Here is a 57,671-nt window from a genome sequence, read left to right on the forward strand (position 1 = left end):
CCCGCCCTGCCGCCCGCGCCCGCCGCGCTGCCCGCGCCCGCCCTGCCGCCCGCGCCCGGGCCCGCCGCGCCGCCCGCCGTCCCGTCGGTGCTGCCCCCGCTGACCACGCCGCCGGTGACGGCCACGCCGCCGGCCGAGTCCGTCCGGGCCGCACTGCGCGAGCGCCGGTCCGCCGCCTACCGGGCGGCGACGGCCGGCGAGTCGGCGATGCTGCTGCAGACGCTCGCCCAGGAGTGCGTGACGGTGCTCGGCCGGAGCGACCGGGACACCCTGTGCACCTGGCGGGACTTCGCCTGGTACCTCAGCCGGACCGGGGACCTGAACGGCGCCGTCCGGCTGTTGACCGCCCTGGTGGACGACATGCGCGCGGCGCTCGGCCCGGTCGACCCGGACACCCTCGGCGCCCGCTACCACCTGGTCTGGTGCGTCGGCGAGAGCGGTGCGCCGGTCACCGCGATCCGGCTGATGAACGAGCTGCTGCCCGACCTGCACGCCGCCTGGGGCCCGTACGACCCGCGGGTCCTGAAGGCCCGGCACGACCTCGCGCTGCACCGGGCCAACCGGGGCGACCCGCAGGGCGCGGTGCTCCAGCTGCACGGGCTGCTGCCGGACCTCGCCCGGGTGCTGGGCGAGCACCACCCGAGCACCGTGCAGGCCTGGCGGGACCTGGCCGGCTACCAGCAGCAGCTGGCCCAGGCCGGCCGCAAGGGCCCGGGGCAGCGCCGCCGCACGCCGCGGATGAGCCCGATGGAGGCGCTGGTGCTGGTGCGGCGGCTGCGCCTGTGGGACTTCGCCACCGACGAGGAGGCCCGGGCCTGCATGGACGCGCTGGACCGGGGGATCGGCCTGAAGGGCGTCGCGGACGTGGTGTTCGACGCACCGGACCACGTCTCGGACGAGGACCTGGTGGAGGAGATCTTCGGGGCCTGAGCGCCGTCGCCACGGCGCTCAGCCCGCCAGGGCCGGCGCCGGGAGGGCGGCCAGGGCGTGGAGCAGGGCGCGGGCGGCGGCGTCGTTCTGCCGGAAGCCCGGGGCGTTGGTGCGCGGGCGGGCGAAGGCGGCGGCCGCGCGCAGGCTGGTGTGCGGGCCGAGGGCGGTGCGGCGGGGGTGCGGGGCGCCGCCGAGGGCCGGGTCGAGCAGCCGGCTGTCCGCGGGGGTGATGGTGACCAGGCCGGAGCGGTGGGTGTAGTCGGGGTCGGTGACCACCTCCTCGACGATCCGTCCGGTGCGGTGCAGGTCGCGCAGCACCGGATCCAGGGTGCGGGCCAGCGCGTGCTTGGGCAGGTACGCCTCGACCAGCGCCGTGGCGGTGACCCGGTGGCCGGGCACGGTGGCGCCGCCGGCCCGCCAGGTGCCGCTCGCCTCGTCCCGTTCGATCCGCACGTCCGCGCCGAGGAAGCGCACCACCCCGGCCTCGGAGAGGGCGAGCAGCTGGCGCAGCCGGAAGCCGGGCGGGCCGGAGGCGAGGAAGCTGAAGTAGCCGAAGAACCACCCGTCCACCTCCTCGGCGATCGACCGGGCGGTGAGCCGGCCGCTCGCCATCACCCGGGGGAGCTGGCCGAACAGCGAGAGCAGGCCGAGGAAGGCGCCGAGGTCGGCGCTGTGCGCCGGGTCGGCGCGGCGGTCGGCGTCGGCGGTGACGTACTCGCGCAGGTGCGCCTGGAGCTCCTCGTCGGTGCCGAGTTCGAGCCCGGCCAGCGGGTGGTCGAGCCGTTCGAAGTCGATCCGGTCGGCCGGGTCGGGGACGGCCTCGGCGATCAGGGCGGCGAGTTCGGGGCCGTACCAGTGGTGCCGGTCGTAGCGGTGGAGGAACTCCGGCCAGGGCAGGGCGGTGCGCCCGGGGTGGGCGTGGAACAGCTCGTGGTAGTGCCCGAAGGCGATCTCCTTGGCCATCAACGGCCAGAAGTCGCGCCGCAGTTCGAGCTGTCCGCCGGTGGCGAGCACGGTGTTCACGGCGGCCTCGTCGAAGTACCGGGGGAGCGGGGCGGGCGGCCCCTGGAGCCGGTAGCCGGTCTTGGAGTGGTACGGGACGCCGCGCCGGGAGCCGAGGTGGAGCACCGGCTCGCGGCCGGACGGCAGGTAGCGCAGCGCGGGCCCGTCCCCGATCGGCTCGAAGCGGCCGCCGCGGCCCTCGGTGAGCAGCGTGACCAGGTCCACCGAGGCGAGGCCGAGGCCGCGCAGCACCACCTGCTCGCCGGGGGCGAGGGCGGCCAGTTCGGCGGTCACGTCGGCGGAGTGGGCGGGCGGGAGGTGGAAACGGCCGTGCCGGGCGGCGAAGGCGGCGTCGGCGGCGAAGCGCGGGTGCGGGGCCGAGTCGAGGTGGCCGAGGGTGAGCACGACGTGGTCGGCGGTGAGCGTCCGGTCGGTGAGGTGGACGCTCTGCGGGCCGTCGGCCGGGCCCTCGATCCGCCGGACGGTGTCGCGGTGGACGGTGACCGCGATGTGCGCCGGCAGTTCGGCGACGGCGCGGCGGAACACCCAGTCCAGGTAGGCGCTCTGGGCCCGGCGGGTGGGGAAGTCCCCGGGCGCCAGGGTGCGCAGCTCGGCCCGGACGGCCGGGTCGGCGACCTCCCGGTAGGGCGCGAACTCCTCCTGCCGCGCGGCCCATTCGGCGAGCGAGGGGCCGGGGCGGACCGGCCCTTCGAGGGTGGAGCGCTCGTCGGTGAACATGGTGACGTCCTCGGCCATGGAGTTCATCCGTAGCAGCGGGGACTGGTCGTGGCGCCAGATCCGGCCCGCGCCCGGCGGGTACGGGTCGACCAGGTGGATCGCCAACGGGCGCTCTTCGGGCAGGAGTTCGGCCGCGTTGGCGGCGATCCGCTCCAGCAGCCCGGTGCCGCGCGGGCCGGCGCCGACGATGACCAGCGCCGTCATGCCCGCACCACCTTCACGAAGGCCGCGCGGGCCCGCTGCAGCGGGGTGGGCGGCAGGCCGTCGCGGGTGGCGCCCCGGGCGAAGTGCCGTTCCACGTAGTACTGGCCGACGGACAGCAGGGTGGTGACCACCAGGTACCAGATGGTGGCGACCATCAGCATCGGGATGACCCGGTACGACTGGAGGTAGACCAGCTGCACCGAGTAGAGCAGGTCGGAGACGGCCAGCACGCTGACGATGCTGGTGCCCTTGAGCGCGCCGATCAGCATGTTCCCGGCGGTCGGCACGATCGCCCGCATCGCCTGCGGCACCACGATCCGGCGCAGCACCCGCCACCGGCCGAGCCCGAGCGCGGACGCCGCCTCCAGCTGGCCGCGGTCGACGGACAGGATGCCGCCGCGGATCACCTCGGCGGCGTACGCGGTCTCCAGCAGGGTGAGGCCGATGACGGCGGTCAGGGTGGGGCCCATCAGGTTGACGGTCCTGACCGTGACGAACTCGGGGCCGAACGGGACGCCGAGGCCGAGGGTGGGGTAGAGCGCGCCGATGTTGAAGAAGAACAGCAGCTGCACCAGCGGCGGGGTGGAGCGGAACACCCAGATGTAGACCCAGCTCAGCGTGCGCAGCACCGGGTTGGCGGACAGCCGCATGGTGGCGAGGAGGGTGCCGAGCACGAAGCCGAGGGCGAGGGTGACGGCCGTCAGCCAGAGGGTCAGGGCGAGTCCGTCGAGCACGGACCGGGCGGTGAACCAGTCGGCGACCACGCTCCACTGGAAGGCCTTGTTGCGGATCACCGAGTTGACCGCCATCGCGGCCAGCAGCAGGGCGACGGCGGCGGCGGCCCACTGGCCGGGCTTGCGGCGGGCGACGATCCGGGCCTCGGCGGCGGGCGGCGCGTCGGGGCGGTCGAGTGAGGGGGCGGGCAGGACGTCCTGCGGGGTGGCCATGGCGGCGGCTCCTGGGCGGAGTGCGGGCGGGGAGATGTACGGCGGTGGTCACGTACGCGGGCGCGGCCCGTGTCCCTCAACACGGCCGGCGCATTGCACTGCACTCCGCGCCGATCGTACGCATGCGCGATCGACGGCTGTCAAGGGTGATCGGGACGGCGGACGGCCCGGCCGGGGCGCGTCGGAAAAGCGACAGGAGATCGCAACAGTGCGGCAATGATGGATGGTTGACGTACCGATCGGCCGACTGCTCAACTTGAGGCCATGTACGCCGAGCAGCCCCTGGTCAGCCGCGACCACATCGACTTCGGTCGGGTGTGGTCCGCGGCGTGTCGCGGCTGACCCGGCAGCGGGCCGTCCGTCCGGCCTGATCTCCCGGCGGGGAGCCCTCCCTCGGTTCGCCCCGTCGCGGCCCGGATCCGTCGTCGGCGACCGGCGACGCGTCAGGCCTTCGCTGCCGCCGTCGACTTCGCACTGCGCTCCGGCCCCTCCGCACTCCGGTCCTCCCGCACTCCGGCAGTCCCCTCCCGTCGCCGTTTCCACCGTCACGTCCACCGTCACGTGTTCGACGGCCGCCCCGCCGCGGCCGCCTCCGGCGCCCCCGCCTCCGGCCGGGCGGCACCCCCTGCCCACCCGCAGTCCACCGGAGTCCCGCCCACCCGAAAGGTTCCGCCATGCCCGTCGAATTCCTCGGTATCGCCGCCACCGGCGACGGTTCGGAGACCACCGCCCGCACCACCGCCGCCTTCGACCGCGACTACACCCTGCGGCTGGCCCGGGCGCACGAGGACCACGGCTGGGACCGGGTGCTCTTCGCCTACGGGGCCGGCGCCCCGGAGCCGTCGGCCGCGGCGGCCTTCCTCGCCTCGCACCTGGAGCGCCTCCAGATCCTGCTGGCGCACCGGCCGAACGTCTCCTACCCGACCTTCGCGGCCAAGACCTTCGCGACCCTCGACCGGATCAGCGACGGCCGGCTGACCGTGCACTTCATCACCGGCGGCAACGACCACGAGCAGCAGCGCGAGGGCGACTTCCTGACCAAGGACCAGCGCTACGAGCGCACCCGGGAGTACATCGGCATCGTCAAGAAGGCCTGGACCAGCCGGGAGCCCTTCGACCACGAGGGCCCGCACTACCGCTTCGACGACTTCGTCTCGGACGTCTTCCCCGTGCAGCAGCCGCGCCCGGGGGTCTCCTTCGGCGGCTCCTCCGACGCGGCCTACGCGGCCGGCGGCGCCGAGGCGGACGTCTACTGCCTCTGGGGCGAGCCGCTGGCCCGCACCGCCGAGCAGATCGAGCGGGTGAAGGAGGCGGCCCGGGCCGCCGGGCGCACCGACGTGCCGCGGATCCAGGTGGCGTTCCGGCCGATCATCGCGCCGACCGAGGAGCTGGCCTGGGAGAAGGCGCACCGGACGGTGGCCGCGATCCGGGACCGTCGGGGCACCGACCGGGCGGGGACGAACCCGGCGACCGGGACGCGCGAGGCCGGGACGCGCGGGACCGCGGCACCCGAGAACGTCGGCTCCCAGCGGCTGATCGAGATCGCCGAGGCCGGCGAGCGCTACGACCGCGCCCTGTGGACCCCTACCGCCGCGGCCACCGGCGGGGCGGGCAACTCCAACGCGCTGGTCGGCACCCCGGAGACGGTCGCCCAGGCGCTGCTCGACTACTACGACCTCGGCGTGGACATCCTCTCCGCGCGCGGCTACCACCTGCTGGACGACGCGATCGACTTCGGCCGGTACGTCATCCCGATCGTCCGCGAGGAGGTCGCCAAGCGGGACGCCGCCAGGGCCGCCAAGGCCGAGCGGGCCGAGCGCGACCGCCACCAGCTGATCGCGGTGCAGGCGTGAGCGCGGGCGCGGGCCCGGCCGACGGGTGGGAGTTCCGCAGGGTCACGATCGACGATCCGCTGGTCGAGCAGCTGCTGCGCGAGCTCACCCACGAGTACGTCACCCGGTACGGCCCCGAGGCGCACCAGGAGATGACCCGCTACCCGGCCGGGGACTTCGCCGAGCCGCACGGCGTGCTGCTGCTCCTGCTGGAGGACGGCGAACCGGTGGCCGGCGGCGCGTACAAGCGCTACGACGACCGCACCGCCGAGGTGAAGCGGATGTGGACGCACTCCGCGCACCGGCGCCGGGGCCTGGCCCGCCGGGTGCTGGCCGAGCTGGAGCGGACGGCGGCCGCGGCCGGCTACACCCGCTTCCACCTCACCACCGGCCCGCGCCAGCCCGAGGCCAGGAACCTCTACCTGGCGGCCGGCTACACCCCGCTGTTCGACGTCTCCGCCGACCCCCTGACCATCGGGCCGCTCCCCTTCGAGAAGCACCTGCCCGTTCTGACCACGACCTCCTGAAAGGGCCCCTCGTGAGAACCACCACCGTCCGCCGCCGCCTGCTCGCGACCGCCGTCCTGCTGCCGGTCCTGGCCCTGGCCGCCTGCGGCTCGGACCCGAAGATCGCGGGCGCGGCGGCGGGCGGTCCGGCCGCCACCGCCACCGAGGACCTCGTCTCCGGCCTCAGGACCTCGGAGTCCGCCGCCGCGCTGCTGCCCGAGGAGGTCCGCAGGGCCGGCACGCTGAAGTTCGGCTCGGCCTTCGGCGCGCCGCCCAGCGCCTTCTACACCGACCAGGCCGACAGGAAGCCGGCCGGGATCGACGTGGACTTCACCGACGCGGTGGCCAGGCTGCTGGGCCTGACCGTGCAGCGCGAGCAGGCCGCCTTCGAGACCATCCTGCCCGCCCTGGACAGCGGGAAGTACGACGTCGGCACCGGCAACTTCGGGGTCACCGCGGCCCGGCTGAGGACCATCGACTTCGTCACCTACATCGACGACGGCCAGGGGTTCGCGGTGAAGAAGGACAACACCGCGGTCCAGCCGGTCACCGACCTGGTCCAGCTGTGCGGACTGACCATCGGCACCGGCGCCGGCACCACCTTCGAGACCACCCTCAACAGCCGGAAGAACGTCTGCGCCGACGCCGGGAAGAAGCCGTACGAGGTGAAGGCGTTCGGCGAGAGCGGCGCCCTGCTGACCAGCCTCCAGCAGGGCCGGGTGGACATCGAGATGTCCACCATCAACGGCCTGCGCCACCAGGCCGCGCAGGAGGCCTCCGGGACCCGCTTCCTCAACGAGTTCCACCGCCTCGACGTCGGCTTCGCCCTGAAGAAGGGCTCGAAGCTCGCCCCGGCCCTCCAGGCGGCGGTCAACCAGCTGATCAAGGACGGGACGTACGAGCGGATCCTGCGCAAGTGGGGGGTCGCCGAGTCGGCGATCGAGGAATCGCGGATCAGCCCGCCCGAGCACGCCTGAGCGCCGGCCACCGAGGAGACCTCCGATGACCGTCACCACCACCGTCACCACCGTCACCACCGGGACCAGGCCGGCCCCGGCCCCGGCCGCCCCCGACCTCGACGCACTGGCCGGCCTGCGGACCGTGCCCGCCCGCCACCCCTGGCGCTGGGCCGCCGGGATCGCCGCGCTGGTCGTGCTCGCCCAGTTCGCCCACGGCCTGGCCACCAACCCCGGCTGGGACTGGGCCACGTTCCGGCTCTACTTCACCGCCGACACCATCCTCCGGGCGATCGGACGGACCCTCGAACTCACCGCCTACGGCACGGTGCTGGGCTTCGTGCTGGGCACCGCGGTGGCCGCGATGCGGCTGTCCCGCAGCGCGATCCTGCGCTCCATCGCCTGGGCCTACGTGTGGGTGTTCCGCTCGATCCCGCTGATCGTCCAGCTGGTGTTCTGGTTCAACCTCTCCTACCTGTACAAGCGGTTCGGGATCGGCATCCCGTTCGGCCCGACCTTCGGCGAGGTCGAGACGGTCGGGGTGCTCAGCGCGCTCGGTGCGGCGGTGCTCGGCCTGGGACTGCACCAGGCCGCGTTCGCCGCCGAGATCATCCGCGGCGGCATCATCGCGGTGGACGCCGGCCAGCGGGAGGCCGCCGCCGCGCTCGGCATCCCGCGCTGGCGGCAGGGCTGGCGGATCGTGCTGCCGCAGGCGATGCGCGGCATCCTCCCGGCCGCCGCCAACGAGGTGATCTCCCTGCTCAAGGGCACCTCGGTGGTCTACGTGATGGCGATCGGCGAACTCTTCTACCAGGCCCAGGTGGTCTACGGCCGCACCGGCCGGGTGGTGCCGCTGCTGATGGTCGCCACCGTCTGGTACGTGCTGCTGACCACCGCCCTCTCGATCGGCCAGTACTACGTCGAGCGCCACTTCGCCCGCGGCGCCGAGCGCACCCCGCCGCCCACCCCGTGGCAGCGCGTCCGGGCCTTCGCCCGGAGCCTGCCGGACCGCACCCGGCCCGCCGCCGCCCGTACCCCCGGAGGACAGTCGTGACCACGCTGACGAAGCCCGATCCGAACCCTCCCGGCCCGGCCCCGGCCGCCCCGATGGTGCGGGTCCGCGGCCTGCACAAGAGCTTCGGCCGGCTGGAGGTGCTGCGCGGGGTCGACCTGGACGTCCCGGCCGGCTCGGTGACCGTGGTGCTCGGCCCGTCCGGTTCCGGCAAGTCCACCCTGCTGCGGGCGATCAACCACCTGGAGAAGCTGGACCGCGGCCACGTCGCCATCGACGGCGAGCTGATCGGCTACCGCCGCTCCGGCGACCGGCTGTACGAGCTCAAGGAGCGCGAGGTGCTGCGCCAGCGCACCGGCATCGGCTTCGTGTTCCAGAACTTCAACCTGTTCCCGCACCTCACCGTGCTGGAGAACCTCGTCGAGGCGCCGGTCGCCGCGCTGCGCCGCCCGAAGGCCGGGGCCAGGGCGGCGGCGCTGGCGCTGCTGGAGCGGGTCGGGCTGGCCGACAAGGCCGCCGCCTACCCCCGGCAGCTGTCCGGCGGGCAGCAGCAGCGGGTGGCGATCGCCCGGGCGCTGGCGCTGGAGCCCAAGGTGCTGCTGTTCGACGAGCCCACCTCGGCGCTCGACCCGGAGCTGGTCGGCGAGGTGCTGGACGTCATCAAGGACCTCGCCCGCAGCGGCACCACGATGATCGTGGTCACCCACGAGATCGGCTTCGCCCGCGAGGTCGCCGACACCGTGGTCTTCATGGACGGCGGCGTGGTGGTCGAGCAGGGCCCGCCCGCCGAGGTCCTGGACCGGCCGCGGCACGAGCGCACCCGGGCCTTCCTGGCCAAGGTCCTCTGACCCTCCCTTCCCCGAACAACCCCCCTTCACCGAGCAGGAGTTCCGCCATGTCCCTACCCCGTCGCGCCCTCGTGACCGCCGCCGGCGCGCTCGCCGCCGCCCTCGCCCTGGCCGGCTGCGGCGGCTCCGCCACGGGCGCGTCGGCGGAACTCGCCCCGGCCAGGGGCAGCACCGCGCCGGACGGCACGGTGGTGAACCTCTCGCCGGACCAGAACCGGGTCACCACGCCCAAAGTCGACGCGATCGCCGCGCTGGTCCCGGAGGAGATCAGGAAGAAGGGGACGCTGACCGTCGTCGACTCGATCGGCACCACCCCGCCGCTGGACTTCTACGCCAACGACGACCGGACGATCATCGGCGTCGAGCCGGACCTCGCCTCCCTGATCGGCAACGTGCTGGGCCTCAGGGTCGAGTTCAACCCGGTCTCCTGGGAGAACATCTTCGTCGGTCTGGACAGCGGCAAGTACGACGTCGGCGTCTCCAACATCACCGTCACCGAGGCGCGCAAGGAGAAGTACGACTTCGCCACCTACCGGCTGGACGTCCTGGGCTTCGAGGCGAAGAAGGGCGGCGGCCTGAAGGTCACCGGCCCCAAGGACCTCGCGGGCAAGGCGGTCGGCGTCGCCACCGGCACCAACCAGGAGAAGCTGCTGGTCTCCTGGAGCGAGGAGAACGTCAGGAACGGGCTCAAGCCGATCGACATCAAGTACTTCCAGGGCACCGAGTACTACCTGGCGCTCGCCTCCGGCCGGATCGAGGTCTACACCGGCCCCAACCCCAGCCTGGCCTTCCACGCCGTGCAGACCGGCGAGACCGAGGTCGTCGGCACCTACTCGGGCGGCGGCGCGGACGTCCTCGGCAAGATCGCGGCGACCACCCGGAAGGACAACGGGCTGGTCAAGGCGCTGAACGGGGCGATCGACGAACTGATCCGCAACGGCACGTACGGGCAGGTGCTCAAGCGCTGGGGCCTGGACAACGAGGCCGTGCCGAACTCGGAGATCAACCCGCCCGGGCTGCCCAGGCCCAAGCCGTAGGAGGGCCCACCCGGGGACGTTCACCCGTTCGTTCCCGCCCGCCGCTATGGTGACCCCCTCCCGACGGCGAATGCCGGGCGGGCGCGGTCGAGTTGGGGGAGGGCATGGAGAAGGGCGAGGTGCTCGGCGGTCGCTTCCGGCTGGAGCAGAAGCTGGGCAGGGGCGGGTTCGGCGTGGTCTGGCGGGCCACCGACACGACCATCGACCGGGAGGTCGCGGTCAAGGTGCTGCTCGCCGAGCACGCCACCGACCGGGAGGCGGTCAGCCGGTTCGTCCGCGAGGCCCGGACGGCCGGCGGCCTCAACAATCCGCACATCGTGACCGTGTACGACTACGGGTGGACGGAGACCGGCTCCGGGAAGATCCCGTACCTGGTGATGGAGCTGGTCCGCGGCCGGGCGCTGTCCGAGGTGCTCAAGGACGGCCGGCCGGACCACAAGCAGGCGCTGCGCTGGATACGGCACGTGTGCAAGGCACTGGACGCCGCGCACCGCTCGGGGATCGTCCACCGGGACATCAAGCCCGAGAACGTGATGATCGCGCAGGACGGGGAGCGGGCCAAGGTCCTGGACTTCGGCATCGCCCGACTGGTCACCCAGACCGTCCGGCTCACCTCCACCGGCAACGTGGTCGGCACCGTCCCGTACCTGGCGCCCGAGTGCTGGTCCGGCGGCGTGGTGGACGGCCGGGCCGACCTCTACGCGCTCGGCATCATGCTGTACGAGGTCTGCACCGGCGCGCGCCCGTTCCGCGCCGCCTCGGCCGCCGAGTACATGTACCGGCACCTGGAGGAGGTCCCGTCCCGGGTCCGCAGCAAGGACCCCGCGCTGGGCGCGCTGATCGCCGAACTGCTCGCCAAGCGGCCCGAGCAGCGGCCCGCCGGGGCCGCCGAGGTGCTGGAGCGGCTGCGCGTCGTCCGGCCCGGGATGCTGCGCCCGGACGACCCCAGCCCGGAGCAGCTGCGCCGGCGGGCCGACCGGGCCTGGCGGCACGGCGAGGCCGGCGAGTCGGCGGAGGCGGTCGAGATCCTCACCGCGCTCGTGCCCGACTTTGCCCGGATCTGCGGACCGGACGACCCGCGCACCCTGCGCACCTGCCACGACCTGGCCCTCTGGCTGGCCCGGGACGGCAGCCCGGGCGCCGCCGTCGCCCTGCTGGACGAGCTGGCCCAGGTGCCCGGCGCCACCCCGGAGGCCCGGGCGGACGCGCGGCGCGACCTCGCGCACTGGCAGCGGGAGGCCGCCCGGCTCGGCCCGGGCCGGCCGCGGGCGCTGAGCCTGGGGGCGCTGCTCGGCGGCGCGCCGGGCGACTGAGGCGTTCCGCGCGGCCCGGAGTCACCGCCGGCCCGCACTGTCGGCCCGCTCCGTCGACCCGCTCCGCCGACCCGCACTGTCGGCCCGTGGGCCGGACGCCCGCCGGATGTCAACCGTGCGGGCCGCCGAGCCCGGGCCGCGGCCCGGGCGGGAACCGGGAGGATTTCGCCCATCGGGACGGTCTGGTCCGCGACCCGGACGCGTTGGTATACCTCGTTGCCGGACACGGGAGCGGCGTCCGCGCCGCCCCGGTGAGCTGCGACGAAAGGCTGGTGACGGATCGATGAAGCTCCTGCGCGTCGGACCCGCGGGCGCCGAGCGCCCGGTCGTCCTGGGCGAGGACGGCACCGCGTACGACCTCTCGGGGCGGGCCCGCGACCTCGACGGGGCCTTCCTGGCCGGGCTGGACCCGGCCGCGCTGGCCCGGGAGGCGGCCTCCGGCCTCCTGCCGGTGGTGGACCTCGACGGCCTGCGGGTGGGCGCACCGGTGGCCCGGCCGGGCAAGGTGGTCGGCATCGGGCTCAACTACCGCGACCACGCGGCCGAGGCCGGGGCCGCGATCCCGGCCGAGCCGGTGATCTTCCTCAAGCCGAGCTCCACCGTGATCGGCCCGTACGACGAGGTGCTGGTGCCGCGCGGCGGCGAGAAGACCGACTACGAGGCCGAACTGGCCGTCGTGATCGGCCGCACCGCCCGCTACCTGGACTCGCACGCCGAGGCGGCCGGGGTGATCGCCGGCTACACGATCGCCAACGACGTCACCGAGCGGGCCTTCCAGTTCGAGCGCGGCGGCCAGTGGGACAAGGGCAAGTCGGCGGAGACCTTCACCCCGCTCGGGCCCTGGCTGGTCACCGCCGACGAGGTGGCCGACCCGCAGGCGCTGACCCTGCGGCTCTGGGTCAACGGCGAGCAGCGGCAGCACGGCAGCACCGCGGAGATGGTCTTCCCGGTGCTCGAACTGGTCCGCTACGCGAGCCGGTTCATGGTGCTGGAGCCCGGCGACGTGATCATCACCGGCACCCCGGCCGGGGTCACCCTGGGCCGGCCCGGCACGCCGTTCCTCGCCCCGGGCGACGTGGTCGAGATCGAGATCGACGGGCTCGGCCGCCAGCGCCAGGTGCTCGGCAAGGCGTAACGGCCGAGGCCGCCCCGACCCTTGGCACGGGGGTCGGGAGGGCCGCCGCGACCCGGAACCGCGCGCTACGAAGCGCCGCCCAGGACCGCCCGCAGCCGCTCCGCCCGCTGCGGCCGCGGCCCCTCCAGCGCGAGCACCCCCGCCAGCACCTCGGCCGTCTGCGGGTCGTGCAGCGCCGTCGCCGCGGCCATCGCGGTGAACTGGTCCACCAGCCAGTCGCGCAGCTCCGTCACCGGCAGTGCGCGCCCCTCGTCCAGCCAGCTCAGCGACGCGCCCTCGACCACCGCGATCCACGAGCGCACCAGCAGCGTGAGCCGCGGCCCGGCCTCCCGCACGCCCAGGTGCCGCAGCGTGCGCCGCAGCGCCGCCCGCCGGACGTCGTCCACGATCGCCGAGGTGCGGGCCGTCTCCACCACCGAACCGCCGCGCAGCAGCGCCGAGTAGCCCGCGTCGTGCTCGGCCACGAAGGCGAAGTAGCCGTCCAGCACCGACGACAGCTGCTCGGACGGCGTCCCGCGCACCGGCACCGCGAAGCGGCTGGTCAGCTCGTCCGCCGCAGTGCGCAGCGCGGCCTCGTACAACTGCTGCTTGCCGCCCGCGAAGTAGCGGTACACCAGTGGGCGGGAGGCCTCGGCGGCCTCGGCGACGTCGTCGAGGCTCACCTCCTCGGGCGGCCGGGAGGCGAACAGCTCCAGGGCGACCGAGATCAGCTGCTCGCGCCGCTGCTGGACCGGCAGCCGTCGGTAGCCGGTGCGGCGCGGACGCGGCTCGGACGCGGCCGGGACGGGCGCCTGACCTGCCGAGGTGGGGCTGGCTTCCATGGCGGCCAAGCGTAATGGGCGCCGGGCCGATCCGATCCTGTCGCGCCGAACGGATTTTCGCAGGCGAACCCCACTCGCAAAGGGGTTGCAATGCGGCCGCGCCACGAAATGATGTCGGAATGCGTGAAGAACTGATCACCGCCGACGGCGCCACCCCTCGCCGAATCGCCGACGACCACGTCCGCGAACTGGCCGAGCTCGACCCGCTGACCGCGGTGTACCTCGGCCTCAACCTCGATGACGACCGGCTGCCCGACCTCTCCCCGGCCGGCCCCGAGGCCCTGGCCGACCTCGCCCGCCGCACCCTGGCGAAGCTCGACGAGGCCGAGCGGGCCGGCGCGGCCGAGGACGAGGCCGAGCGCCGCTGCGCCCGGCTGCTGCGCGAGCGGCTGTCCGCCGAACTCGCCGTCCACGAGGCCGGGGAGAGCTTCCGCTCGCTGCGCAACCTGGGCTCCCCGGTGCACGACCTGCGGGAGTCCTTCACCCTGATGGGGACCGACACCGAGGCCGAGTGGCAGGTGGTCGGCCGCCGCATGGCGAGGATCCCGGTGGCGTTCGAGCAGTACCGGCGGACGCTGGCCGAGGGCGTCGAGCGCGGCCTGCTGTCCGGCCCGCGCCAGGTGACCACGGTGCTCGGGCAGTTCGCCGAGTGGCTGGGCGAGGACACGCCGGCCGACGAGCGGGTGCCCGGTGCCTGGTTCGGCCAGTTCGTCCAGGGGGCGCCGGAGGCCCTGCGGCCCGAGCTGTCGAAGCACGCGGTGGCCGCCGCCGAGGCGCTGGCCGAGCTGCGCGACTGGCTGCGCGACGTGTACGGTCCGGCCGCGGCCGGCGCTCCGGACACCGCGGGCCGGGAGCGCTACGTCCGCTGGGTGCGCTACTGGACCGGTGCCGACCTGGACCTGGACGAGGCCTACGCCTGGGCGTGGAGCGAGTTCCACGACCTGCTGGCGCAGATGGAGGTCGAGGCCGAGAAGGTCCTGCCGGGCGCGGGCCCGCTGGCGGCGATGCAGTGGCTGGAGACCGACGGCCCGGCCATCGAGGGCGCCGAGACCACCCGGGAGTACCTCCAGGGCCTGATGGACCAGGCCGTCCGGGACCTCCAGGGCACCCACTTCGACCTGGCCGAGCCGGTCACCCGGGTCGAGTCGAGGATCGCCCCGGCCGGCAGCGCCGCCGCGCCGTACTACACCGCGCCCTCGCTGGACTTCAGCCGCCCCGGGCGGACCTGGCTGCCGCTGGTCGGCCGGGACCGCTTCCCGGTCTGGGACCTGGTCTCCACCTGGTACCACGAGGGCGTGCCGGGCCACCACCTCCAGCTCGCGCAGTGGAACTACGTCGCCGACCGGCTCTCCACCTACCAGGTGAGCCTCGGCGGGGTGAGCGCCAACCTGGAGGGCTGGGCGCTGTACGCCGAGCGCCTGATGGACGAGCTCGGCTACCTCACCGACCCGGGCCACCGCCTGGGCTACCTCAACGCGCAGATGATGCGCGCGCTGCGGGTCATCGTCGACATCGGCATGCACGTGGGCCTGGACTTCCCGGCGGACTCCCCGTACAAGCCGGGCGAGCCGGTCGCCCCGGAGGACGCCCGGGAGTTCTTCGGCCTGTACTGCGGCCTGTCCGCCGAGTTCCTGGACAGCGAGCTGGTCCGCTACCTGGGCCTGCCCGGCCAGGCGATCGGCTACAAGCTCGGCGAGCGCGCCTGGCTGCGCGGACGGGCGGCGGCGAAGGCGGCGCACGAGGCGCGCGGCGAGGAGTTCGACCTCAAGGCCTGGCACATGGCGGCGCTCTCGCAGGGCTCGCTGGGCCTGGACGACCTGGTCGAGGAGCTCTCGGCGCTCTGACGGCCGTGCGCCGTCGGGCGCGCGTCGGGCACGGCGCGGCGCCGGCGGTGGCCGCGGGGCCGGGAACCAGGCCCCCGGGACTCGGTCCGGAGTCCCGGGGGCCTGGTTCTTTTGTCCCCCGAGTCCGATTTGGTGAGGTTTTTCCTTGCCATTCGTCCGGAGCGGAGTTTGGCTGGAAGGCGACTGCGTGACCTCTCCGCCCCACTCCGGAAGGCTCGATCAGTGACTGCGCAAACCGTCACCGGTCATGAGGACGCGGACCGCCGCCGCTGGTGGGCGCTGGCCGTCATCGCCACCGCCCAGCTCATGATCGTGCTCGACATCACCATCGTGAACATCGCACTGCCGTCCGCCCAGCGGGACCTGGGCATCTCGGACGCCGACCGGCAGTGGGTGATCACCGCCTACACGCTCGCCTTCGGCGGTCTGCTGCTGCTCGGCGGCCGGCTGGGCGACCTCTTCGGCCGCAAGCGCGTCTTCACCGTCGGCCTGCTGGGCTTCGCCCTCGCCTCCGCCCTCGGCGGCGCGGCGGTCGGGCCGGCCATGCTCTTCGGCGCCCGTGCCCTCCAGGGGGCGTTCGGCGCCCTGCTCGCGCCCTCCGCGCTGGGGCTGCTCTCCACCACCTTCTCCGATCCGCGGGAACGCAGTACGGCCTTCGGCATCTTCGGTGCGATCGCCGGCGGCGGCTCCGCGATCGGCTTCATCGCCGGCGGGCTGCTGACCGAGTACCTGAACTGGCGCTGGTGCCTGTTCGTCAACGTGCCGATCGCCGTCGTCACCGCCTTCGCGGCGTTCAACGTGCTGAAGCGCGACCACGTCGGGAAGGGCCGCCGGATGCCGCTGGACCTGCCCGGGGCACTGCTCGGCTGCGGCGGCCTGCTGGCGATCGTCTACGGCACCTCCGAGGCCGTGAGCCGGGGCTGGGGCGACGGCCTGGTGATCGGCTCGCTGGTCCTGGGCGTGGCGCTGCTCGCGGCCTTCGTGCTGGTCGAACGGCGCACCGCGCACCCGCTGCTGCCGCTGCACATCGTCGCCGACCGCAACCGCGGTGGCGGCGCGCTCTCGGTGGGCCTGGCGATGGTCGGCATGTTCGGCCTGTTCCTGTTCCTGACCTACTACCTGCAGGCCATCAAGCACTTCTCGCCGATCATGTCCGGCCTGTCCTTCCTGCCCATGACGGCCGCCATCGTGCTGAGTTCGACGGGCGTCGCGGCCCGGTTGATGACCAGGGTGCCGTCCCGGAACCTGATCGGCCCGGGGCTGCTGCTCGCCGCGGCCGGGATGGCCTGGCTGACCCAGATGCGGGTGGACAGCGCGTGGGCCGGCATGGTGCTGCCCGCCGAGCTGCTGCTCGGCTTCGGCATGGGCCTGGTGTTCATGCCGGCGATGAGCCTGGCCACCCTCGGGGTCGCCCCGAACGAGACCGGCGCGGCCTCGGCCACCATCAACTCGGCCCAGCAGGTGGGCGGCTCGGTCGGCACGGCGCTGCTGAACACGATCGCGGCGAGTGCCACCGCGAGCTTCCTGGCCACCCGGATCGCCTCCGACCCGGCGGTGCGGGCCGAGGGCGCGGTGCACGGCTACGTGGTCGCGACCTGGGTGGCGATGGGCGTCCTGCTGGCGGCCGCGCTGGTCGCGGTGCTGATGATCAACCACCGGCCGGCGCCCGGTGAGGCCACCGCCGTCGAGGGCGGCGCCTCCGGGGCGGAGGCGCCGGCTGCGGCCGTACCGGCCGGGGACGGTCGTCCGACGGGCCTGCGGGCGGCGGCCGCGGCCGATGTCAGGGCCAACGTCCGCCCCGCGGGCGAGGGGCGGACGGAGGCCGGGGCGGAGACCGGAGCGGAGCGGCCGTCGATCGATTGAAATTTGCAGCAAGGTCTTGCAGTCAACCTCCGGCGCCTGCTTGACTCCTGGCCACCGTCCAGGGATCAAGGAGGCGCCGCCGTGCTGTCCGAGAACGTGCCGCCCGAGAACGTGCCGCCCGGAGCCGCGCAGCCCGAGTTCGACCTGCTCGTCGTCGGCGGCGCCGGCGTGGACACCATCGTCCGGGTCGAGCGGCTGGAGATCCCGCCCGGCGACTCGCAGCTCGTCGAACCGGTGCGGGACTACGTCGGCCACACCGGCAACGGCGTCGCCCTCGGCGCCCACCACCTCGGCCTGCGCACCGCGTTCATCGACTTCCTCGGCGACGACGCCCAGGGCGACCTGATCCGCGCCCACTACGCGCGCCACGGCCTGCACTTCGCGCACCTGGTGAGCCCGCACGGCACCCCGCGCGGGGTCAACCTGGTGGACGCGGCCGGCCGCCGGTTCTCCTTCTTCGACGCCCGCCACCCCGCCGACCTGCGGCTGCCGCGCGACCTCTACCTGCCGTACGCCGAGCGCAGCCGGCACGTCCACCTGTCCATCACCGGCGTCAACCGGGACATGTACGGCGACCTCCACCGCCTCGGCCGCACCACCTCCACCGACCTGCACGACTGGGACGGCGTCGACCCGTACCGCCGCGCGTACGCGCTCGGCTCCGACCTGGTCTTCCTCTCCGCGGCCGGCTGCCCCGGCCGGCACGAGGAGGTGATGCGCGCGATCCTCGCCGAGGGGCGCGCGCGGGTGGTCGTCGCCACCGCCGGTGCCGGGGGCTGCCACCTGCTCACCCGGGACGACCCCGCGCCCCGCCACCTGCCGGCCGTCGACCCGGGCCGCCCGGTGGTGGACAGCAACGGCGCCGGGGACGCCTTCGTGTCGGGCTTCCTGTACGCCTGGTTCCAGGGCCGTTCGCCGCTGGACTGCGCCCGGGCCGGTACGGTGGCCGGGGCCTTCGCCTGCACCGCCGCCGGGACGCACACCGCCTTCGTCGGAGCCGCCGAACTGGATGCGGTGCTCGCCGGCCCGTGACGCCGGGGGGTGCGGCCGGGTGGCGGGTTTCTCATCGAGCTCCAAGGAGCCGGTCACGCCCCTACCAGGCTGAGGCGGCATAGTCGTTGACCGAACGCCGCCCCCGATCGCCCCGGCAGGAGAAACAGGCATGGGCAAGCACAGCCGCCAGAGGTCGCGCCGCCGCAGACTCCTGGCCCCGTCCCTGTTCACCGTGCTGTCCGCGGTGGCGGTCGCCGCCCTGCTGAGCGGGACGCACGGGCTGGACCTGTCGGACGCGACGGCCGCCGGGAAGGCGGCCCGCAGCACCCGTGCCGCCACCGTGCCCGCCCCGGCCACCGATCCGGCGGCGGCCACCCAGGTCGCGGCCCCCGCGTCCTCCACGCCCGCGCCCGCGACCCCGACCGCCGCCCCGCCGCCGGTCGACCCCTCCACCGCGGCCGCCACCTCCGCCGCTCCCGCCGCCTCCGACGTCGCCCTCGGCACCACCGGCCCGGCCCCGGCCGGCGACCGTGAAGCCGGGACCGTCGGCGCGCTGTTCGGCGGCGCGTTGGCGGCCGGCAACCACTTCTGCACCGCCAGCGTGCTGCACAGCGCCACCGCCAACCTGCTGCTGACCGCCGCGCACTGCCTCAGCAGCACCGACGGCGTCACCTTCGCCCCCGGCTACCGCGACGGCTCCGCCCCGTACGGCACCTGGCAGGTGACCGCGATCCACACCACCGCCGGCTGGGCCCAGAAGGGCGACGCGGACGAGGACTTCGCGATCCTGGAGACGGCCCCCAGCAACGGCCGCAACGTCGAGGACGTGGTCGGCGGCAACCGGCTGGGCGCCGACGAGCCGTTCGACGCCACCGTCCGGCTCTACGGCTACCCCGCCGACTCCGAGACGCCCCTGCTGTGCACCAACGCCACCGGGCAGCAGAGCGCCTACCAGCGGGTGGTGCACTGCCCGGCCTATCCGTCCGGCACCAGCGGCGGCCCCTGGATCAACACCGCCACCGGTGACGTGATCGGCGCGATCGGCGGCTACCAGCAGGGCGGCGACACCGACGACGTCTCCTACAGCGCCTACTTCGACCACACCATCGCGGACCTGTACGCCCGGGCGGAGGCGGCCGCCTCCTGAGCCCGTCGGGCCCGGTTCCGCGCCGGGCCCGGTCCGGCCCGGCCCGGCCCGGCCTGGAACACGACAAAGGCCCAGATCGTGGATCAACTCCACTGATCTGGGCCCTGGTTACACTCTCGCAATCACTGCGTGAGTGCCCCCGGTAGGATTCGAACCTACGCACCCGCCTCCGGAGGGCGGTGCTCTATCCCCTGAGCTACGGGGGCCTGTTGGCCTGTCGGTCGCTCGCGCTTCCGACGTGGAGAACACTACCAGGCTTCGGACGCGGCCCGTGCACGGGTTTCCCCGAAGATCGTCGCGGCGGCCCCGGCGGGCGGGGGAGCGGAAGTGCCCAAAGGCCGGACGGGGCGGCGGGGCCGCCGATACCCTCGGTGAGGTGTCGGGAGTGTCCGGGCGGGTCCTCGTGGTGGACGACAGCGAGGTGATCCGCCAGCTGATCAGGGTCAACCTGGAGCTCGAAGGCTTCGAGGTGGTGACCGCCGCCGACGGCGCCGAGTGCCTGGAGGTCATCCGCCGGGTGCAGCCGGACGTGGTGACGCTGGACGTGGTGATGCCGCGGCTGGACGGCCTGCGGACGGCGGCCCGGCTGCGCGCCACCCCGGACACCAGCCGGCTGCCGATCGCGATCGTGAGCGCCTGCACCCCGGCGGACCTCGACCTGGGGGAGACGGTCGGGGTGGACGGCTACCTCGGCAAGCCCTTCGATCCGGCCGACCTGGTGGCCCTGGTGCGACGCCTGATGCGGCTCACCGGGCACCCCGGCGGGCCGCTCGGCGAGCAGGGCGGCGCAGAGGACGGCGAGCAGGCCGGCGACAGGGCCGGTGAAGCCGCCGCCGCAGTTCGCCCTGAGCGAACAGAGCGCACCGAGCGCGGCTGAGACCCCGTAACGACGGCACTCCGGCGTCTCAACCGGTAAACCGAGTGGCGGGCGGGCACCCCGTCTCGCCTACGCTTGGCGTCGTGACCCCCGCAGACCTTTCCCAGGCAATCCAGGCCGCAGTGAGCTCCGCCGTCGAGGCGGGCGAGCTGGCCGTCGCCGTGCCCGAGCACGTGACGGTCGACCGGCCCAAGAACCGGGACCACGGCGACTACGCGACGAACGTGGCCCTCCAGCTCGCCAAGGCGGCCGGCAAGCCGCCGCGAGCCATTGCCGAGCTGCTGGTCGAGCGACTGCGAGGGATCACCGGCGTCGCCAAGGTCGACATCGCCGGTCCGGGCTTCCTGAACATCACCCTGGACACCGCCACCGCCGGTGCGCTGGCGCGCACCATCGTCGAGGCGGGCGAGGCCTACGGCCGCAACGACGCCCTCGGCGGCCTGAAGATCAACCTGGAGTTCGTCTCCGCCAACCCGACCGGCCCGATCCACATCGGCGGCGTCCGCTGGGCCGCCGTCGGCGACTCGCTGGCGCGCGTGCTGCGGGCCTCCGGCGCCGACGTCACCACCGAGTACTACCTCAACGACGCCGGTGTGCAGATCACCAAGTTCGCCGCCTCGCTGCAGGCCGCCGCGAACGGCCGCGAGGTGCCCGAGGGCGGGTACGTCGGCGAGTACATCGTCGACATCGCCAAGGCGCTCACCGACGCGGTCCCGGGCGTGCTCGACCTGCCCGAGGACGAGCAGCTGCAGGTCTTCCGCACCGAGGGCCTCAAGCTCATGGTGTCCGAGATCCAGCGCTCGATGGACGAGTTCGGCACCCACTTCGACGTGTGGTTCTCGGAGAAGACGCTGCACGACTCCGGCGCGGTCGAGAAGGCCATCGACCGGCTGCGCGAGCAGGGCCACGTCTTCGAGCAGGACGGCGCGGTCTTCCTGCGCACCACCGACTTCGGTGACGACAAGGACCGCGTCCTGATCAAGGCCGACGGCGACAAGACCTACTTCGCCGCCGACGCCGCGTACTACCTGTCCAAGCGGGACCGCGGCGCCGAGGTCGCGCTCTACATGCTGGGCGCCGACCACCACGGGTACGTCAACCGCCTCAAGGCCATCTCGGCCTGCGCGGGCGACGACATGAACCGCAACATCGAGGTGAAGATCGGCCAGTTCGTGAAGATGCTTCGCGACGGCGAAGAGGTCCGCATGTCCAAGCGGGCCGGCAACATCATCACGATCGACGACGTGGTCGAGTGGATCGGCGTGGACGCCGCCCGCTACACCCTGGCGCGCTCCTCCACGGACTCGACGATCACGCTGGACATCAACCTGCTGACCAGCCAGACCAACGAGAACCCGGTCTTCTACGTCCAGTACGCGCACACCCGGATGTGCGGCGTGGCGCGCAAGGCCGCCGAGCTGGGCGTGGACAAGGGCACGGTCGAGCAGTTCAAGCCCGAGCTGCTCGCCACCGAGTGGGAGTCCGACGTGCTCGGCCACCTCGCGGAGTTCCCGCGGGTGCTGGCCACGGCCGGCGAGCTGCGCGAGCCGCACCGGGTCGCCGTGTACCTGGAGAAGCTCGCGGGCAAATACCACCGCCTGTACGAGAACTGCATGTTCCTGCCCAAGGGCGACGAGGAGCTCAACGACACGCACCGCGCCCGCCTCTGGCTGGTCGAGGCGACGCGCACCGTGCTCGCCAACGGCCTCACGCTCCTGGGCGTGACGGCGCCCGAGCGGATGTAGGCACCACCCCCAAGCGCACAGCGGGGGCGGCTGACGGTCAACGGGGACCGTCGCCGCCCCTCGCCATAGGTCTCGAAGGATCTACGAAGATGAGCCGCTCCGCACACCCGGCAGGCCCCCGCCACGGCGACGTCCTGCCCGAGGGCCACTACCAGGCCCCGCCCGCCGACCTGAACGCGCTCGACCCCAAGGTCTGGTCGCGCACCGTCGCCCGCGACGCCGAGGGCGTGGCCACCGTCGGCGGCGTCGACGTCAAGCGGCTGGCGGCCGAGTTCGGCACCCCCGCCTACGTGCTGGACGAGGAGGACTTCCGCTCCCGGGCGCGCGCCTGGCGGGACGCCTTCGGCACCGAGGCGGACGTCTACTACGCCGGCAAGGCGTTCCTCTCCAAGGCCGTCGTGCGCTGGCTGCACGAGGAGGGCCTCAACCTCGACGTGTGCAGCGCGGGCGAGCTGGCGGTCGCGCTGGCCGCCGGGATGCCGCCGCGGCGGATCGCGCTGCACGGCAACAACAAGTCGGCGGACGAGCTCGAACACGCGGTGAGGACCGGCGTCGGGCACATCGTGGTCGACTCCTACGACGAGATCGAGCGCCTGGCCGCGATCGCCGCCCGCCGGGGCGTGCGCCAGCAGGTGCTGATCCGGATCACCGTCGGCGTCGAGGCGCACACCCACGAGTTCATCGCCACCGCGCACGAGGACCAGAAGTTCGGCCTGTCCCTCACCGGGGGCGCGGCCGCCGAGGCGGTGCGCCGGGTGCTCGGCCACGACAGCCTGGAACTGCGCGGCATCCACTCGCACATCGGCTCGCAGATCTTCGACATGGCCGGCTTCGAGGTGGCCGCCCGCCGGGTGGTCGGCCTGCTGGCCGGGATCCGCGACGAGCACGGCGTCGAGCTGCCCGAGATCGACCTCGGCGGCGGCCTCGGCATCGCGTACACCAGCGAGGACGACCCGCGCGAGCCGGCCGAGATCGCGGCCGCGCTGGCCGACATCGTCCGCCGCGAGTGCGCCGCCGCGAACCTGGACACCCCCCGGCTGAGCGTGGAGCCGGGCCGGGCGATCGTGGGCCCGACGGCGTTCACGCTGTACGAGGTCGGCACCGTCAAGCCGCTGGAGGGCCTGCGCACCTACGTCAGCGTGGACGGCGGGATGTCCGACAACATCCGCACCGCGCTGTACGACGCCGAGTACTCGGTGGCCCTGGTGTCGCGCACCAGCGACGCCGAGCCGATGCTGGTGCGGGTGGTCGGCAAGCACTGCGAGTCCGGCGACATCGTCGTCCGGGACGCCTTCCTGCCGGCCGACCTGGCCGCCGGCGACCTGATCGCGGTGCCCGCCACCGGCGCCTACTGCCGTTCGATGGCGAGCAATTACAACCACGCCCTCAAGCCCCCCGTGCTCGCCGTCAAGGACGGTGCGGCGCGGGTGATCGTCCGGCGCGAGACGGAGGAGGATCTCCTGCGTCTGGATATCGGATGACGAAATCCTTGTCTCAGATCATGGAACGACCGTAGATCCGTACGGAAAGTCCCGGAGACTGGTACGGACCGAAGTTCCCGGCGGTCCAGGAAAACCCGCCGGAAATTACCGAAGCTGATGAATGCAGAGCGGAGTCGGATGATGCGTACGCGCCCGCTGAAGGTGGCGTTGCTGGGTTGTGGTGTGGTGGGCTCCGAGGTGGCGCGCATCATGACGACGACGGCCGACGACCTCGCCGCTCGCATCGGTGCTCCGGTCGAGCTGGCCGGGATCGCGGTCCGCCGCGCCGGGCGGACCCGCCCGGGCGTCCCCGAGCACCTGATCACCACCGACGCCGAGGCCCTGGTCAACCGGGGCGACATCGACGTGGTGGTCGAGGTGGTGGGCGGCATCGAGCCGTCCAAATCGCTGATCCTGTCCGCCTTCGGGCAGGGCGCCTCGGTGGTCAGCGCCAACAAGGCGCTGCTCGCCAAGGACGGCACCGAGCTGCACGCCGCGGCCGCCGGGGCCGGGGTGGACCTGTACTACGAGGCCGCGGTGGCGGGCGCGATCCCGCTGCTGCGTCCGCTGCGCGAGTCCCTCGCGGGCGACAAGGTCAACCGGGTGCTGGGCATCGTCAACGGCACCACCAACTTCATCCTCGACAAGATGGACACCACCGGCGCCGGTTACTCGGAGGCACTGGAGGAGGCCACCGCGCTGGGCTACGCCGAGGCCGACCCGACGGCCGACGTCGAGGGCTTCGACGCCGCCGCCAAGGCCGCGATCCTGGCCGGCATCGCCTTCCACACCAAGGTCACCGCGGCGGACGTCTACCGCGAGGGCATCACCGAGGTGACCGCGGCCGACATCGCCTCCGCCAAGGAGATGGGCTGCGTGGTCAAGCTGCTCGCGATCTGCGAGCGGGCCGCGGACGGCGAGTCCGTCACCGCGCGCGTCCACCCGGCGATGATCCCGCTGTCGCACCCGCTGGCCTCCGTCCGCGAGGCGTACAACGCGGTGTTCGTCGAGGCCGAGGCGGCCGGCCGGCTGATGTTCTACGGCCCGGGCGCGGGCGGTTCGCCGACCGCGTCCGCGGTGCTCGGCGACCTGGTCGCGGTCTGCCGCAACAAGCTGGCCGGCGCCACCGGTCCCGGTGACTCGGTGTACACCCGGCTGCCGGCCAAGCCGATGGACGAGGTCGTCACCCGCTACCACGTCAGCCTGGACGTGGACGACCGCGCGGGCGTGCTCGCGCAGGTCGCGTCCGTCTTCGCCGAGCACGGCGTCTCCATCGACACCGTGCGCCAGCAGGGCCGCGACGGCGACGCCTCGCTCGTCGTGGTCACCCACCGTGCCACCGACGCCGCGCTGTCGGCGACGGTCGACAAGCTCCGCGCGCTGGACAGCGTGCGGGACGTGGCCAGCATCATGAGGGTCGAAGGGGAATAAGGAACCAGCCATGAACGCCGTTGCCGAGAACGTCGTCCGAGGCGCGCACACCCACCAGTGGCGCGGCCTGATCGAGGAGTACCGGGACCGCCTGCCGGTCACCGCGGCCACCCCGGTGGTCACCCTGCTGGAGGGCGGCACGCCCCTGGTCCCCGCCCAGGTGCTCTCCGAGCGCACGGGCTGCGAGGTCTACCTCAAGGTCGAGGGCGCCAACCCGACCGGTTCCTTCAAGGACCGCGGGATGACGATGGCCATCTCCAAGGCCAAGGAGGAGGGCGCGCAGGCGGTCATCTGCGCGTCCACCGGCAACACCTCGGCCTCCGCCGCCGCGTACGCGGTGCGGGCCGGGATGGTCTCCGCGGTGCTCGTCCCGCAGGGCAAGATCGCCCTCGGGAAGATGGGCCAGGCGCTGGTGCACGGCGCCAGGATCCTGCAGGTCGACGGGAACTTCGACGACTGCCTCACCCTCGCGCGCGAACTGTCCGAGAAGTACCCGGTGGCGCTGGTCAACTCGGTCAACCCGGTGCGGATCGAGGGCCAGAAGACCGCGGCCTTCGAGATCGTCGACATGCTCGGCGACGCCCCGGACATCCACGTCCTGCCGGTCGGCAACGCGGGCAACATCACCGCGTACTGGAAGGGCTACCGCGAGTACGCCGCGGACGGCCTCGCCACCCGCACCCCGCGGATGTGGGGCTTCCAGGCCTCCGGCTCGGCCCCGATCGTGGACGGCGCGCCGGTGCTCAAGCCGCAGACCATCGCCACCGCGATCCGGATCGGCAACCCGGCCTCCTGGGACTTCGCGCTCGCCGCGCGGGACGAGTCCGGCGGCCTCATCGACAAGGTGACGGACCGTCAGATCCTGTCCGCCTACCGGCTGTTGGCCTCGCAGGAGGGCGTCTTCGTGGAGCCGGCCTCGGCCGCCTCGGTGGCCGGTCTGCTGGCCAAGGCGGAGGCCGGCCTGGTCGACCCGGGCCAGCGGATCGTCTGCACCGTGACCGGCAACGGCCTGAAGGACCCGGACTGGGCGGTGGCCGGCGCGCCGCAGCCGCAGATCGTCCCGATCGACCCGGAGGCGGCCGCCCGCAGCCTCGGACTGCTCGACCGGTAACGGGCGCCGGCACGTCGACGGGCCGACCCTTTCGGGGGTCGGCCCGTCGGAGTTCCCGACTGACACTTTTGTGTCAATTGGGCTGCGCATTGCGATCCGTTTCCACCCCTCCCTTTGACGGAGGGGGGTGTGCATTCCGGCCAGAACCGGCAACACACCAGATCGAAGGCCCACGGGGTGTACCGCTGGGGAACCTCTCTTCGATACTCTGGCCTCGGCCGTGTGGCACATGCCCCGGGCCCGGCGGGTCCGGGCCGCGCCGACCGTCGCGACCGCCCGCCCCCCGAGGGGCCGCGGTCCGTTCCCCGCCCTCGCACCGACGACGCGCTCCGCGCCGCCCGATTTCCCCAGGAGAGTCCACCGCATGGCCGGTCCTGCGTTCCGTGCCGCCGCCGTCCGGGTCAGGGTTCCCGCGACCAGCGCCAACCTCGGCCCGGGCTTCGACGCCTTCGGGCTCGCGCTGGGTCTGTACGACGACGTCGTCGTCCGGGTCGCCGACTCCGGCCTCTCCGTCGACATCGCCGGTGAGGGCTCCGACACGTTGCCGCGCGACGAGCGCCACCTGCTGGTCCGCTCGATGCGCGCCGCCTTCGACCGGCTCGGCGGCCAGCCGCGGGGCCTCGAAGTGGTCTGCGCCAACCGGATACCGCACGGCCGCGGCCTCGGCTCCTCCTCGGCCGCCATCTGCGCCGGCATCGTGGCCGCCCGCGCGGTGACCATCGGCGGCCCGTCCGCGCTGGACGACGACGCGCTGCTGGCCCTCGCCTCCGAGCTGGAGGGCCACCCGGACAACGTCGCGGCCTGCCTGCGCGGCAACTTCACCATCGCCTGGACCGACGAGGAGTCGGCCAAGGCGGTCGCGCTGGAGCCGTCCGAGCACGTCGTCCCGGTGGTGTTCGTGCCGGCCGGCGAAGTGCTCACCGAGACCGCGCGCGGACTGCTGCCGAGGACCGTCCCGCTGGCCGACGCGGCCGTCAACGCCGGCCGCTCCGCACTGCTGGTGGAGGCGCTGACCAGGCGCCCCGAGCTGCTCCTCGCCGCCACCGAGGACCGGCTGCACCAGGACTACCGCGCCTCCGCGATGCCGGACAGCGCCGCCCTGGTCGGCGCGCTGCGCGCCGAGGGCGTCCCCGCGGTCATCTCCGGGGCCGGCCCGACCGTCCTGGCGCTGACCGACGAGGCGGGCGCCGACAAGGTGCTCTCCTTCGCCGGGCACCACGGCCACGGCGGCGACCCGGCGTTCGCCGCGCACCGGCTGGACGTCGACCGCACCGGGGCCGTCGTGCTCCCGCTGGACGTCTGAGCAGCCCGAACGGGCCGCTCGGGACCCGGCGCCGGCACCCTGCCGAGCCGGGTCCGGCGGACACGATTGGCAAGCGCAAGGCTGGGGAATGTCTGAGGGGGTCGGTAGTGTTAACCTCATTGCTGCACCAGGTGCCCTCCGGGGCTAGGTGCGCCGCGTCCCGATCCCAGCACTCCACGGCAGTGGAGTCCCGGCGATGCACGGGGCGACGATTCTCCGGGAGCCCACCGCAGCGCGTACGCAGCCTGCCTGCGCGACACGCGGCCGCATCCCGAAGCCGTGACGGCACCTGACTCCCACCCGCGGCCTCCCACCTTGAGGCCAGGACGGGCGGAGCGCGGGCCACCGTCACGCGACGGGGGCCCGGGATTCGCAGGGAGCGTGGGGGTTACGCCCTCAGGGGAGGTCGACACACGACCGGCCCACGCGCCACTCAGCACCACCGTGCTTCAAGCACCGCACCTCGTACGTAGCTCTCCCTCGACGGGCTCCCGCCATTCGAGGGATCACCGCCTCGGACCGACGCAGTCGAGCGTTGGTCAGGACAGCACAACCGGTCGCCGAGCCAGACAGGCCGACGTCCGCTCCAGGGAAGGACCCTTAGTGAGCGACTCCACCGATCTGATGGGCGCGCGCCCGGACGCCGAGGCGTCGGACGCAGCCGCCGCCCCCGCTGCCCCGGCCCGGCGCCGCCGCAGCGCCGCCGCGGGCCTGGACGGCATGGTCCTGGCCGAGCTGCAGAAGCTCGCCGCGGACCTTGGCATCACCGGTACCGGACGCATGCGCAAGAGCCAGCTGATCGAGACCATCAAGGAGAAGAGCGGCGGGGACCCGCTGCTCGCCGCCGGTGGCACCGCCCCGGCCGCCAAGCGCACCGCCGCCAAGGCGGACGCCGAGGCCCCGGCCGAGAAGCCGGCCCGCCGCACCAAGGCCGCCGCCAAGACGGCCGAGGCTCCGGCCGCCGCCGAGCCGCAGGCCCAGATCGAGATCCCGGTCCAGGCCGCCGCCGAGACCGCCGCGCCCGCCCGTACCGAGCGCACTCGCCGCCGGGCCACCTCGGCCGCCGGCGCGCCCACCGCCCCGGTCGCGGAGGCCCCGGCCGAGGCCGCCACCGTCGCGGTCGCCGAGCCGAAGCAGGCCGAGGCCCGCCCGGCCGAGACCCGCGGCTTCGAGGGCCGTGAGGACGGCCGCGAGAGCCGTCGCGACCGCCGTGAGCGGCGCGAGCGCCGCGAGGGCGGCGACCGCCCCGAGCGCGCGGAGCGCACCGAGCGCCAGGAGGCCGGCGAGGCCCAGGACGCCGACGGCCGCGAGTCGCGCCGCGACCGCCGCAACCGCCGCGAGCGCACCGACCGCACCGACCGCCAGTCCCAGCAGGGCGGCGGCCAGCAGCAGGGCGGCCAGGCCGAGCAGCAGGGCCGCCAGACCCAGCAGGTCCAGCAGCCGCAGGTCCAGCAGGGCGGCTACGACGACGACGAGTTCGGCGACGGCCGCCGTGGCCGGCGCGGGCGCTACCGCGACCGCCGTGGCCGTCGCGGCCGCGAGGGCTTCGAGGCCGGCCCCGCCGAGCCGCAGATCGGCGAGGACGACGTCCTGATCCCGGTCGCGGGCATCCTCGACATCCTCGACAACTACGCGTTCGTGCGCACCTCCGGCTACCTGCCGGGCCAGAACGACGTCTACGTCTCGCTCGCCCAGGTCCGCAAGAACGGCCTGCGCAAGGGTGACGCCATCACCGGCGCGGTGCGCCAGCCCAAGGACGGCGAGCGCCGCGAGAAGTTCAACGCCATGGTGCGGCTGGACTCCGTCAACGGCATGGACCCGGAGAGCGGCCGCGGCCGCCCCGAGTTCAACAAGCTCACCCCGCTCTACCCGCAGGAGCGGCTGCGCCTGGAGACCGACCCGGGCGTGCTGACCACCCGGATCATCGACCTGGTGTCGCCGATCGGCAAGGGCCAGCGCGGTCTGATCGTCGCGCCGCCGAAGACCGGCAAGACCATGGTGCTCCAGGCGGTCGCCAACGCGATCACCCACAACAACCCCGAGTGCCACCTGATGGTCGTCCTGGTCGACGAGCGTCCGGAAGAGGTCACCGACATGCAGCGGTCGGTGAAGGGCGAGGTCATCTCCTCGACCTTCGACCGCCCGGCCGAGGACCACACCACCGTCGCCGAGCTGGCCATCGAGCGCGCCAAGCGCCTGGTCGAGCTGGGCCACGACGTGGTCATCCTGCTGGACTCGATCACCCGTCTCGGCCGCGCCTACAACCTGGCCGCGCCGGCCTCCGGCCGCATCCTGTCCGGTGGTGTCGACTCGACCGCGCTGTACCCGCCGAAGAAGTTCTTCGGTGCCGCGCGCAACATCGAGAACGGCGGCTCGCTGACCATCCTGGCCACCGCGCTGGTCGAGACCGGCTCGCGCATGGACGAGGTGATCTTCGAGGAGTTCAAGGGCACCGGCAACATGGAGCTCAAGCTCGACCGGAAGCTCTCGGACAAGCGCATCTTCCCGGCCGTCGACGTGGACGCCTCCAGCACCCGCAAGGAGGAGATCCTGCTCGGCAGCGAGGAGTTGGCCATCGTCTGGAAGCTGCGCCGGGTGCTGCACGCGCTCGACTCGCAGCAGGCGATCGAGCTGCTCCTGGACAAGATGAAGCAGACCAAGAGCAACGCCGAGTTCCTGATGCAGATCGCCAAGACCACCCCCGGCTCCAACGACTGACCGTAGCCGGACGGTTGTCCGAGCACGGAACCCCGGATCGCGCGAGCGGTCCGGGGTTCCGTGCGTCCGGCCCGGTTTGTTCCAGAGTCGGGACAACTTGAGGGCGTTTGGATCATGTTGTCCGATTTACTCTGGACCGTATGGCCGAACACAAGAGGGTTCCAGGGCGCCGCCGCAGAGTCCTGCGGACGGCCGCCTGCGCGTTCGTCGCGCTCGTCGTCCTCGGCGCCGGCGCGGCCCTCTTCGCCTGGTTCAGGCTCAACGGCAACATCAAGAGCGTCGACATCGACGCCCGGCTCGGCGACGCCCGGCCGCCGGCCGCCACCGACGGCTCCTTCAACATCCTGGTGCTCGGCTCCGACTCGCGCGGCGGGGACAACGGCTCGATCGCGGGCGGGGACACCGGCGACACCGCCCGCTCGGACACCGCGATGGTGGTGCACATCAACCAGGACCACTCCCGCGCCCAGGTCGTCTCGATCCCGCGCGACACCCTGGTCACCCGCCCCGACTGCGCCGACCCGAGCGGCCGGACCGTGCCCGGCGCCAAGCGCGCGATGTACAACAGCGCCTTCGAGAGCGGCGGAGCGGTCTGCGCCGTCAAGACCACCGAGCAGCTCACCGGGCTGCGGATGGACCACTACCTGCAGATCGACTTCGCCGGCTTCGCCAGGGTCGTGGACGCGATGGGCGGGGCCACCGTGACCACCGCGGTGGCCATCCACGACAAGGACAGCGGGCTCGACCTGCCGCCCGGCGAGCACCACCTGGACGGCCGGCAGGCACTGGCCTTCGTGCGCACCCGGCACGGCGTCGGCGACGGCAGCGACCTCGGCCGGATCGAGCTCCAGAAGCAGATGGTGAAGTCGCTGCTGCAGCAGGTCGGGGGGAACGGGATGCTCACCAACCCGGTCAAGCTGTGGTCGATCGGCGACACCGTGACCAGGAGCATCACCACCGACTCCGCGCTCGGCTCGGTGAACTCGCTGGTCGGGCTCGCCCAGGAGCTCAAGGGGATAGGCCCGGACCAGCTGAGCATGGTCACCCTGCCGGTGGAGACGGCCCCCGGCGACCCGAACCGGGTGGTCGAGCAGCAGCCGCAGGCCGGGCAGGTCTGGGGGGCGCTCAAGGCCGACCAGGCGTTCCCGTCGGCGGTCGTCTCCGCGCAGCCGGAGAACCCCGCCCAGGCGGCTCCCACGGCCACCCCCTCGGCGGCCCCCTCGGCGGCCGCGCGGGGCACCGGGAAGGCCACCCCGAAGGCCACCCCGAAGGCCGGAACGGCACACTGAGGGGCGCCCGGAATATCCCGGAACGCGACCCGGTTTGGGAAGATGCGGCCGGTCCTGGCAGACTGGTCCGTCGGTCCCGGTTCACGTGCGGCGCTCCAGCCGCCGACCCGGTGCCCTCCCGAAACCTAGGAGAACCCCTTGAAGCCCAACGTTCACCCCGAGTACGTGGTCACCCGTGTGACCTGCACCTGCGGTGCCGAGTTCACCACCCGCTCGACCGAGACCAGTGGCGAGATCCGCGCCGAGGTCTGCTCGCAGTGCCACCCGTTCTACACCGGCAAGCAGAAGATCCTCGACACCGGTGGCCGCGTGGCCCGCTTCGAGGCCCGCTTCGGCAAGCAGCACAGCGCGAAGGCCTAGCGCTCCCTCGGCGCCGGTTCCCGGTGCCCCCGTACTCGTTGTCGGGGGCGCTGGGGGCCGGCGCCGTTCGCGTCCCCCCGCGAGTTCCCCACCCCCCACACGTTTCCGAGTCCCCGGGAAGAAGGCCACCCCATGTTCGAGGCAGTCGAAGAGCTCCTCGTCGAGCACGCCGACCTCGAAACGAGGCTGGCCGACCCGTCCGTCCACGCCGACCAGAACAACGCCCGCAAGCTGGCCAAGCGGTACGCCGAGCTGACCCCGATCACCCGGGTCTACCGGCAGTGGCGGCAGGCCGGCGAGGACATCGAGGCCGCGCGTGAACTCGCCGCCGAGGACCCGGAGTTCCTCGCCGAGGTGAAGGACTCCGAGGCACGCCGGGACGAGCTCACCGAGGAGCTGCGGCTGCTGCTGGTGCCGCGCGACCCGAGCGACGACAAGGACGTCATCCTGGAGATCAAGGCGGGCGAGGGCGGCGAGGAGTCCGCGCTGTTCGCCGGCGACCTGCTCCGGATGTACCTGCGCTTCGCGGAGCGGGTCGGCTGGAAGACCGAGCTCATCGACTCCAACGAGTCCGACCTCGGCGGCTACAAGGACGTCTCGGTGGCCGTGAAGACCAAGGGCAGCACCGAGCCCGGCCAGGGCGTCTGGGCCCGGCTGAAGTACGAGGGCGGCGTGCACCGCGTGCAGCGCGTCCCCGCCACCGAGTCGCAGGGCCGCATCCACACCTCCGCGGCGGGCGTGCTGGTCACCCCCGAGGCGGAGGAGGTCGAGGTCGAGATCGTCGCCAACGACCTGCGGATCGACGTCTACCGCTCCTCCGGCCCCGGCGGCCAGTCGGTCAACACCACCGACTCCGCGGTCCGGATCACCCACCTGCCGACCGGTATCGTGGCGTCCTGCCAGAACGAGAAGAGCCAGCTCCAGAACAAGGAGCAGGCGATGCGCATCCTGCGTTCGCGGCTGCTGGCCGCCGCGCAGGAGGAGGCCGAGCGGGAGGCCTCGGACGCGCGCCGCAGCCAGGTCCGCACCGTGGACCGCTCCGAGCGGATCCGCACGTACAACTACCCCGAGAACCGCATCTCGGACCACCGCACCGGATTCAAGGCGTACAACCTGGACCAGGTCCTGGACGGCGACCTGAACGCGGTGATCCAGTCCTGCGTCGACAAGGACGCGGCGGCCAAGCTCGCCGCGGCCCAAGAGAACTGAGACCGGCGCGCCCCAGCCCGCGTTTCGCCCGGAGCCGGAGAAACAAGAGGTCGTACGGATGAACCTGCTGCTCGCCGAGGTGGCCCAGGCCACCCAGCGGTTGGCCGCGGCCGGCGTGCCGTCGCCGCGCTTCGACGCGGAGGAGCTCGCCGCCTACGTCCACAACGTCAAGCGCAGCCAGCTGCACACGGTGAAGGACGCCGACTTCGACGCCCGCTACTGGGAGGCCGTCTCCCGCCGCGAGGCGCGCGAGCCGCTCCAGCACATCACCGGGCGGGCGTTCTTCCGCTACCTCGAACTGGAGGTCGGCCCCGGGGTGTTCGTGCCCCGGCCGGAGACCGAGACGGTCGTCGAGTGGGCGATAGACGCGGTGCGCGACATGGACGTGGCCGAGCCGCTGGTGGTGGACCTGTGCTCCGGCTCCGGCGCGATCGCCCTCGCCCTCGCCCAGGAACTGCCGCGCTCGACCGTGCACGCCTTCGAACTGGACGAGGGCGCGCTGGAGTACACCCGGCGCAACATCGAGGCCAGCCCGGACCGCGCCCGGGTCACCCTGCACGCCGGTGACGCCACCAGGGCCTTCGAGGACGACCGCTCCTGGGACGGCCGCTTCGACCTGGTCATCTCCAACCCGCCGTACATCCCGCTCACCGAGTGGGAGTACGTCGCGCCGGAGGCCCGCGACCACGACCCGCAGATGTCGCTGTTCTCCGGCGAGGACGGCCTGGACACCATCCGCGGCATCGAGCGGGTCGCGGCCCGACTGCTGCGCCCGGGCGGCGCGGTGGTCATCGAGCACGCCGACCAGCAGGGCGGCCAGGTGCCGTGGATCTTCAACGAGGAACACGGCTGGACGGACACCGCCGACCACCGCGACCTGAACAACCGGCCGCGCTTCACGACCGCCCGGAGGGTCGGGTCGTGAACAGTCGGGCGCAGTACGACCGCCCGGAGGGTCGGGTCGTGAAGAATCGGGCCCAGTACGACCGCCCGGAGGGTCGGGTCGTGAACAGTCGGGCGCAGTACGACCGCCCGGAGGGTCGGGTCGTGAACACCAAGCGCTGTACGACAGCGCGCAAGGCCGCGCTGTGACCACAGTGGCGGCCGTAGTGACTGCCATGAGCCACTCCGGAAGGGGACCGCACCGATGAGCCGCCGCTACGACTGTGCCGATGCCGGGGACCGCGCCACCGGTCTGCGCGAGGCCGCCTCGGCCGTCCGCCGCGGCGAACTCGTCGTGCTGCCCACCGACACCCTGTACGGGGTCGGTGCGGACGCCTTCTCCCCGGAGGCCGTCGCGGAGCTGATGGCCGCCCGGGGCCGCGGCCGCAACACGCCCTCGCCGGTGCTGGTCGGCTCGCCGACCACCCTGCACGGCCTGGTCACCGACTTCTCCGAGCAGGCCTGGGAGCTGGTCGACGCCTTCTGGCCCGGCGGGCTCACCCTGGTCGCCCGGCACCAGCCCTCGCTGCGCTGGGACCTCGGCGACACCCGCGGCACCGTCGCGGTCCGGATGCCGCTGCACCCGGTCGCCATCGAGCTGCTGAACGCCACCGGCCCGCTGGCCGTCTCCAGCGCCAACCGGATCGGCGGGACGCCCCCGCTGACCTGCGACGAGGCCCAGGCCCAGCTCGGCGACGCGATCTCGGTCTACCTGGACGGCGGGGCGGCCGAGGACTCCGCCACCTCGTCGATCGTCGACGTCACCGGCAAGGTCCCGGTCCTGCTGCGGGCCGGCGCGATCAGTGTCGAGCAGCTGAGGGAGGTCGTCCCCGACCTGGAGGCCGGCAGTTGACGCCCACCGCCTCGCTCCACGCCGGGCCGGGCATAGCGCCGTACCTGAGCGTGGGCCCCAGGCCGCTGGACCACTTCCGGATCCTGTTCGTCTGCACCGGGAACATCTGCCGCTCGCCGATCGCCGAGCGGCTGACCCGGCGTGAGCTGGACACCCGGCTGAGCCCCCGGGTGGCCGGGCGGATCCTGGTCGAGAGCGCCGGCACCTGGGGCCACGAGGGCGCGCCGATGGAGGACCACGCCGCGACCGTGCTCGACGAGTACGGCGCCGACAGCGGGGGCTTCACCGGCCGCGAGCTGCTGGACGAGCACGTGGTCGAGGCCGATCTGGTGCTCACCGCGACGCTGGACCACCGCGCCCAGGTGATCTCGATGGGTCACGAGGCGGGGCTGCGCACCTTCACGCTGAAGGAGTTCACCCGCCTGGTGCGGACGATAGACCCGGGCACCCTGCCGGATCCCCGGCGCGGCGCCGACGTCACCGAGCGGGCCCGCGCGCTGGTCCGGGCGGCCGCCGCGCTGCGCGGCTGGCTGCTGGCCGCCACGCCGGAGTCGGACGAGCTGGACGACCCGTACGGGGCGCCGATCGGCATGTTCCGCAACTGCGGCGAGGAGATATTCCACGCGGTCGACCCGGTGGTCACCGCGCTCACCGGCGTCCCCGCGCCGCGCTGACGTCCCCGCGCCGCGCCGACGGCCCGCGGGCGGGCGCCGAGGCGCTGAATGGGGCCGTCCGGCCGTGGCTCGGCGGGCCGGGCGCGGTCGGCGGTCCTACGCTGGGTGACACAGTCCCCGCAGCGCCCGGGAGCCCCGCCATGACCGTCACCGATGCCGCGACCGACCCCACCACGACGACCGGGCGCCCCTGGGTGTCCGAGGCGCTGCACCGGGCCGATCCCCAGCTGGCCGACCTGCTGGCCGCGGAGGCCGAGCGGCGCGCCGAAACGATCCAGCTGCTGGCGGGGGAGAACCTGACCACCCCCGCCGTCCTGGCGGCGCTCACCGGCCCGCTGATCGACAAGTACGCCGAGGGCTACCCGGGCCGCCGGCACCACACCGGCTGCGCGCTGGCGGACGCCGCCGAGCTGCTGGCGATCGACCGGGCCCGTGAGCTGTTCGCCGCCCCGCACGCCAACGTCCAGCCGCGGTCGGCGACTTCGGCGATGCTGGCGGCGTACGCGGCACTGCTGCGGCCCGGCGACGGAGTGCTGGCGATGTCGCTGGAGCACGGCGGCCACCTCAGCTGCGGCTCGCGCGCCAACTTCTCCGGGCGCTGGTTCGCCTTCACCGGCTACGGCGTGCGCGAGAGCGACGGGCTGATCGACCTCGACCAGGTCCGCGACCTGGCCCGGGAGCACCGCCCCAAGGCCATCGTGGCGGGCTCGATCTCGCACCCCCGGCACCCGGACTGGGCGGCGTTCCGGGAGATCGCCGACGAGGTGGACGCCTATCTGATCGCCTCCGCCGCGCAGACCACCGGGCTGATCGCGGCCGGGGTGGCGCCCTCCCCGGTGCCGTACGCGGACGTCACCGTGGCGGCCACCCACAAGCTCCTGCGCGGTCCGCGCGGCGGGCTGCTGCTGTGCACCGCGCAGCTGGCCGAGCGGATCGACCGGGCGGTGTTCCCGTTCAGCCAGGGCGGCGCGGCGATGAACGAGGTGGCCGGCAAGGCGGTGGCCCTCGCGGAGGCCTCCGGGCCCGCGTACCGGGCGTACGCGCAGCGGGCGGTGTCCGGGGCCCGGGCGCTCGCCGGCGGGCTCGCGGAGGCCGGGATGCGCCCGCTGACGGGCGGCACCGACACCCATCTGGTGACCGCCGACGTGAGCCCGCTCGGGGTGACCGGAGCGGAGGCCGAGCGGCGCTGCGCGGCGGCCGGGCTGCTGCTCGGCAAGTGCGCGCTGCCGTACGACCCGGCGCCGGCCGCCGAGGCCTCCGGCATCCGGCTGGGCACGGGCACGGTGACCAGCCAGGGGATGGGGGAGGCCGAGCTGACGGAGATCGCCGGGCTGATCGCCCGGGTGCTCGACGGGGGCGCGGTCGCCCCCGCCGCGGCGCGGGTCCGGGAGCTGGCGCTGGCCTTCGCCGACCGTGGCTGACGGAGGTTCTCCGCGGGTATCCGGATCTCCTACCCGGGAGGGCGAACCGCGATGCACGGTCCCGGCGTCCGACTCAATAAGGTGTGTGCCGTGGCGACGCACCTCGAACCCCGGGAAGGCAGGGGAGTACCTTCGGTACTTCCCCGTTCGACAGTGATGCAGGAGGCCAGTGGTGCGTGAGTATCTGCTGGTGCTGTTCTGCACCGCCGCCGTCACCTACCTGCTGACCGGCCCGGTCCGGAAGTTCGCCATAGCGGCCGGCGCCATGCCGCCGGTGCGCGCCCGCGACGTGCACCGCGAGCCCACGCCGCGGCTCGGCGGCATCGCGATGTTCGGCGGACTGTGCGCGGGCATCCTGGTCGCCTCCCAGCTCGACAACCTGAGCAAGGTGTTCTCGCAGGGCACGGACATCCGCGCGCTGCTGTCCGGCGCCGGGATCATGTTCCTGCTCGGGGTCCTCGACGACAAGTGGGGCGTGGACGCGCTGGTGAAGCTCGGCGGCCAGATGATCGCCGCCGGCGTGATGGTCTGGCAGGGCGTCACGGTGATCACCCTCCCGGTGCCCGGTGTCGGCCCGGTCGCGGTCAGTCCGACCCAGGGCATGGTCATCTCGGTCACCCTGGTCGTCGTCATGGTGAACGCGGTGAACTTCATCGACGGCCTGGACGGCCTGGCCGGCGGCATGGTCTGCATCGCCGCGATGGCCTTCTTCCTGTACAGCTACCGGCTCTGGTACGGCTACACGATCACCGACGCGGCCCCCGCCGTGCTGTTCAGCGTGCTGCTGATCGGCATGTGCCTGGGCTTCCTGGCGCACAACATGCACCCCGCGCGGATCTTCATGGGCGACTCCGGCTCGATGATGCTGGGCCTGATGCTGGCCGTCGCCGCGATCTCGATCACCGGCCGGGTCGACCCGGACCTGATCAGCAACGAGACCGGTTCGCAGACCGCCGCCGTGCACGCCCTGGTGCCGATCTACATCCCGCTGCTGCTGCCGCTGACGGTCATCGCGCTGCCGCTGGCCGACCTGCTGCTCGCGGTGGTGCGCCGCACCTGGGCCGGCCAGTCCCCGTTCGCCGCGGACAAGCGCCACCTCCACCACCGGCTGCTCCAGGTGGGTCACTCGCACAGCCGCGCCGTACTGATCATGTACTTCTGGGCCGCGCTGATCGCCTTCGGTTCGGTGGCCTTCTCGGTGACCAACACCGGCCGCACCGTCGTCCTGACGCTCGCCGGGCTCTGCCTGGTCGGCCTGGTGGTGCTGCTCACCCCGCGGTTCCGGCCGCGCGCCCCGCGGGCGGTGCAGTCCTTCGTCCCCCCGCGCTACCGTCGGCAGCAGAGCGGTCCGATGGCCGAACTGTCGGCGAAGGACAAGCAACTCCTCGGTGAAGCCGGCCGGGACTCGGGCGTGGGCTCCACCGCGGTCGGCCCCCACCACAAGGCCACCGGTCGCCACTGACAAGGGAGTTGAGGGTCCATCGGATGGCGTTCACTCGAATGGCGGATCCGTTGCGCCGTTGGTGTGACAGGTGCCACATATTCATGGTAAAGCTCTCATCAAATAGTTTGTGATACCGTTCACGAGTACCGAGAACACGCCGAAAGACCTGACAGGTGGATGACTTCCGTCCCTGTCGGTCTCCCTCACCGGGCCCGCCGTTCCGATGGGCGGCCCGCGGCGATGCCTCGGTCCGGTGTCACCCGCCACCGCTGTGCCCGTCCCCCGCCACATCGACATGCCGCCGGAGCTGCCGACATGCCGTCCACCGACGCCCGGATCCTCCGAGGCGCCGCGATTCCCACTGCGGCCGCCGGGATCATCGCCATGGCGATCTCCTTCGCCGTCGCCGGGGGGAAGGGCCTGCTCGGCGCCCTCTTCGGCGCGCTGCTCGTGATGGCCTTCTTCGCCTCCGGCCAGTTCGCGCTCGACCGGCTGACCAGGTCGAACCCGCAGATCATGATGGCCGCGGCGCTGCTGGTGTACACCACGCAGATCCTGCTGGTCGGCATCGTGCTCGCGGTCTTCAAGAACACCGATCTCTTCAACCGGCAGGCCTTCGCCTTCACCCTGCTCGGCTGCGCCCTGATCTGGACGGGCTTCCAGGTGCGTGGTGCGCTCAAGGCCAAGACCTTCTACGTCGACCCCGACGCCTCCGAAAAGAAGGGCGACAAGCCCTCCGACAAGGGGCGTCAACAGTGACGAGGCCCAGCTGTCCCCCCAATGAGGGGGGCGGTGTTTATGCCGCGCTGACGGGCTGCTATCGTCCGTCGCAACAACGGAGTACGGGAAGAGGCCAGGTCTGTCCGGACAGCGGACGGATCGCCCCCCGGATCCGCGCATTCTTCGATGATCCCGCTGTGGTGCAGTGCGCCGGCGCGCGGGGTCGGCGAGAAACCCATCAAGTTCCAGTGCCGTTCCGTGGCCGCAGGCCACGCCGACACACCGAGGTTGCCGTATCCATGCGTCACGACGAAGGAGTCCGCGGTGAGTGCTGAACTCACGTCCCTCGCCTCAGGCAGTTGCCACTTCGGGGACGCTGGCTGTGGCTTCCCGGCCCCGGGTCTGAACGAGTTCCAGTTCGAGCCGATCTTCTCGATCGGCAGCGTCGACTTCAACAAGCCGATGCTGCTGTCGATCATCGTCGCGCTCCTGGTCGTCGTGTTCTTCTGGGCCTCCTTCGCCAAGCCGCGCCTGGTCCCCGGCAAGCTGCAGCTGGTCGGTGAGATCGGCTACGACTTCGTCAAGCGCTCCATCGTCCTGGAGACGATCGGCAAAAAGGGCGAGAAGTACGTCCCGATGCTGGTCTCGATGTTCTTCTTCATCTGGTTGATGAACATCATGTCGATCATCCCGTTCGCACAGTTCCCCGTGACGGCGGCGATCGCGTTCCCGGCCGGCCTCGCGGCGGTCGTGTGGATCACCTACATGACGCTGACCTTCAAGAAGCACGGCTTCGTCGGCGGTCTCAAGAACCTCTGCTGGCCCTCGGGCATCCCCGGCTGGGTCATGTTCATCCTGGTGCCGATCGAGTTCTTCTCGAACATCTTCGTGCGCCCGTTCACGCTCGCGGTCCGAGCCTTCGCGAACATGTTCGCCGGCCACCTGCTGGTCGTGATGTTCTCCGTCGCCTCCTGGTACCTGCTCAGCCCCTCCCTGGGCGCGCTGTACGGCTCGGCCTCGTTCGTCGTCGCCGTCGGCCTGACCGCCTTCGAGCTGCTGGTCCAGTTCCTGCAGGCCTACATCTTCGTGATGCTGGCCAGCAGCTACATCGCCGGTGCCCTGGAAGAGGCGCACTGAGCCTGGGCCCTCGGCCCTCCTGAACCACCCCCGGAACGCCCGGTGGCCAATCACCACCGGTACACCATCCCCGCAAAGGACACATTGCAATGAGCATGCTCGCTGAGGTCGGCGTCTACGGTTCCGTCGCTTCGATCGGCTACGGCCTCGCCGCGATCGGCCCCGGCATCGGCGTCGGTCTGATCTTCGGCAACGGCGTCCAGGCGATGGCCCGTCAGCCCGAGGCCGCCGGCCTGATCCGTTCCAACATGTTCATCGGCTTCGCGCTGACCGAGGCGCTCGCCCTCATCGGCATCGTCATGCCGTTCGTCTTCGGCCAGGGCCCCAAGTAATCCCCGCCGTAGACCCTTCGAGGAAGGTCCAGATATGAGCATCGCGGCTCACCTCGCGGAGGAGGGGGAGATCATGAACCCCCTTCTGCCCGCATGGCCCGAGATCATCATCGGCCTGCTCTGCTTCTTCATCGTCTTCGGCATCCTTGGCAAGAAGCTCCTCCCCAGCATCGAGAAGGTGCTGTCGGAGCGCCGGGACGCGATCGAGGGCGGCATGGAGCGCGCCGAGGCCGCTCAGGTGGAGGCCCAGGCCCTGCTTGAGCAGTACCGCGCCGAGCTCGCCGAGGCGCGCCACGAGGCTGCCCGCATCGTCGAGCAGGCTCGCGAGCAGGGTGCCGCCCAGCTCGCCGAGATGCGCGAGGAGGGCCAGCGCCAGCGCGAGGCCATCGTCGCCGCCGGTCACGCCCAGATCGAGGCGGACAAGAAGCAGGCCACTGCCGCCCTGCGTCAGGACGTGGGCTCGCTGGCCACCCAGCTGGCGTCCCGCATCGTGGGCGAGTCCCTGGAGGACCACGCCCGGCAGAGCGGCGTCATCGACCGCTTCCTGGACGAGCTGGAGGCCAAGGCCGCCGTTGCTCAGGGTGCGGCCAAGTGATCGGCGCCAGCCGTGAGGCCCTCGCTGCCGGCCGGCAGAACCTGGAGAGCCTGACCGACTCCACCTCGGTGGACGCGGCCAAGCTCGCCGAGGAGCTCACCGCCGTCACGGCCGTGCTGGACCGTGAGGTGTCGCTGCGCCGAGTCCTGACGGACCCGTCCCGGTCCGGCCAGGACAAGGCCCAGCTGGTCACCTCGCTGCTGACCGGTCAGGTCTCCGGCGAGGCCGTCGACCTGGTCTCCGGCCTGGTCCGCTCCCGCTGGTCGGGCTCGCGCGACCTGGTGGACGCGACCGAGCAGCTCTCCGCGTACGCGGAGATCATCGCCGCGGACAAGGCCGGCGTCCTGGACGACGTCGAGGACGAGCTCTTCCGCTTCGGCCGGGTGGTGAGCGGCGCGCACGAGCTGCGCGCCGCGCTGACCGAGCCGAAGGCCGGAGCCGTCGCGAAGGCCGAGCTGATCAAGAAGCTGCTCGGCGGCCGCGCCAACGCCGGCACCGTCCGGCTGGTCACCGCCCTCGTCAACGCGCCGCGTGGCCGTAGCCTGGAGCAGGGCCTCGAGTCCTACTCGAAGCTCGCCGCCGCACGCCGCGGCCGCGTGGTGGCCCTGGTCACCACCGCGGTGCCGCTGTCGGACACCCAGAAGGAGCGCCTGTCCGGTGCTCTGGGCCGGATGTACGGCCGCCAGGTCCACCTGAACATCGACGTCGACCCCGAGGTCGTCGGCGGCGTCCAGGTGCAGATCGGCGACGAGATCATCAACGGCACCGTGTCGAGCCGCCTCGAAGGCGCTCGCCAGTCGCTCGAAGGCTGAGCACCGAAGCAGCACATCCGACCCTCGGTCGGGAAACCGGCTCCCCAAGGAGCCGGCACATCGTACGGCCGGTTCGGAAGACCCGGCCGAGAGTCGAATACTTGCGGCCCTCAATGGCGGGCCGAGGATCGCAAACTAGGAGAGCAGGGAAGCCTGATGGCGGAGCTTACGATCCGTCCGGAGGAGATCCGGGACGCGCTGGCCGACTTTGTCCAGTCGTACCAGCCGGACGCCGCTTCTGTGGAAGAGGTCGGCACGGTCACTGACGCGGCGGACGGCATCGCGCATGTCGAGGGCCTGCCCTCGGTCATGGCGAACGAGCTGCTGAAGTTCGAGGACGGCACGCTCGGCCTCGCGCTGAACCTCGACACCCGCGAGATCGGTGTCGTCGTCCTCGGTGAGTTCGGCGGCATCGAAGAGGGCCAGACCGTGCGCCGCACCGGCGAGGTCCTCTCGGTTCCGGTCGGCGACGGCTACCTCGGCCGCGTCGTGGACCCGCTGGGCAACCCGATCGACGGCCTGGGCGACATCGCCGCCACCGGTCGCCGCGCCCTTGAGCTGCAGGCCCCCGGCGTCATGGCCCGCAAGTCGGTCAAGCAGCCGCTGCAGACCGGCATCAAGGCCATCGACGCGATGACCCCGATCGGCCGCGGCCAGCGCCAGCTGATCATCGGTGACCGCCAGACCGGCAAGACCGCGGTGGCCGTCGACACGATCATCAACCAGCGCGACAACTGGCGCTCGGGCGACCCGGAGAAGCAGGTCCGCTGCATCTACGTCGCCGTGGGCCAGAAGGGCTCCACCATCGCGTCCGTCCGCGGCGCCCTGGAGGAGGCCGGCGCGCTGGAGTACACCACCATCGTGGCCGCTCCCGCCTCCGACCCGGCCGGCTTCAAGTACCTCGCCCCGTACACCGGTTCGGCCATCGGCCAGGAGTGGATGTACGACGGCAAGCACGTCCTGATCATCTTCGACGACCTGTCGAAGCAGGCCGAGGCCTACCGTTCCGTCTCCCTGCTGCTGCGCCGCCCGCCGGGCCGCGAGGCCTACCCGGGCGACGTCTTCTACCTGCACTCCCGCCTGCTGGAGCGCTGCGCGAAGCTGAACGACGCCCTGGGCGGCGGCTCGATGACCGGTCTGCCGATCATCGAGACCAAGGCCAACGACGTCTCGGCGTACATCCCGACCAACGTCATCTCCATCACCGACGGCCAGTGCTTCCTGGAGTCCGACCTGTTCAACGCCGGCATCCGCCCGGCCGTGAACGTCGGTATCTCGGTCTCCCGCGTCGGTGGCTCCGCCCAGATCAAGGCCATGCGCTCGGTCGCCGGCCGCCTGCGTCTGGACCTCGCCCAGTACCGTGAGCTGGAGGCCTTCGCCGCCTTCGGTTCCGACCTGGACGCGGCCTCCAAGGCCCAGCTGGAGCGCGGTGCGCGCATGGTCGAGCTGCTGAAGCAGGGCCAGTACCAGCCGTTCCCGGTCGAGGAGCAGGTCGTCTCCATCTGGGCCGGCACCAACGGCAAGCTGGACGACGTCCCGGTCGCCGAGATCCGCCGCTTCGAGCGCGAGTTCCTGGACCACGTGCGCCTGCAGCACAAGGACCTGCTCGCCGGCATCGTCGAGACCGGTCTGCTGGCCGACGGCACCGTCGACGCGCTGACCAGCGCGATCGAGGCCTTCAAGCAGGGTTACCAGACCGCTGACGGCAAGCTGCTCTCCGAGCAGGCCTGAGTCCGGTAGCGAGGGAAAGGACGTAACGACCCATGGGAGCACAGCTTCGGGTCTACAAGCGCCGGATCCGCTCTGTCACCGCGACGAAGAAGATCACCAAGGCGATGGAGATGATCTCCGCGTCGCGCATCGTCAAGGCGCAGCGCGCGGTGGCCGCCTCCACTCCGTACGCCGATGAGCTCACCCGGGCGGTGACGGCGGTGGCCACCCGGTCCAACGCCAAGCACCCGCTCACCACCGAGAACCCGAACGCCAAGCGCGCGGCGGTCCTGCTGATCACGGCGGACCGCGGCCTGGCCGGCGGCTACTCGACCAACGCCATCAAGGCTTCGCTGGTGCTCGCCGAGCGCCTGCGGTCCGAGGGCAAGGACGTGGTGGCGTACATCATCGGCCGCAAGGGCGTCTCGTACTACACGTTCCGCGGTCTGGCGATCGAGGGCTCGTGGACGGGATTCTCGGACAAGCCGACGTACGGTGATGCGAAGACCGTGGCGGCCGACCTGATCGAGGCCTTCACGGCCGAGACCGGCGGTGTGGACGAACTCCACCTGGTTTCCACCGAGTTCGTGTCGATGCTGACGCAGAACGCGGTCGAGGCGCGGCTGCTGCCGCTGAAGCTGGACGAGGTCCAGCTCAGCGACCAGACGCCGGCCAAGTCGGAGATCTTCCCGCTGTACGACTTCGAGCCGTCGGCGGAGGGCGTCCTGGACGCCCTGCTGCCGCGGTACGTCGAGAGCCGGATCTACAACGCGCTGCTGCAGTCGGCCGCTTCCGAGCACGCCGCCCGCCGCCGCGCGATGAAGAGCGCGACGGACAACGCCGGCGAGCTCATCAAGTCGCTCACGCGGCTTGCCAACTCGGCCCGTCAGGCCGAGATCACCCAGGAAATCAGCGAGATCGTCGGCGGTGCCAACGCCCTCGCCGACGCTAGCCGCGGGAGCGAATGAGTATGACCACCACTGTTGAGCCGACCACGGCGACGGGCCGCGTCGCGCGGGTCATCGGCCCGGTCGTCGACGTGGAGTTCCCCGTCGACGCGATTCCGGACATGTACAACGCCCTGCACGTCGAGGTGGACAACCCCGACGGCACGGGCAAGAAGACCCTGACCCTCGAGGTCGCCCAGCACCTCGGCGACGGCATGGTCCGCGGCATCTCGATGCAGCCGACCGACGGCCTGGTCCGTGGTTCGCAGGTCTCCGACACCGGTGCAGCGATCTCCGTCCCGGTCGGCCAGATCACCAAGGGCAAGGTGTTCAACGCCCTCGGTGACGTGCTGAACGTCGACAAGGACGAGTTCGAGTCGCAGGTCCAGGTCCGGTGGCCGATCCACCGCAAGGCCCCGGAGTTCAAGGACCTCGAGTCCAAGACCGAGATGTTCGAGACCGGCATCAAGGTCATCGACCTGCTCACCCCGTACGTCACGGGTGGCAAGATCGGTCTGTTCGGTGGTGCCGGTGTCGGCAAGACCGTTCTGATCCAGGAGATGATCTACCGCGTCGCCGAGAACTTCGGTGGTGTGTCGGTGTTCGCCGGTGTCGGCGAGCGCACCCGTGAGGGCAACGACCTCATCGACGAGATGGTCGACTCGGGCGTTCTGGACAAGACCGCGCTGGTCTTCGGCCAGATGGACGAGCCGCCGGGCACCCGTCTGCGCGTCGCGCTGTCCGCGCTGACCATGGCGGAGTACTTCCGTGACGTCGAGAAGCAGGACGTGCTCCTCTTCATCGACAACATCTTCCGGTTCACCCAGGCCGGTTCCGAGGTGTCGACCCTGCTCGGCCGCATGCCCTCCGCGGTGGGCTACCAGCCGAACCTGGCCGACGAGATGGGCCTCCTGCAGGAGCGCATCACCTCGACCCGCGGTCACTCGATCACCTCGATGCAGGCGATCTACGTCCCCGCGGACGACCTGACCGACCCGGCGCCGGCCACCACCTTCGCCCACCTGGACGCGACGACCGTTCTGTCGCGCCCGATCTCGGAGAAGGGCATCTACCCGGCCGTCGACCCGCTGGACTCCACGTCCCGCATCCTCGACCCGCGGTACATCGCGCAGACCCACTACGACACGGCCATCCGTATCAAGGGGATCCTGCAGAAGTACAAGGACCTCCAGGACATCATCGCGATCCTCGGTATCGACGAGCTGTCCGAGGAGGACAAGGTCACGGTTCACCGTGCCCGCCGCATCGAGCGCTTCCTCTCGCAGAACACCTACGTGGCGAAGCAGTTCACCGGTGTCGAGGGTTCGACCGTGCCGCTGTCCGAGACGATCGAGGCCTTCAACTCGATCGCGGACGGCAAGTACGACTCCGTTCCGGAGCAGGCCTTCTTCATGTGCGGTGGCATCGAGGACCTCGAGAAGAACGCCGCCGAGCTGGCGAAGAAGTAATCGCGGCCGGTAGCAGCTGAGCGTGACCGTGAGGGGTGGCCCCCGAGCCTGGGGACCACCCCTCGCGGCACATCGGCTGTGATTCCGGTCAAATCCGTGCCGCCGGTTTCATGCCGGAGGCGCGGGGCCGTTATTCTTACCGAAACTCCCGAGTAATCGGGCGTTGCATGAGCCTAGGAGCCCACGTTGGCTGAGCTGCACGTCGAGCTGGTCGCAGCCGACCGCAAGGTGTGGTCCGGTGCGGCCACCATCGTCGTCGCCCGTACGGCCTCCGGTGACACCGGCATCATGCCGGGCCACACCCCGGTGCTGAGCGTGCTGGAGACCGGTCCGGTCACCATCCGCACGGTGGACGGCGGCACCGTGATCGCCGCGGTGCACGGCGGCTTCATCTCCTTCGCCGACAACAAGCTGTCTCTGCTCGCGGAGATCGCCGAGCTGGCGGACGAGATCGATGTCGCGCGTGCCGAGCGCGCACTGGAGAAGGCCAAGTCGGACCTGGACGAGCACGCCGAGCGGCGCGCCGAGGTCCGTCTGTTCGCGGCGCGCGGCCTCAAGGCCCACGTCTGAGTGCGCCGGACCCCGGCTTGGCGGGGTCGACCGACGGTCCCGGGGACGCGTGAGCGTGACCCCGGGACTGTCGTCGTAGTTGGTAGGTCAGCGCGGTCGCTTGATACGACCGCTACGGGGAACGCGGGTAGCGAGGAGGTGGGTGAGCATGGTCCTCGCGCTTGTGGTGTGTGCGGCGGTCGTGGCCCTGGGTGTGATCGGGCTGATGGCCTTCGCCGTCCGGCGCCGCCTGATCCAGCGGGTCGGCGGCACCTTCGACTGCAGTTACCGGCTCAAAATGCCGGCCGACGCCTCGACGCAGCCCGACCTCGACGAGAACGGCAAACCCACCTCAGCCCCGGTCCCCCCGACCGACGGCAAGGGGTGGGTTTTTGGTATCGGCCGGTACAGCGGTGACTCGATCGAGTGGTTCCGGGTCTTCTCGTACGCCCCGCGCCCGCGCAAGGTGCTGCCGCGCCGGGAGATCGAGGTGCTCGGCCGGCGCTACCCGGAGGGCCAGGAGGAGCTGGCGCTGCTGTCCGGCTCGGTGGTGCTGCGCTGCCTGCACAACGGTTCGCCGCTGGAGCTGGCGATGAGCGAGGACGCGCTGACCGGCTTCCTGGCCTGGCTGGAGGCCGCCCCGCCCGGCCAGAGGGTCAACGTCGCGTAGCGACGGGATTCCCGGACGGGGGTGCCCCCGACCGGAGGCCGGGGGAGGGTCGATGTCGCGCAGCGGCCCGCCGACACGCCCGGGGGCTTCCGAGGCGGGGTTAACGGCGCCTAACCCGGCGGCTACTCTGGCCGCATGGTCAATCTGACGCGCATCTACACCCGTACCGGCGATGACGGCACCACCGCGCTCGGCGACATGAGCCGGACCAGCAAGACCGATCCGAGACTGGTCGCGTACGCGGACGCCAACGAGGCCAACGCCGCGATCGGCGTGGCCCTCGCCGTCGGTGAGCTGCCGCAGGACATGACGGCGGTGCTCGTCCGGGTCCAGAACGACCTGTTCGACGTCGGCGCCGACCTGTCCACCCCGGTGGTGGAGGACCCGAAGTACCCGCCGCTGCGGGTGCTGCAGTCCTACATCGACCGGCTGGAGACGGACTGCGACGAGTACCTGGCGCGGGTGGAGAAGCTGCGCAGCTTCATCCTGCCCGGCGGTACGCCCGGGGCGGCCCACCTGCACCTGGCCTGCACGGTGGTGCGGCGGGCCGAGCGCTCGACCTGGTCGGCGATCGCGGAGCACGGCGACAGCGTCAACCCGCTGACCGCGAAGTACCTCAACCGGCTGTCCGACCTGCTGTTCATCCTGGCCCGGGTGGCCAACAAGGAGCGCGGGGACGTGCTCTGGGTCCCGGGCGAGAACCGCTAGGAACATGCCGAAGCCCCGTCCTCCGACTGCTCCCCCGTGGGAGTCCGAGGACGGGGCTTCGGCGGCTCAGGGCCGGTCGGCCGGGGTGCGGTCGGGGGCGCTGCCGGCGAGGGTCTTCCCGGTGACCACCCGGCCGTCCTCGACCACCACGCCGGCCGGCGGCTGCTTGGGCCAGAGCGAGTAGCAGCCGGCCACGATCACGTTGACCACGGCGGCGATGCCCAGCTTGAGGTACCACTGGAGGAAGGTGCCGAAGTGGGCGGAGCCCGCGGAGAGCGGGACGAGCAGGGTGATCAGGCTCAGCGTGACCGCGGCGGACACGACGGTCCGGCCGGCGATCTGCCACTCGTACCTGGTCCGCTCCGGCCCGTACTTGGGCGAGGGCAGCGGCTTGGGGCCGCCGGCGAAGCGGTGCAGGAAGTGCCGGTCGGCCCAGCGGACCAGCGAGGGGCCGTAGCCGATCGAGAAGCCCGCGTAGCTCGCGGCCAGGGCGTGCGTCCAGCTCGCGGTGGCGCCGCCGCGCAGGTCGAGGACGGTGAGGGCGTACAGGGTGAGGTCCACCACCGGCAGGCCGACCAGCAGCGCGGTGCTGGTGCGGCGCCACCGGAGGAGGTAGCGGGCGGTCAGCCCGAGGCCGAGCAGGATCCAGAAGGAGATCTCGGCCGCGACGATGAGGGTGACGATCACGTTCTGCTCCCGGACGTTTCGGTGGTGCTTCCAGCCTCGTGCGGGGGGCGTGCCGCTGTCGTCGTCGCGCGGTGCCGGTCCGGCCTGCACCTTTCGATGTAGCGGGCTCCTTCGTGGACCGGAGCCGGGCCGGCCGCCGGGGATGATGAGATGGGGACGTGCCCCTCCCGTTCCCCGCGCTCCCCCCGCGCCGACAGGACCAGCTGATCGCCCTCGCCGGGCTGCTCGGCGGTGCGGTGCTGATCGCCTTCGGGGTGTACGACCGGGCCGACCGGGTGCCGCCGTGGGCGGTGGTGCCGACGCTGCTGGTGATGGCCGGGCTGGAGCTGGTCCGGCGGACCAGGCCGGTGCTCGCGGTGTCGCTCGGCGGGCTGGCCTTCGCGGCGAGCGTGTTCGCCGGCAACCTGGTGGCCACGCTGATCATGTACACCGACCTGCTGTACGCGGCGGTGATCTACGGCACCCCGCGGATGTCCCGGGTGCTGCACCTGTCCGGCGGGGCCACGGTGCTGGCGCTGTCCACCCTGGCGGCGGTCTACGGCGGCACCTCGCTCGCGCTGCTGATCGTCGTGGTCAGCACACTGGTCTTCCTGGGCCCGGTGTGGAGCGGCGACGTGGTGCGCAAGCACCGGCAGGAGGCGGAGGCCGAGCGGCTGCGCGCGGAACAGACCGCGCTGCTCTCGGAGATGGACCGGCGGGAGGCGATCGGCGCCGAACGAGCCCGGATGGCAAGGGAGTTGCACGACGTGGTGGCCAACCACCTGTCGGCGATCGCGATCCACGCCACCGGTGCGCAGTCGGTGGCCCGGCGCCGGAACCTGCCCCAGGACGATCCCCTGGTGGAGGTGCTGGCGGTGATCCGGGAGAACAGCGTCCAGGGATTGGCCGAAATGCGTCGCATGATCGGACTGCTCCGGGACAGCGGCGGGGGAGAGGTGGACGAGTCGTACGCGGCCCCCGACCTGGCCGCGGTGGACGCCCTGCTGGCCAAGGCCCGGGCGGCGGGCCGGGACGTCGGGCTGGACTTCGCGCTGGACGAGCGCGGCGAGCGCGGGGAGGTGCCGGTGCCGGTCGGGCTGGCCGCGTACCGGATCGTCCAGGAGTCGCTGACCAACGCCCTCAAGCACGCCGGGCCCGGACTGGTCAGCCTGCGGCTGGAGTTCGCGCCGGAGGAACTGCGGATCTCGGTCGACAGCCCGTACCGGGGCGGTCCGGGCCGTGAACTGCCCGGTGCCCGGGCCGGGTTGGTGGGCATGGCGGAACGGGCCGGGCTGCTCGGCGGCAGCTTCGAGGCCGGGCCGAAGGGCGGGTACTGGAGCGTGCGCGCGGTGCTGCCGCGCGCCCGGGGGAACGAGGGGCGGGCATGACGATCCGGGTGCTGGTGGCGGAGGACCAGGCGGCGGTACGGGCGGCGCTGGTGATGATCCTGCGCGCCGAGCCGGAGTTCGAGGTGGTCGGGCAGGCCGCGGACGGCGAGGAGGCCGTCCGGCTGGCCCTGGAGCTGCGGCCGGACGTGGTGCTGATGGACGTGCAGATGCCCCGGCTGGACGGCGTCTCGGCGACCCGCGAGGTGGTCGCCGCCGGGGCCGGCCAGGTGCTCGTGCTGACCACCTTCGACCTGGACGAGTACGTCTACGGCGCACTGCGGGCCGGCGCGTCCGGGTTCCTGCTCAAGGACCTGGAGGCGGACACCCTGATCGAGGGCATCCGCACGGTGGCGCGCGGGGACGGGATGCTGGCGCCCTCGGTGACCAAACGGCTGATCGGGGCCTTCGCCCGCCCCGAGCGGCCGGTCGGACCGGAGGCCCGGGCCGCGGTGGGGACGCTGACCGGCCGCGAGCGGGAGGTGCTGGCCTGCATCGGGGCCGGGATGTCCAACGGGGAGATCGCGGCCCGGCTGGAGATGGCGGAGGCGACCACCAAGACGCACGTCAGCCGGATCCTGGCGAAGCTGCGGCTGCGCAGCCGGGTGCAGGCGGCGATCCTGGCGCAGGACCTCGGACTGACCGTCTGATCACCTGTTTCACGTCGGTTGCAGATCACACTCCCGATTGCTATTGCACGGGGGATTTGGGCATTAGAGTCCCGGAAAAACGAGCGATGCGGCTCTCTGGCGGCGACCCCTGCCCTGAGCCGCCTTCAGGGCCCGCCCGCGGGGCGGCGACGGCATCGGGAGACCCAGCCATGAGCAATGCGTCCAGCAAGCAGATCGCCGTGATCGGTGCCGGCCTGATGGGCGCCGGCATCGCCCAGGTGTCCGCGCAGGCCGGTCACCCGGTGGTGCTGCGGGACGTCACCGAGGAGGCGCTCCAGCGGGGCCTGGCCGGCATCCGCGCCTCCTACGAGAAGTTCGTCGCCAAGGGCAGGCTGAGCGCCGAGGACGCCGAGGCCGCGCTGGGCCGGATCACCACCACCACCGACCTGGGCGCCGTCGCCGAGGCCGACATCGTGGTCGAGGCCGTGTTCGAGCAGCTGGAGGTCAAGGAGGCCGTCTTCCGCGAGCTCGACAAGCTCGCCAAGGACGGCGCCGTCCTGGCCTCCAACACCTCCGCCATCCCGATCACCCGGATCGCCGCCGCCACCGGGCGCCCGGAGTCGGTCGTCGGCGTCCACTTCTTCTCGCCCGTCCCGATGATGAAGCTGGTCGAGCTGGTCCGCGGCTACAAGACCAGCGACGAGACGCTGGCCACCGCCCGCGCCTACGCCGAGGGCGTCGGCAAGGAGGTCGTGGTGGTCAACCGCGACGTGGCCGGCTTCGTGACCACCCGCCTGATCACCGCGCTGGTCGTCGAGGCCGCCAGCCTGTACGAGTCGGGCGTGGCCACCGCCGAGGACATCGACACCGCCTGCCGGCTCGGTTTCGGCCACGCGATGGGCCCGCTCCAGACCGCCGACCTGACCGGCGTGGACATCCTGCTGCACGCCGCCCGCAACATCTACACCGAGACCCAGGACGAGAAGTTCGCCGCGCCGGAGATCATGGCCCGCATGGTCACCGCCGGTGACCTGGGCCGCAAGAGCGGCCGCGGCTTCTACCCGTACGAGGGCAAGTGAGCCGGCAGGGCTGAACGACCGGCCGGGCCGTGCGATCGGAGCATCGTACGGCCCGCTCCGCAGGGCCGGGTGAGTTTCCTCACGCCGGGTGCCGCAGACGGGTGATTTGGGCGGTAATCGAGCGTAGGTGTGGGGCCGACCTGCGTATATTCCCTCGGACGGGTGAAGTTGCTTCAGATCTGGCCAAAACCAGCAACCTGCGGAGCCGGTTCACCGTCAGATGAGGGAACCCGGCATTCCGCCCGGGTCCGGGTGTGGGGCTTCGGCCCGCCCGTATGCACCCCCCGCTCCCGCTCCCGGCACGGCCGGGGCGGACCCGCCCCGCACCAGGCCGTCCAGGCGAAGGAGGAGAGCATGCGCATCACCGGCGACCACACGGCGCTGGCCATCGAAGGCCGCCTCGACGTGCGCACCGCCGCCGACGCGCGGGCCCGGCTGCACCAGGCCGTGGACGGCGGCCTCGGCGACCTCGTACTCGACCTCGGCCGGCTGGAGTTCTGGGACGCCACCGGGCTCGGCGTGATCATGGGCACCCACCGGCGGGCCGGCCGGATCGGCCGCCGGCTGGTGCTGCGCTCCGTCCCGGCCCAGCTGCAGCGGCTGCTGGTGGCCACCAAGCTGCACCGCATCCTGGCCGTCGACGGCGCCGCCGAGGCGCACGGGTTCGCTCTCTAGCTCCCGCGGCCCCACGGCCCCCACCGCGCCGCGCGCCGGGACCGTGCGCCTGCGCACCCCCGGTCCGTCCGCGCAACGCCCCTGGTCAGCGCCGCGGACCGGCCGTCGGCCACGGACCGCTCTGCACGGCCGGGGCCGGATGTGCAAGAGTCTGCCCGTCAGAAGACGGCCGCCGGGGCTGCCTCCAGCCCGGCCGCGGCCGCCACCAAGACGTCAGCCGGGCGGCGCGGGGCGCCGACGGCCGAGCACGATGCGGAGCAGAACGTGGCACAGCCATCCGGGGAGTTCCGGCAGGAGGCCGTTCGCACCCGCGGCGGCGAACTGGTCTCCGGCGCCCTGCTGGTGGGCGTCGGCGCCCCGGACGGCTCCGAGGCCAGGACCTGTCCCGAGGAGTGGCGGCCCCGTCCGCGCCGGACCGGACGCAGCGAGCCCGCCCGCGGTCCGGTCGGCGGCGTCGGCCGCGCGGTCGGCCCGCTCGCGCTCGGCGCCGGGCCCGCCGATCTGCCGATGCTCGACCGCGAGACCGACACCGCCGAACTGCTCGCCCTGCTCGCCGAGGGCCGCTCGATACGCCTGGTCGGCCAGGCCGGCTCGGGCCGCAGCGCGCTGCTGTCGGCCGTCGCCGAGGCCGCCGCCGACCTCGCCCCCGACGGCGTGGTGCAGCTCTGCGGCCACCGCCGGACCGGCGCCGACCTGCTCCAGGACCTCTTCGCGGCCACCCACCACGCCCCCGGATACCGCCCCGACCCCGGGCAGTTGGCCTTCCACCTCGCCGAGGTCGGCGCGATCGTGGTGATCGACGCCGCCGAGCCCTCCGGCGCCGAGCTGGAGGAACTGCTCGCCGCCGCCCCCGGCTGCGCCTTCCTGATCTCCGCCGCCCCGGACGGCCCGCCGCTGCCCCCCGGCTCCCGGCTCCAGGACCACCTGGTGGCCGGACTCTCCCGCTCCGCCTGCCTGGCCCTCACCGCCCGGCTGGCCGGACGGCCGCTGGACGTCACCGAGAAGGCCTGGGCGGTGGACCTCTGGTTCGAGTCCGAGGGCCTGCCGCTGCGCTTCGTCCAGGCCGCCGCGCTGCTGCGCCAGCGGGACGTCTCGGTGGACGCGCTGGTGGCCGCCGAGGACGACCGGATGGACGTCTTCGGGGCCGTCGACGAGCCCGTCCAGGACGAGGACCCGGCGATCCGGGAGAACGCGCTGCGGCTCACCGTCCCGCTGCCCTCGGTGGCGGAGACCGCCTCGCCCGCGGTCCGGCTCGCCGAGGGGCTGAGCGAGCCCGCGCAGGCCGTGCTGCGGCTCGCCGTCGCGCTCGGCGGCGAATGCCCCACCGCGCCGCACCTGCCGGCGCTGATCGACGTCGGGCAGGGCGAGGCCGCCCTCGCCGAACTCGCCGACGCCGGACTGGCGGTGTCCATCGGCGGGCACCACCGGCTGACCGCCGGCGCGCTCGACCTGCTCCTCCCGCACTGGCCCGCCCGGGGCTCCGTCGACGGGGCCGCCCAGCACTTCGCCTGGTGGGTGGGGCACAGCTCGGTGACGCTGGAACAGGTCGCCGCCGAGGCCGAGGTGATGGTCGGCGTGCTGCTCGCCGACCGCACCGCCGGACGGCACGACGCGGTGGTCCGGCTCGCCCGGGCGGCGGCGCCCGCGCTGGCGCTGTCGCTGCGCTGGGGCGCCTGGGAGCGGGTGCTCCAGCTCGGTCTGGAGGCGGCCCGCCGCACCGGTTCGGCGGTCGACCAGGCCTGGTTCCACCACGAGGCGGGCGTGCACGCGATCTGCGTCCGGCAGCCCTCCCGGGCCGTCGCCGAACTGGAGACCGCGCTCACCCTGCGGGCCACCGCGGGCGAGCAGCGCGGGGTGGCCGCCGCACGCCGGATGCTCGACCTGCTGCGCGCCGAGGGCCGGCAGCTGCCGGCCGCCGCGCCCGTCGCGGCGCCCGGCCGCGCCCCGGTGATCCGCAAGATCGCGGCCCGGGTGCCGGCCCGCCTGAAGTCCAGCAGGCGCCGGCGGGTGGCGGTGGTCTCCACCGCGGTGCTGACCCTGGGGGTCCTCGGCGCGGCGGTGGCGATGAGCTTCAGCGGGCCGGAGGAGGTCAGGGGGAAGGACCCGCACAACAACGGTCGGCTGGACGGCGGCGGCACCCAGGACCCGCCGTTCCCGCAGCAGTCCGGCAGTGCCGGGCCGACGACGGCCGGTGCCGGGCCGGGCGGTGCGCCGACGCAGGGGAGCAGCCCGGCGCCGTCCGCGAGCGCCAGTGCCTCGCACTCGCCGAGCGCCTCGCCGACGAGGAGGCCGAGCTCCTCGCCGGGGGCGGGCGGGTCGCAGGCCCCGCAGCAGCCGCCCGTACCGGGCCAGCAGCCGCCGGGGCCGAACCCCGGCGGTCCGGGCGCGGGCGGCACCGGCGGAGGCGGCACTCAGCCCGGCGGCGGCACCGGCACCTCGCCGTCGCCGGAGCCGTCCACCACGACCGCCAAACCGAGCTCGTCGCCGAGCGGCTCGGCCGGTCCGACCGGCACGTCCAGCCCGTCGTCCAGTCCGTCCTGAGCGGTCAGAACAGCTTGAGCTTGTCGTCGTCGATGCCGCGCAGCTCGTCGTAGTCCAGCACCACGCAGCCGATACCGCGGTCGGTGGCCAGGACGCGGGCCTGCGGCTTGATCTCCTGCGCGGCGAAGATGCCCTTGACCGGGGCCAGCAGCGGGTCCCGGTTGAGGAGTTCGAGGTAGCGGGTGAGCTGTTCGACGCCGTCGATCTCACCGCGGCGCTTGATCTCGACGGCCACCGTGGCGCCGTCGGCGTCGCGGCAGAGGATGTCGACCGGGCCGATCGCGGTGGGGTACTCGCGGCGGATCAGCGACCAGCCGGCACCGAGCACCTCCATCCGGTCCGCGAGCAGCTCCTGGAGGTGTGCCTCCACGCCGTCCTTGATCAGGCCGGGGTCGACCCCGAGCTCGTGGGACGAGTCGTGCAGCACCTCCTCCAGCGTGATGATGAGCTTCTCGCCGGCCTTGTTCTCCACCGTCCAGACCCCGTCGGCCTCCTTGAGGGCGCACGGCGGGGACATCCAGTTGAGCGGCTTGTAGGCGCGGTCGTCGGCGTGGATGCTGACGCTGCCGTCGGCCTTGACCAGGATCAGCCTGGTGGCGGAGGGCAGATGGGCGGAGAGCCGACCGGCATAGTCGACTGAGCAGCGGGCAATTACGAGACGCACGGTCGACCACGCTAGCCCACCGGGGCCAGTTGATGCGATTCCGCGACGGCTGGGTGAAGAAAGCGCGAACCCGGCCAACATGGAGGTCCTGCGCTCCCGCCACCGCCCCGTCGAGGTCTGGCGCCCCCACCCTCAAGTCGCTACGGTGTGTGACGGCACGCTCGCGGGATCGCTGTCAACGGGGATGGAGACTTCAGATGAACGATCCGACGGGATCCGGCCAATCCGGTGCACCGCAACATATTTCCGAAGCAATCCGCAGGAATGACCGGCCTGCCGCGCCGTTGACTGCCACGCTGTTCTGAGCGCGTTCGGTATCCAGGGCGTCACGTCCCGTGGTGCCGCCGCTGTCGCGAAGGTGCCGGAAACCCCTGTCCCTCGGTGTTCCGGACACCCCATGCGAATCCGCCACCCTCACTGTGAGCTTGACCTACGCACGACCACCCGGGCGCCGCGCGGGTGGACCGCGAGAGGAGAATCCATGTCGCTCGACGTCTCACCGGCCCTGCTGGAGAAGGCCGAGCGGGGCGAGGTCGACGAGCGGGAATTCGTCGACTGCGTCCGCGTCTCTTTGCCCTACGCCTGGGACCTGATCAGCTCGCTGGTCGCCCAGGCGAAGGTCGACGGCACCGACTTCGCCGACAACCAGGTGCCGCCGCCCAGCGAGCAGGCCCGCGGCCAGCTGCTGCGCGCGCTCGCCAGCGACGCCATCCGGGGCGCTCTCCAGCGCCACTTCGGGGTTCGGCTGGCCTTCCAGAACTGTCACCGGGTCGCGGTGTTCCTGCCGTCGGACGCCAACGAGGCGCGGTACGACCGCTTCACCTCGGTCCGGGAGCAGCTGCTCAACCAGTCCGAGGAACTGCGGGACTGCTGACCCCGCCGCAGCCCGCTGCGGCGCCGGCCGCCCCCGTCCCCCGGTGCGGGGGGAGGGGCGGCGGCCCGGGCACGTCCCCCCGCCCGGCACGTCCCCCGTCCGATACGTCCCCCCGCCGGGCCTGTCCTCCGCCGGGCACGTCTAGCCCAGCTGCGGCAGCACCTCCGAGCCGAGCCGGGCGATGTTGTGCAGGGTCGCCTCCTGGTCGCCGCTGCCCTCGGCGAGCAGGGCGAAGCGCCGGATGCCGGTGCGTTCGGCGGTGGCCAGCAGCCGGTCGGCGCACTGCCGCGGGGTGCCCACCGCGTGCAGGTCGCAGAGCAGTTCGGTGTACTGGCGCGGATCGCGCATCTTGCGCTCGCGGCCGTCCACGGTGCGGTGGGCGCCGAGCCCGTACTCGAACCAGCCGGGCATCGCGTTCAGCAGCGTGGACCGGGCCGCCGCGGCGCGGTCGTCGACCTGGGCCACCCCGGCCGCGACGTGCTGCCGGCCGATCCGGCGCAGCTGCTCCTCGCCGCGCCCGGCGGCCAGCCAGGCGGTCCGGTACAGCTCCAGCATCCGCAGCTTGTCGTCGTCCCCGGAGTGCATGCCGAGCAGCATCGGCAGGCCGCGCTCGGCGGCCAGCCGCACCCCGCCCGGCGAGGTGCAGGCGACCACCACGGGCGGCCCGGCCACCGGCCGTCCGGAGGCGGTGAGCTCCTCGCCGAGGCCCTCGTCGTCCCGGCGCTGGCGCGGGAAGCGCACCGGGCCGGTCCGCCCGCCGAGGCCCAGCCAGCTGCTCAGGCCCGGCCGCCGCACCGGTTCGGTGGCCCGCGGCACCACGGCGACCTCGGGGAAGGCGAACTGCGGGCCGTCCGCGCCCACCCGGGAGCCGCGCAGCCAGCGCAGCAGCAGGTCCAGCCGCTCCGGGAAGCCCTTCTCGAAGGCGTCCACGCCGCCGCCGAACACGTCCAGGTCGATCCACGGCCCGCCGCGGCCCACCCCGAGCGTGAACCGTCCGCCGGAGGTGAGGTGCAGCAGCGCGGCCTGCTCGCCGAGCCCCACCGGGTGGCGGGTGGAGAGCACGCTGACCGCCGTGCCGACGCCGATCCGGCGGGTGCGGCCGAGCAGCATCGCGGCGAGCGTGGCGGCGTCCGGGCAGACCCCGTACGGCACGAAGTGGTGCTCGGCCAGCCAGACGCTGTCCAGCCCGGCGCGTTCGGCCTCGACGGCGGATTCGACGGTGCGTTCCAGCGCCTCGCCGTGGCTCTGCCCGGGGAACTGCGCGGACAGCAGGAACAGGCCGACCCGCACCGGACCGGTGGACGGCGGCAGCGCGCCCGCCCGCTGGGGCGCCGGCAGCGGCCGGCCCACGACGGCCGTGACCGGGGGGACGGACGTCAGCGTCGGACCGGGGGCGACCGGCCGGACCCCGAGGGGCCGGCCGCTCTCGGCGCGGGCGCTGGTCTTGCTCATCGTTGGGCCTCCTCGGGTGCGCGCAGGGTCTGCGGGCCCCGCCTTCTCCCCCTGTGGGTATCCGATGTCATGTGCCAATGGCACGCGGA

Annotated in this window: 50 protein-coding genes, 1 tRNA gene and 1 pseudogene; 45 read left to right on the forward strand and 7 right to left on the reverse strand. The window is 72.7% G+C overall.

Annotated features, from left to right (window positions below; genetic code table 11):
• Positions 1-930: pseudogene (locus ACFVGO_RS05530) on the forward strand (hypothetical protein); the annotation flags it as partial.
• Between the two features lie 18 nt (positions 931-948).
• Here the strand turns inward: ACFVGO_RS05530 and ACFVGO_RS05535 are convergent.
• Together ACFVGO_RS05535 and ACFVGO_RS05540 are read right to left on the reverse strand one after the other, a co-directional pair.
• On the reverse strand, positions 949-2,874 hold the full coding sequence (locus tag ACFVGO_RS05535) for an FAD/NAD(P)-binding protein (protein WP_380348642.1): 1,926 nt from the start codon (positions 2,872-2,874) through the stop codon (positions 949-951).
• Positions 2,871-3,821, reverse strand: a complete 951-nt coding sequence (locus ACFVGO_RS05540) for an amino acid ABC transporter permease (protein WP_359900010.1) — start codon at positions 3,819-3,821, stop codon at positions 2,871-2,873. Before ACFVGO_RS05540 ends, ACFVGO_RS05535 begins: the two co-directional genes overlap by 4 nt.
• A gap of 674 nt (positions 3,822-4,495) precedes the next feature.
• Between ACFVGO_RS05540 and ACFVGO_RS05545 the strand changes: the two genes are divergently transcribed.
• The 8 genes from ACFVGO_RS05545 (at position 4,496) to ACFVGO_RS05580 (ending at position 12,460) form a co-directional block, all read left to right on the forward strand.
• The gene (locus ACFVGO_RS05545) at positions 4,496-5,674 is read left to right on the forward strand and encodes an LLM class flavin-dependent oxidoreductase (protein WP_380348644.1); all 1,179 of its coding nucleotides are present in this window, start codon (positions 4,496-4,498) and stop codon (positions 5,672-5,674) included.
• A complete protein-coding gene (locus tag ACFVGO_RS05550) occupies positions 5,671-6,180 on the forward strand; it encodes a GNAT family N-acetyltransferase (protein ID WP_380630915.1) in 510 nt (169 codons plus the stop codon). Before ACFVGO_RS05545 ends, ACFVGO_RS05550 begins: the two co-directional genes overlap by 4 nt.
• Positions 6,181-6,191: 11 nt before the next feature.
• The gene (locus ACFVGO_RS05555) at positions 6,192-7,136 is read left to right on the forward strand and encodes an ABC transporter substrate-binding protein (protein ID WP_359900004.1); all 945 of its coding nucleotides are present in this window, start codon (positions 6,192-6,194) and stop codon (positions 7,134-7,136) included.
• Positions 7,137-7,161: 25 nt separating this feature from the next.
• Positions 7,162-8,169 carry an amino acid ABC transporter permease gene (locus ACFVGO_RS05560; RefSeq protein ID WP_380630916.1) on the forward strand — a complete coding sequence of 336 codons (1,008 nt, stop codon included), beginning with the start codon at positions 7,162-7,164 and terminating at the stop codon, positions 8,167-8,169.
• 53 nt (positions 8,170-8,222) lie between these two features.
• Positions 8,223-8,975 carry an amino acid ABC transporter ATP-binding protein gene (locus ACFVGO_RS05565; RefSeq protein ID WP_359900028.1) on the forward strand — a complete coding sequence of 251 codons (753 nt, stop codon included), beginning with the start codon at positions 8,223-8,225 and terminating at the stop codon, positions 8,973-8,975.
• A gap of 47 nt (positions 8,976-9,022) precedes the next feature.
• Complete coding sequence (locus ACFVGO_RS05570; RefSeq protein ID WP_359900001.1) at positions 9,023-10,012, forward strand: ABC transporter substrate-binding protein; 990 nt, start codon at positions 9,023-9,025, stop codon at positions 10,010-10,012.
• A gap of 104 nt (positions 10,013-10,116) precedes the next feature.
• Complete coding sequence (locus tag ACFVGO_RS05575) at positions 10,117-11,325, forward strand: serine/threonine-protein kinase (protein WP_359899999.1); 1,209 nt, start codon at positions 10,117-10,119, stop codon at positions 11,323-11,325.
• Positions 11,326-11,608: 283 nt separating this feature from the next.
• Positions 11,609-12,460: a fumarylacetoacetate hydrolase family protein gene (locus tag ACFVGO_RS05580; RefSeq protein WP_380630917.1), complete on the forward strand. Its 852-nt coding sequence runs from the start codon at positions 11,609-11,611 to the stop codon at positions 12,458-12,460.
• A gap of 65 nt (positions 12,461-12,525) precedes the next feature.
• Here the strand turns inward: ACFVGO_RS05580 and ACFVGO_RS05585 are convergent, their stop codons facing one another.
• Positions 12,526-13,281 carry a TetR/AcrR family transcriptional regulator gene (locus ACFVGO_RS05585; RefSeq protein WP_359899995.1) on the reverse strand — a complete coding sequence of 252 codons (756 nt, stop codon included), beginning with the start codon at positions 13,279-13,281 and terminating at the stop codon, positions 12,526-12,528.
• 119 nt (positions 13,282-13,400) lie between these two features.
• Between ACFVGO_RS05585 and ACFVGO_RS05590 the strand changes: the two genes are divergently transcribed.
• The 4 genes from ACFVGO_RS05590 to ACFVGO_RS05605 all read left to right on the forward strand — a co-directional run bounded on the left by ACFVGO_RS05590 (position 13,401) and on the right by ACFVGO_RS05605 (position 19,128).
• Positions 13,401-15,125, forward strand: coding sequence for a DUF885 domain-containing protein (locus ACFVGO_RS05590; protein WP_380630918.1), 1,725 nt, complete (start codon positions 13,401-13,403; stop codon positions 15,123-15,125).
• 222 nt (positions 15,126-15,347) lie between these two features.
• Positions 15,348-16,988: an MFS transporter gene (locus ACFVGO_RS05595; RefSeq protein WP_380630919.1), complete on the forward strand. Its 1,641-nt coding sequence runs from the start codon at positions 15,348-15,350 to the stop codon at positions 16,986-16,988.
• 81 nt (positions 16,989-17,069) lie between these two features.
• Positions 17,070-18,020 (forward strand): carbohydrate kinase family protein, encoded by a 951-nt coding sequence (locus ACFVGO_RS05600; RefSeq protein WP_380630920.1) that lies wholly within the window; start codon positions 17,070-17,072, stop codon positions 18,018-18,020.
• 130 nt (positions 18,021-18,150) lie between these two features.
• Positions 18,151-19,128 carry a trypsin-like serine peptidase gene (locus ACFVGO_RS05605; protein WP_380630921.1) on the forward strand — a complete coding sequence of 326 codons (978 nt, stop codon included), beginning with the start codon at positions 18,151-18,153 and terminating at the stop codon, positions 19,126-19,128.
• A 134-nt stretch (positions 19,129-19,262) separates the two neighbouring features.
• On the opposite strand, the gene ACFVGO_RS05610 is transcribed toward ACFVGO_RS05605, so the two are convergent.
• A tRNA-Arg gene (locus tag ACFVGO_RS05610) sits at positions 19,263-19,334 on the reverse strand.
• Positions 19,335-19,513: 179 nt separating this feature from the next.
• On the opposite strand from ACFVGO_RS05610, the gene ACFVGO_RS05615 reads away from it, so the two are divergent.
• The 26 genes from ACFVGO_RS05615 (at position 19,514) to ACFVGO_RS05740 (ending at position 47,635) form a co-directional block, all read left to right on the forward strand.
• The gene (locus ACFVGO_RS05615; RefSeq protein ID WP_359900026.1) at positions 19,514-20,005 is read left to right on the forward strand and encodes a response regulator; all 492 of its coding nucleotides are present in this window, start codon (positions 19,514-19,516) and stop codon (positions 20,003-20,005) included.
• An 83-nt stretch (positions 20,006-20,088) separates the two neighbouring features.
• Positions 20,089-21,750 carry an arginine--tRNA ligase gene (gene argS, locus ACFVGO_RS05620; protein WP_359899985.1) on the forward strand — a complete coding sequence of 554 codons (1,662 nt, stop codon included), beginning with the start codon at positions 20,089-20,091 and terminating at the stop codon, positions 21,748-21,750.
• Positions 21,751-21,839: 89 nt separating this feature from the next.
• Complete coding sequence (gene lysA, locus ACFVGO_RS05625; protein ID WP_359899983.1) at positions 21,840-23,231, forward strand: diaminopimelate decarboxylase; 1,392 nt, start codon at positions 21,840-21,842, stop codon at positions 23,229-23,231.
• A gap of 138 nt (positions 23,232-23,369) precedes the next feature.
• Complete coding sequence (locus tag ACFVGO_RS05630; protein ID WP_359899981.1) at positions 23,370-24,662, forward strand: homoserine dehydrogenase; 1,293 nt, start codon at positions 23,370-23,372, stop codon at positions 24,660-24,662.
• A 10-nt stretch (positions 24,663-24,672) separates the two neighbouring features.
• Entirely contained in the window at positions 24,673-25,773 is a 1,101-nt protein-coding gene (gene thrC, locus ACFVGO_RS05635) for a threonine synthase (RefSeq protein WP_049655889.1), read from the forward strand.
• A 364-nt stretch (positions 25,774-26,137) separates the two neighbouring features.
• Complete coding sequence (thrB, locus tag ACFVGO_RS05640) at positions 26,138-27,076, forward strand: homoserine kinase (protein ID WP_380630922.1); 939 nt, start codon at positions 26,138-26,140, stop codon at positions 27,074-27,076.
• Between the two features lie 603 nt (positions 27,077-27,679).
• A complete protein-coding gene (gene rho / locus ACFVGO_RS05645) occupies positions 27,680-29,794 on the forward strand; it encodes a transcription termination factor Rho (protein WP_380630923.1) in 2,115 nt (704 codons plus the stop codon).
• Positions 29,795-29,934: 140 nt separating this feature from the next.
• Positions 29,935-31,083, forward strand: a complete 1,149-nt coding sequence (locus tag ACFVGO_RS05650) for an LCP family protein (protein ID WP_380348655.1) — start codon at positions 29,935-29,937, stop codon at positions 31,081-31,083.
• Positions 31,084-31,221: 138 nt separating this feature from the next.
• Complete coding sequence (rpmE, locus tag ACFVGO_RS05655; RefSeq protein WP_030057539.1) at positions 31,222-31,443, forward strand: 50S ribosomal protein L31; 222 nt, start codon at positions 31,222-31,224, stop codon at positions 31,441-31,443.
• 132 nt (positions 31,444-31,575) lie between these two features.
• Entirely contained in the window at positions 31,576-32,652 is a 1,077-nt protein-coding gene (gene prfA / locus ACFVGO_RS05660) for a peptide chain release factor 1 (RefSeq protein WP_359899973.1), read from the forward strand.
• 58 nt (positions 32,653-32,710) lie between these two features.
• Positions 32,711-33,577 (forward strand): peptide chain release factor N(5)-glutamine methyltransferase, encoded by an 867-nt coding sequence (gene prmC, locus ACFVGO_RS05665; RefSeq protein ID WP_359899971.1) that lies wholly within the window; start codon positions 32,711-32,713, stop codon positions 33,575-33,577.
• Positions 33,578-33,799: 222 nt separating this feature from the next.
• Positions 33,800-34,447 carry an L-threonylcarbamoyladenylate synthase gene (locus ACFVGO_RS05670; protein ID WP_359899969.1) on the forward strand — a complete coding sequence of 216 codons (648 nt, stop codon included), beginning with the start codon at positions 33,800-33,802 and terminating at the stop codon, positions 34,445-34,447.
• 32 nt (positions 34,448-34,479) lie between these two features.
• Positions 34,480-35,121, forward strand: coding sequence for a protein-tyrosine-phosphatase (locus ACFVGO_RS05675; protein ID WP_355252781.1), 642 nt, complete (start codon positions 34,480-34,482; stop codon positions 35,119-35,121).
• 140 nt (positions 35,122-35,261) lie between these two features.
• A complete protein-coding gene (glyA, locus tag ACFVGO_RS05680) occupies positions 35,262-36,542 on the forward strand; it encodes a serine hydroxymethyltransferase (RefSeq protein WP_380348658.1) in 1,281 nt (426 codons plus the stop codon).
• 172 nt (positions 36,543-36,714) lie between these two features.
• Positions 36,715-38,004: an MraY family glycosyltransferase gene (locus ACFVGO_RS05685; protein ID WP_359899966.1), complete on the forward strand. Its 1,290-nt coding sequence runs from the start codon at positions 36,715-36,717 to the stop codon at positions 38,002-38,004.
• Positions 38,005-38,301: 297 nt separating this feature from the next.
• Positions 38,302-38,745, forward strand: a complete 444-nt coding sequence (locus ACFVGO_RS05690; protein WP_359899964.1) for a hypothetical protein — start codon at positions 38,302-38,304, stop codon at positions 38,743-38,745.
• A gap of 285 nt (positions 38,746-39,030) precedes the next feature.
• Positions 39,031-39,843, forward strand: a complete 813-nt coding sequence (atpB, locus tag ACFVGO_RS05695) for a F0F1 ATP synthase subunit A (protein WP_359899962.1) — start codon at positions 39,031-39,033, stop codon at positions 39,841-39,843.
• A gap of 89 nt (positions 39,844-39,932) precedes the next feature.
• On the forward strand, positions 39,933-40,175 hold the full coding sequence (gene atpE, locus ACFVGO_RS05700; protein WP_030302757.1) for an ATP synthase F0 subunit C: 243 nt from the start codon (positions 39,933-39,935) through the stop codon (positions 40,173-40,175).
• Between the two features lie 34 nt (positions 40,176-40,209).
• Positions 40,210-40,770: a F0F1 ATP synthase subunit B gene (locus ACFVGO_RS05705; protein WP_359899960.1), complete on the forward strand. Its 561-nt coding sequence runs from the start codon at positions 40,210-40,212 to the stop codon at positions 40,768-40,770.
• On the forward strand, positions 40,767-41,582 hold the full coding sequence (locus tag ACFVGO_RS05710) for a F0F1 ATP synthase subunit delta (protein WP_359899958.1): 816 nt from the start codon (positions 40,767-40,769) through the stop codon (positions 41,580-41,582). Before ACFVGO_RS05705 ends, ACFVGO_RS05710 begins: the two co-directional genes overlap by 4 nt.
• Positions 41,583-41,738: 156 nt before the next feature.
• Positions 41,739-43,313: a F0F1 ATP synthase subunit alpha gene (gene atpA, locus ACFVGO_RS05715; RefSeq protein WP_359899956.1), complete on the forward strand. Its 1,575-nt coding sequence runs from the start codon at positions 41,739-41,741 to the stop codon at positions 43,311-43,313.
• Positions 43,314-43,345: 32 nt separating this feature from the next.
• Positions 43,346-44,260, forward strand: a complete 915-nt coding sequence (locus ACFVGO_RS05720) for a F0F1 ATP synthase subunit gamma (RefSeq protein WP_359899954.1) — start codon at positions 43,346-43,348, stop codon at positions 44,258-44,260.
• 2 nt (positions 44,261-44,262) lie between these two features.
• Complete coding sequence (atpD, locus tag ACFVGO_RS05725) at positions 44,263-45,708, forward strand: F0F1 ATP synthase subunit beta (RefSeq protein ID WP_359899952.1); 1,446 nt, start codon at positions 44,263-44,265, stop codon at positions 45,706-45,708.
• A gap of 186 nt (positions 45,709-45,894) precedes the next feature.
• Positions 45,895-46,278 (forward strand): F0F1 ATP synthase subunit epsilon, encoded by a 384-nt coding sequence (locus ACFVGO_RS05730; protein WP_280676020.1) that lies wholly within the window; start codon positions 45,895-45,897, stop codon positions 46,276-46,278.
• A gap of 148 nt (positions 46,279-46,426) precedes the next feature.
• Positions 46,427-46,927, forward strand: a complete 501-nt coding sequence (locus tag ACFVGO_RS05735) for a DUF2550 domain-containing protein (protein WP_359899950.1) — start codon at positions 46,427-46,429, stop codon at positions 46,925-46,927.
• 135 nt (positions 46,928-47,062) lie between these two features.
• On the forward strand, positions 47,063-47,635 hold the full coding sequence (locus ACFVGO_RS05740) for a cob(I)yrinic acid a,c-diamide adenosyltransferase (RefSeq protein WP_359899948.1): 573 nt from the start codon (positions 47,063-47,065) through the stop codon (positions 47,633-47,635).
• A 66-nt stretch (positions 47,636-47,701) separates the two neighbouring features.
• On the opposite strand, the gene ACFVGO_RS05745 is transcribed toward ACFVGO_RS05740, so the two are convergent.
• Positions 47,702-48,322 (reverse strand): hypothetical protein, encoded by a 621-nt coding sequence (locus ACFVGO_RS05745; protein ID WP_380630924.1) that lies wholly within the window; start codon positions 48,320-48,322, stop codon positions 47,702-47,704.
• A gap of 158 nt (positions 48,323-48,480) precedes the next feature.
• Here ACFVGO_RS05745 and ACFVGO_RS05750 point away from each other — a divergent pair, with 158 nt between their 5' ends.
• The 5 genes from ACFVGO_RS05750 (at position 48,481) to ACFVGO_RS05770 (ending at position 54,592) form a co-directional block, all read left to right on the forward strand.
• Positions 48,481-49,689: a histidine kinase gene (locus ACFVGO_RS05750; RefSeq protein ID WP_359899944.1), complete on the forward strand. Its 1,209-nt coding sequence runs from the start codon at positions 48,481-48,483 to the stop codon at positions 49,687-49,689.
• The gene (locus tag ACFVGO_RS05755; RefSeq protein ID WP_359899942.1) at positions 49,686-50,336 is read left to right on the forward strand and encodes a response regulator transcription factor; all 651 of its coding nucleotides are present in this window, start codon (positions 49,686-49,688) and stop codon (positions 50,334-50,336) included. Before ACFVGO_RS05750 ends, ACFVGO_RS05755 begins: the two co-directional genes overlap by 4 nt.
• A 170-nt stretch (positions 50,337-50,506) precedes the next feature.
• On the forward strand, positions 50,507-51,376 hold the full coding sequence (locus tag ACFVGO_RS05760; protein ID WP_359899940.1) for a 3-hydroxyacyl-CoA dehydrogenase family protein: 870 nt from the start codon (positions 50,507-50,509) through the stop codon (positions 51,374-51,376).
• 354 nt (positions 51,377-51,730) lie between these two features.
• A complete protein-coding gene (locus ACFVGO_RS05765) occupies positions 51,731-52,051 on the forward strand; it encodes an STAS domain-containing protein (protein ID WP_359899939.1) in 321 nt (106 codons plus the stop codon).
• A 264-nt stretch (positions 52,052-52,315) separates the two neighbouring features.
• Positions 52,316-54,592 (forward strand): ATP-binding protein, encoded by a 2,277-nt coding sequence (locus ACFVGO_RS05770; protein WP_359899937.1) that lies wholly within the window; start codon positions 52,316-52,318, stop codon positions 54,590-54,592.
• A 4-nt stretch (positions 54,593-54,596) separates the two neighbouring features.
• On the opposite strand, the gene nucS is transcribed toward ACFVGO_RS05770, so the two are convergent.
• Positions 54,597-55,256 carry an endonuclease NucS gene (gene nucS, locus ACFVGO_RS05775; RefSeq protein ID WP_359899935.1) on the reverse strand — a complete coding sequence of 220 codons (660 nt, stop codon included), beginning with the start codon at positions 55,254-55,256 and terminating at the stop codon, positions 54,597-54,599.
• Positions 55,257-55,737: 481 nt separating this feature from the next.
• On the opposite strand from nucS, the gene ACFVGO_RS05780 reads away from it, so the two are divergent.
• Positions 55,738-56,130 carry an SCO5389 family protein gene (locus ACFVGO_RS05780; RefSeq protein ID WP_359828614.1) on the forward strand — a complete coding sequence of 131 codons (393 nt, stop codon included), beginning with the start codon at positions 55,738-55,740 and terminating at the stop codon, positions 56,128-56,130.
• Positions 56,131-56,271: 141 nt separating this feature from the next.
• Here the strand turns inward: ACFVGO_RS05780 and ACFVGO_RS05785 are convergent, their stop codons facing one another.
• Complete coding sequence (locus ACFVGO_RS05785; RefSeq protein WP_359900024.1) at positions 56,272-57,420, reverse strand: LLM class flavin-dependent oxidoreductase; 1,149 nt, start codon at positions 57,418-57,420, stop codon at positions 56,272-56,274.
• Between the last annotated feature and the right edge of the window lie 251 nt (positions 57,421-57,671).

This window comes from Kitasatospora sp. NPDC057738 (assembly GCF_042798815.1).
Classification (GTDB): domain Bacteria; phylum Actinomycetota; class Actinomycetes; order Streptomycetales; family Streptomycetaceae; genus Kitasatospora; species Kitasatospora lactacystinica.

Bases quoted from the DNA above. Each gene is read 5' to 3' on its own strand.
- ACFVGO_RS05535 (WP_380348642.1), bottom strand. From the start codon at position 2,874: ATGACGGCGCTGGTCATCGTCGGCGCCGGCCCGCGCGGCACCGGGCTG.
- ACFVGO_RS05540 (WP_359900010.1), bottom strand. From the start codon at position 3,821: ATGGCCACCCCGCAGGACGTCCTGCCCGCCCCCTCACTCGACCGCCCC.
- ACFVGO_RS05545 (WP_380348644.1), top strand. From the start codon at position 4,496: ATGCCCGTCGAATTCCTCGGTATCGCCGCCACCGGCGACGGTTCGGAG.
- ACFVGO_RS05560 (WP_380630916.1), top strand. From the start codon at position 7,162: ATGACCGTCACCACCACCGTCACCACCGTCACCACCGGGACCAGGCCG.
- ACFVGO_RS05565 (WP_359900028.1), top strand. From the start codon at position 8,223: ATGGTGCGGGTCCGCGGCCTGCACAAGAGCTTCGGCCGGCTGGAGGTG.
- ACFVGO_RS05570 (WP_359900001.1), top strand. From the start codon at position 9,023: ATGTCCCTACCCCGTCGCGCCCTCGTGACCGCCGCCGGCGCGCTCGCC.
- ACFVGO_RS05575 (WP_359899999.1), top strand. From the start codon at position 10,117: ATGGAGAAGGGCGAGGTGCTCGGCGGTCGCTTCCGGCTGGAGCAGAAG.
- ACFVGO_RS05580 (WP_380630917.1), top strand. From the start codon at position 11,609: ATGAAGCTCCTGCGCGTCGGACCCGCGGGCGCCGAGCGCCCGGTCGTC.
- ACFVGO_RS05585 (WP_359899995.1), bottom strand. From the start codon at position 13,281: ATGGAAGCCAGCCCCACCTCGGCAGGTCAGGCGCCCGTCCCGGCCGCG.
- ACFVGO_RS05590 (WP_380630918.1), top strand. From the start codon at position 13,401: ATGCGTGAAGAACTGATCACCGCCGACGGCGCCACCCCTCGCCGAATC.
- ACFVGO_RS05605 (WP_380630921.1), top strand. From the start codon at position 18,151: ATGGGCAAGCACAGCCGCCAGAGGTCGCGCCGCCGCAGACTCCTGGCC.
- lysA (WP_359899983.1), top strand. From the start codon at position 21,840: ATGAGCCGCTCCGCACACCCGGCAGGCCCCCGCCACGGCGACGTCCTG.
- ACFVGO_RS05630 (WP_359899981.1), top strand. From the start codon at position 23,370: ATGATGCGTACGCGCCCGCTGAAGGTGGCGTTGCTGGGTTGTGGTGTG.
- thrC (WP_049655889.1), top strand. From the start codon at position 24,673: ATGAACGCCGTTGCCGAGAACGTCGTCCGAGGCGCGCACACCCACCAG.
- thrB (WP_380630922.1), top strand. From the start codon at position 26,138: ATGGCCGGTCCTGCGTTCCGTGCCGCCGCCGTCCGGGTCAGGGTTCCC.
- ACFVGO_RS05650 (WP_380348655.1), top strand. From the start codon at position 29,935: ATGGCCGAACACAAGAGGGTTCCAGGGCGCCGCCGCAGAGTCCTGCGG.
- prfA (WP_359899973.1), top strand. From the start codon at position 31,576: ATGTTCGAGGCAGTCGAAGAGCTCCTCGTCGAGCACGCCGACCTCGAA.
- prmC (WP_359899971.1), top strand. From the start codon at position 32,711: ATGAACCTGCTGCTCGCCGAGGTGGCCCAGGCCACCCAGCGGTTGGCC.
- ACFVGO_RS05670 (WP_359899969.1), top strand. From the start codon at position 33,800: ATGAGCCGCCGCTACGACTGTGCCGATGCCGGGGACCGCGCCACCGGT.
- glyA (WP_380348658.1), top strand. From the start codon at position 35,262: ATGACCGTCACCGATGCCGCGACCGACCCCACCACGACGACCGGGCGC.
- ACFVGO_RS05690 (WP_359899964.1), top strand. From the start codon at position 38,302: ATGCCGTCCACCGACGCCCGGATCCTCCGAGGCGCCGCGATTCCCACT.
- atpE (WP_030302757.1), top strand. From the start codon at position 39,933: ATGAGCATGCTCGCTGAGGTCGGCGTCTACGGTTCCGTCGCTTCGATC.
- ACFVGO_RS05705 (WP_359899960.1), top strand. From the start codon at position 40,210: ATGAGCATCGCGGCTCACCTCGCGGAGGAGGGGGAGATCATGAACCCC.
- atpA (WP_359899956.1), top strand. From the start codon at position 41,739: ATGGCGGAGCTTACGATCCGTCCGGAGGAGATCCGGGACGCGCTGGCC.
- ACFVGO_RS05720 (WP_359899954.1), top strand. From the start codon at position 43,346: ATGGGAGCACAGCTTCGGGTCTACAAGCGCCGGATCCGCTCTGTCACC.
- atpD (WP_359899952.1), top strand. From the start codon at position 44,263: ATGACCACCACTGTTGAGCCGACCACGGCGACGGGCCGCGTCGCGCGG.
- ACFVGO_RS05735 (WP_359899950.1), top strand. From the start codon at position 46,427: ATGGTCCTCGCGCTTGTGGTGTGTGCGGCGGTCGTGGCCCTGGGTGTG.
- ACFVGO_RS05740 (WP_359899948.1), top strand. From the start codon at position 47,063: ATGGTCAATCTGACGCGCATCTACACCCGTACCGGCGATGACGGCACC.
- ACFVGO_RS05755 (WP_359899942.1), top strand. From the start codon at position 49,686: ATGACGATCCGGGTGCTGGTGGCGGAGGACCAGGCGGCGGTACGGGCG.
- ACFVGO_RS05760 (WP_359899940.1), top strand. From the start codon at position 50,507: ATGAGCAATGCGTCCAGCAAGCAGATCGCCGTGATCGGTGCCGGCCTG.
- ACFVGO_RS05765 (WP_359899939.1), top strand. From the start codon at position 51,731: ATGCGCATCACCGGCGACCACACGGCGCTGGCCATCGAAGGCCGCCTC.
- ACFVGO_RS05780 (WP_359828614.1), top strand. From the start codon at position 55,738: ATGTCGCTCGACGTCTCACCGGCCCTGCTGGAGAAGGCCGAGCGGGGC.